Origin of the sequence: Acinetobacter sp. IK23 (assembly GCF_035615275.1) — a bacterium.
GTDB classification, from domain to species: domain Bacteria; phylum Pseudomonadota; class Gammaproteobacteria; order Pseudomonadales; family Moraxellaceae; genus Acinetobacter; species Acinetobacter seifertii.
Window position 1 is genome coordinate 1 of the sequence record NZ_JANBNX010000028.1, and the last position, 51,111, is coordinate 51,111.

A 51,111-nucleotide genomic window follows, 5' to 3' on the forward strand; every position below is an offset into this window, starting at 1 on the left:
TGAGATTTATTACAATCGGGTCAGAAGACATTCTGCAAATGGCTGGTTAAGCCCTGAAGCCTTTGAGAAGAAATATTTTAAGAATTTAGAGGGATTTGTTGTCCACGATACTGTCTAGGATCAAATTAAAACTATCCCTATGCCATTTCAAATATTTTTTTGATTCGATTGGTAATTTAATCTTTCTTGTCTGAACATTCATTTGTTTTAGTAGAGTGTCTACTTCATTATTTTTAGTCAAAAGATTTCCTTCATCATCAAATGAAATTAAGCCTTTATCAAATAAGATATCTACGTGAGCTGCTAATAGAATCCCATTAGCAGAATCTAACCTTTCTATATCATTAGAAATTCTCCAAGGCTTAATATGGCTCGCACGTAAAAGCTCAGTTAAGTGAATTCCTGTAAGCGGACAATGTTTAAATTGCGTGATTAGTTCTTTACGAAAAATGTTTTGCCCAATACGCTGCAAGATGTATACAGCTTTTGATGTTTGAGGAATATTTTCATCTTTATCTTCGTCCAATTGGGCAATTTCTAACTCACCATTAGGATCTATTTTCTCATATAAGTAACTAGCCAAATTGGCACTGATCTTTGCTAGATAACAACCTTGATTACCATTTCCAGTTTTTAAACTGATTGGAGAATACTTATCAGATAATAGGGGGCGAATTTCATCAATAAAGTCTTTAGGTTTAAACTTATTATCTACATAGAAAAAATCTACATCCACTTTCCACCCTAAATTTCCCCACTGTTCTATTTCTTGAAAGGGATTTTCTGTTTCATAAGCATAAGATCTAGCACAACCTAATGCTTGGATAACACCCATGGCATAAGAAAAAATAATATCGCCAGGTTTGACCAGCTTCATATTCTCGTATGATTGATTGAAGCTATTGTTAGCGTTTACTTTGGGCGACCAGAGATAACCATCTCCAATTTCTGTTTTGTATGTTTGTTTGTGATTAACCCAAAAGTAATTGGGAGGTTGTATATTCATATAAGCTCATTACTCAGTCTAATTAGAAAATGAGAGTAGAAGAAACACCACATTTACAATCCTTCTCTCAATAAAGGTATAAAATATGGGTGGCAAATTAATGTTATTATAGGACTTTATTTTTATTAATAAAATCTTTAATAATTGGGTTCACATTCGTTAATAAAAGAAAATTAACCCGCACAAAACCAACGCTCGAAGTTTCCATTTTTATCATAAATTTTGTGAGCTAATGCATAAGGGCAATGCGTTAAGAAGTACCATCCTACATAGTCATTTTCCTCATCCATTTTATTGATAGCATCACTGCCAATCCAAACTTGTTGTAATTGCTTAATTTGTTCCTCTGCGGTTCCAATTAGCAATTTTCCATCTTTAGATGAATCTTCATAGTTCATATTATAAAATAGAGAAATATTTCCACTATCTAACAAGCTTTTTAAAGCCATGAAGAATGCTATATCTTGTTCATATTCGAGCATAGTCGTTGGATAAATTTCTTTTAGAAACTCTCCAGATAAATAGAATAAATCATCTAAGCCTTCTTTAAACTCATACTCATTAAAGGTTTTTAGAATTAATTCTATTTGATTCATGAAAATTGAAGCTCCAAAATATTTAAGACTAAGAATCTCTAAAATCAACATATTATCTTATTAAGCTCCCCAAACAGCCTCCCAAGCCAATTATCTCCCCCTTTATAAACCCCCATTTAACAATAGTTATCTCATTATTTATCCTTACTTTTTAATGATCTAAATTAAAACAAATGTCATTTTGTGTGCTTGACTGCAAAAGGGTTGGGCACTATTCTTTGCCTGCTGGCCACATTGCCAGTCGGTTTTAGCAGACCGAATATTATCTCCCGCATCAGAGCCATTCCTTCTGAGGAATACTCATATGTGGTAGCCACTCGTTCCTTTCCCGTAGCGGTAGGACGGGAAAGGGACACCTACGGGTGTGCTAGTTTGAGATAATACTAGTCTGCTAACCCTTTCTCGTTCTGCCACCATAATTTTATAAATGTCTGGCAGAACTCCCAATAAAAAGGAGTTGGCTTTGTACATTCTTAATTTCTTGGCAGCCTTTGCCAAAAGCTATAACAACACAACTTAGTTATTTATGAGTCTGATCGCCATGCGGCAAATAAGGCTTTAAATCGTCACGACTAAAAACTTGCAGCAACAATAAAACTTGAGATGTGCCAAGCACAGTCTTTATGGCTTTGCTATGCCTTTTTTCAGCTTTTAAAAAGTAAAGGCTTTTATATCTCATTTATATACAACAACAATTTATTTTATAACGGTAAAATTATGCCAAATTTAATTCTCTCAACACGCGCTTTAAAAGCTGTAGAAAATGGAATTGATTTGTTTCATCACAATGGTTTTCACACCGTCGGTGTCGACAAAATTGTGAGTGAAACAGAAATAACAAAAATGACGTTCTATAGTTATTTTCACTCTAAACAACGCTTCGTTGATATCTGTCTCGTTGTGCAAAAAGAACGACTGCAAGATAAAGTGATGGCTATGATGGAATATGATTTGGAAACAACTGTATTGGATAAAATTAAGAAACTCTATTGGTTACATGCCGATATAGAAGGGCCGTATTACTTATTATTTAAGGCCATTTTCGAAACTAAAAATAGTTATCCAAATGCTTATCAAACTGCGGTGAGATACAGAAAATGGCTCATCAATGAACTTTATAGCCAGCTCAGATTACTAAAAATAGAGGCATCATTTAACGATGCCAAAATACTGCTATATATGATTGAAGGGACAATTATTCAGCTTTTAAGCGCACAGCAAACCGAGGAAAAGGAGAGCTTACTAAACTATTTTCTAAATAGTTTAACCAAGATGAAAATGTTGAGATGAGTGAATAGAAAACAATACAAACCTTCAAGGCGAGTGATTATTGTCACTGGCCTAGAAATTTATTTGGCAGTTTTAAAGCACTATCATTTTAATGAAAGAAGTTGAAACCAAACCTAATGACTTCAACTCTAAAATCATTAAAAATTAGTTTTTTAGAGCTTTTAAAGCTACTTCTACACTTTCGTATAGGTTTTGAACGGGCACGTTATCTTTTGCTTGAATCGTAATGCCAAACAGTATCATGCCAAAGTAATCTGCTAATACATCTAAGTTTAAGCTTTCAGCTACATCGCCATCTTTTTGACCTTGCTCAAGTCTCGCTTTGATGAGAGCAACAGTCTTTCTACGCTCATTACTTAAGATCTCTTGCACATTTTTACTTTCAGATGAACCTGATAATGCTGCAGATACGACTAAACAACCGGTTTTATCTGGCTTGCTATAAAATTGGTCAATCGTTCTGATTAACAAATTTTTAATGCCTTCTTGAGCTGTTAAAGACTCTTGAAGTGCTTCAATTCGATAATTACCAAAGCTTTTTACATAATAATCAACAGCTTCAATAAACAACTTTTCTTTATTTCCAAAAGAAGCATAGAGACTTGGCGGATTGATTTCCATCGCTTTTGTCAGGTCATTAATCGATGTCGCTTCATAACCATTTCGCCAAAATAGATTCATCGCTTTGTCTAATGCAGCATCTCGATCGAAATTACGCGGACGGCCACGACCTGCGGTTTTGTTCATTTTGTTCTCCATTTTGTATTGATCACTACAAAAAATCGTTGACTCTATTTTAGCATGATTATATAGTGATCACTACATAAATAATCTTATGCATATTTTAAGGGCTAAAAAATGAATCACAAATTATTTAATCCAGTGACTGTGGGCGATGTTGAACTCAATAATCGTATTGTTATGGCACCAATGACCAGATCAAGAGCAGCACAGCCTAACGATGTGCCGACCGAACTCAATGCACTTTATTATGGTCAACGTGCAAGTGCAGGTTTAATCATTACTGAAGGCACACAAGTTTCTGACGTAGGTAAAGGCTATTCTTTTACACCTGGTATTTATTCAGATGAACAAATCCAAGGTTGGGCTTTAGCGACTCAAGCTGTACATGAAAAAGGCGGAAAAATTGCTGCTCAGTTATGGCATGTTGGGCGTATGTCGCACTCTTCATTGCATATTAATCACGAGCAACCGATTGCGCCATCTGCAATTCAGGCCAAAGCATCTGTATTTATTGCCAATGAAAAAGGTGAAGGGGCAATGGTACCTGCCGAGATGCCAAGAGCAATGGATTTAGATGATATTCAAAACGTTAAACAAGAATTTATTCAAGCTGCTCAAAATGCTGTGAAAGCTGGCTTTGACCTAGTTGAAGTTCATGCTGCAAATGGTTATTTATTTGACCAGTTCTTATCTACAGATGCGAACCAGCGTACTGATAACTATGGTGGTTCTGTCGAAAATCGTGCACGTTTCTTATTAGAAACAGTCGATGCATTGATTGAGGCGATTGGTGCTGGTCGAGTAGGTGTACGTTTATCACCTTGGGGAACCATTAATGGTATGACAGACCAACAACCCGAAGAAATTACACTTTATTTAGCTGAACAATTACAAAAAAGAAATATCGCTTATATCCATTTGGCTGAGTGGGACATGCTTCCACATGGCGATACTTATCCAGTGGGTTTCAGAGAAAAACTCCGTTCACTGTTCACAAACACATTAATTGTTTGTGGAAATTATTCACTCGAAAGAGCCGAATCTATTCTTGATAAAGGATTAGTAGATGCAGTGGCATTTGGTCGTCCTTTCATTTCCAACCCAGATTTAGTAGAGCGTTTACAGTCAGGTCATTCTTTAGCACCAGCAAAATCTGAATATTTCTACGGCGGCGATGCAACTGGCTATACCGACTATCCAACTGCTCAATAATCTCACTCTATAAATTAAGGTTAAGAAAATGAATAAATTTTTTAAAGTAATGACTTTGTCCGCAGCAATTGGTGTATTGGGATTAAGTCAAGCAAATGCAGAATATGACCCAAACTTAAAGTCGATAGATACACCTCCAGCCGTTTCACAGCAAATGTTTAATAAAGTGAAATCTGAGGGGTTAGGCCAGTATGCTTATGCAAAAGGTTTATCTAGTAAGTTTATCGAGTCTGAAGGCGTAAAACTTCATTATGTTGAAGGCGGATCTAAAGGTACACCAATTGTATTTATTCATGGTTTTGGTTCGACATGGAAAATGTGGGAACCAGTCATGCTGTCTTATATGAAAGACCATAAAGTCATTGCAATTGATTTACCGGGTTTGGGGCAATCATCTCCAATACTTAACGATGATTATTCGGCAGAAAATACCTCAAAAATTTTGATTGGTGCGATTAAAAAAATTGCTGGTAAAGGGCCAATCTATTATGTCAGTCACGATTTAGGTAATTCGGCTTCTTATCCACTGGTTGCCAATAATCAGGGCTATATCAAAAAAGCTGTATTTATGGACTCGCCAATTCCTGACCGTGCTATGTTCGAATATCCGGGGTATACCCCAGATGGCCCAGGTTTAGGCTGGCACTTTGGTTATTTCAGCTTTGGTGATATTGCTGAAAAGCAAATTGCGAATGACCCAAATTTATTTTTCTCATACTTTATTAAAACCTATGCAGGGAAAAAAGAAATTTTTACACCTGAGCTACTTGCTGAGTTGATTGAACCGTATTCGACTCGAGATAAATTAAAAGCAGCTTTTGGTTATTACCGTTCGCATGCAGACTCAGTTCGTCAAAATGAAGCATTACTTGCTGGTGGCAAAAAGTTAACCATCCCTTCTATGGCGCTTACCGGCCAGAAAGGGGTAAATGATGTTTTGGTTAAAGAGATGCGAGCAAGATTTGTAGCTGATCCAGCCCAATACTCAGCCATTATTTTGCCAGATACAGGACACTGGATGGTGGAAGAAAACGCTGAAGGTGTCGAGAAAAGTTTATCGAACTTTTTATTTAAATAAATATGAAATTCATCGCACTCAGGCTTAAGGCTTGGGTGCAATGAATTATTTATTTTAAATGAGTCATTAATATGAATAGATATTTTAAAAATATTTCCATTTCTATAGCTTTTATTTTGGTTGGTTCTTCATATGCAAATGCAGAATATGATCCAAACTTAAAGTCGATAGATACACCCCCAGCCGTTTCACAGCAAATGTTTAATAAAGTGAAATCTGAAGGGTTTGGACAATATGCTTATGCAAAGGGTTTATCTAGTAAGTTTATCGAGTCTGAAGGCGTAAAACTTCATTACGTTGAAGGCGGATCTAAAGGCACACCAATTATATTTATTCATGGTTTTGGTTCGACATGGAAAATGTGGGAACCAGTCATGCTGTCTTATATGAAAGACCATAAAGTGATTGCAATAGATTTACCGGGTTTAGGTCAATCATCTCCCATACTTAACGATGATTACTCTGCAGAGAATGCATCGAAAATTCTATTAAGTGCCATAAAACAAATTACCAAGAATAAGCCTATTTATTATGTGAGTCATGACATTGGAAATACGGCCTCTTACCCTCTAGTTGCAAATAATCAAGATTACGTTAAAAAAGTTGTCTTTATGGATTCTCCAATTCCAGATATGGAGACATTCAATCACCCGGGTTATTCACCAAAAGGGCCGGGTTTAGGCTGGCATTTTGGTTATTTTAGTTTTGGTGATATTGCCGAAAAGCAAATTGCGAATGACCCAAATTTATTTCTCTCGTACTTTATTAAAACTTATGCAGGTAAAAAAGACATTTTTACGCCTGAACTCCTTGCTGAGTTGATTGAGCCGTATTCGACTCGAGATAAATTAAAAGCAGCCTTTGGTTATTACCGTTCAAAGAAAGACTCAGCCTTACAAAATGAAGCTCTTTTAGCAAATAACAAAAAGTTATTTATTCCTGCAATGGCACTTAGTGGTGAAAAGGGAGTGAATGACGTATTGATTAAAGAAATGAGAGCGAAGTTTGTGGAAGATCCAGCTAAGTTAGAAGCGGTAATTTTACCTAACACAGGTCATTGGCTAATTGAAGAAAACCCTGAAGGCGTCGAGAAAAGTTTATCCAATTTTCTATTTAAATAATCCGTAAAACTTTTACATTCGAATCGATCTTGAACTCGGATGTAACTCAGCTAAAACATCCTTATTCCTATTTGTTCGAGAGAAATGAAAGATGAAAAATAAACTGCCATTCTTGTCTTTAATTTTTGCTTGTCTTACTGCATCAACGGTCAGTTCTGCAAATAATGTGTATGGAGAGCATTTAGAAGGATTTAAATATCCTTATCCGCTCCAATATTTTAACTTCTCATCCCAACAGCAAAATTTAAAAATGGGATATATGGATGTTCAACCCAAAAACCCTAATGGACAAACAGTGGTGGTTTTGCATGGCAAAAACTTTTGTGGTGCAACTTGGGAAGAAACCATTAGTTTTTTAACACAAAATGGCTATCGGGTGATTGCTCCCGATCAAATCGGTTTCTGTACTTCTAGCAAACCAGATCATTATCAATATAGTTTCCAACAGCTTGCAGAGAACACACATGCTTTACTCAATAAATTAGGGGTTAAACAACCTATTTTATTGGCGCATTCAACAGGTGGTATGTTGGCAACCCGCTATGCTTTGATGTATCCGAAAGAAACAAAATTATTAGGAATGGTCAATCCAATTGGTTTAGAGGACTGGAAAGCAAAAGGGGTTCCATATCGCAGTATTGATCAATGGTATCAGCGTGAACTGAAAGTGAGTGCAGAGTCTATAAAAGCTTATGAATTAAAAACTTATTATCAAGGTCAATGGAAGCCTGAATATGATAAATGGGTAGATATGTTAGCTGGATTAAATGCAGGGAAGGGACATGAAAAAGTCGCTTGGAACTCAGCACTTATTTACGACATGATTTTTACTCAACCTGTCTATTATGAATTTTCTCATCTTAAAGTGCCTACAGTGCTGTATATCGGTACAGGTGACACAACTGCAATTGGTAGTGATATAGCTCCACCTGAAGTTAAACAAAAAATTGGTCAATACAGTGTTCTGGGTAAAGAAGCTGCAAAATTAATTCCAAACGCTGAATTAATTGAATTTGCAGGTATGGGACATTCACCACAAATGCAAAACCCGAAACTATTTCATGAAGCTTTGATCAAAACTTTAAAGAAATACGATTAATGATTTGAGGCAATAAAAGCCCCTCTAAACACGGAGCTTTTATTGTTTATACAATTATTCTTTATACTGCCATGCCTTTAAAAACATTGAACAAACTTCTTGATTGAGTTTTTTCAATTCTTGAGAAGTTGGTAGCGCACCACCTAATATTGTTGCAGGATAAGAATATCCCATTACAGGGGCAATGGTATGTTCGCGGTGCTACTGGTGAGATGACGCCATTTTCTAGTTTCTCTTCTGTGAAATGGCAGATGGGCCCTCAAATGCTGCAACGCTTTAACGGTCTTTCAGCCCTTCAAATACAAGGTTCTGCGGCAGCTGGTGAGAGTTCTGGTGGGGCTATGGATAAGATGCAGCAGTTAGTTGACCAGCAACAAGGTTTTAATCTTCAGTGGAGCGGATTGTCATATCAAGAGAAACTAGCAGGTGGCCAAACGATCTGGTTATATTTAGCCTCAATCATCTTTATCTTTTTATGTTTGGCAGCACTTTATGAAAGTTGGTCTATTCCTGTCTCTGTCATGCTAGTTATTCCTTTAGGTCTTATTGGCGCTGTAGTTGCTGCAAGTCTGGCAGGTTTTGTGAATGATATTTACTTTCAGGTCGCTATGCTCACCACCATTGGGCTTTCTGCCAAAAATGCTATTTTGATTGTTGAGTTTGCGGCAGCCAAGTTAGAGGCTGGTCAGGCATTAATGGATGCCATTATTGAAGGCGCGGGTCAGCGATTACGGCCAATTATTATGACATCTCTGGCTTTTGTTGCAGGTGTTCTTCCATTGGCTGTATCTACAGGAGCAGGGGCTGTTAGCCGAAAAGAAATTGGTATCGCCGTAACTGGTGGGATGATTTCGGGAACTCTACTTTCTATTTTCTTTGTGCCTTTATTTTTTCTTTTAGTTCGTCGTTTAACTAATAAGTTAAATACAAAAAAAGCCAAATGATTTTACAAAACAGAATGTCATTAATAATTAGGCCCTCATGCTATACATGAGGGCCTAAAATCTGTCTAAAACTTAGAATGTATTTTGAATAATGACATCGTCGTAAGGAAGTTTGCCCACACGTGGATAAGGCTGAGATGCTGACTTACCAACTGCAATCATTAAACACACCACGTGATCTTCAGGTAAGTTAATCAGCTTTGCCATTGCATCAAAGTCAAAACCATCCATAGGGCAACTGTCTAAATCATGCTCTTGAGCAAGCAGCATTAAGGTTTGAGCAAAAATACCAGCACTACGCATAACTTCGTCACGTTGGGTTTGTGGACGGTCACGGTAATATTGGTCAATTGCGCCAGTCATAATATTTTGAACTTCCGGAGAAGCTCCATCCCATACACGCTTAGCATCAACTTCCCATGTATTTACTTTTGCACACAACACAATCAGTAATGATGATTCTGTAACTTGTGGTTGATCCCAAGCAATGGTGCGAATTTTTTGTCTTAACTCAGTATCTTTAATGATGACTGGACGCCAATGTTGTAAGTTAAAAGCGCTTGGCGCATTTGCTAAAACTTCTTGTAATAACTGCTTTTTGTTATCTTCAGAAAGTTGAAAAGCAGGGTCGAAGCGTTTAACTGCGCGGCGGTTACGGATGGCATCAATAACATTCATAAGATTTTCCTACTTAAGAGTTGGGTAGCGGTACTCGTTAGTTTTTATAACGTTGGGCTACATCAGCCGAAGAAAAGTTTGGTAGTAAAGTGATACGTGATTTTTCAAAATTATTCCATTGATTTTCGTCTTTCAGCACAGGAATTGTGATTGTTTCTTTACGGTCAAAGCCAATCAGAGCGGCATCGACCAAATCATTGACATCCATTAATGGTGGAACTTGGCTTAAGTCGATGCCTGAACGTTCCCAAATTTCGGTTTTAGTAGCAGAAGGCAATACGGCTTGAACATGCACGCCATGATCTTTTAATTCTAAATATAAGCCTTGGCTAAAAAATTGGATGAAGGATTTACTTGCACCATAAATGGTAGAACCAAATTCAGGCGCTAAGCCAAGCACAGAGCCTAAATTAATAATGGCACCTTTACCTTTATTTACGAGTTTTTGAGAAATTGCACGAGACAACCGCACCACCGCAGTCATATTTAAAGTCAGAAGTTTTTCAATCTCATTACGATCTTGAGTTAAAAAGTTTCCGTTTAGTGCAATCCCAGCGTTATTTACCAAAATTTCAATATCAGCATCGTTTTTGAGTACATCTTCAATTTTACTAATGTCCTGATCTTTTGATAGATCGGCTTGAATGAACTCGACCTGTACACCGTATTTTTCTTGAAGGTCCTTCGAGATTTTATCTAAGCGGTTGGTGTCTCGTGCCACCAGAATTAAGTTATGGCCACGTTGAGCAAATCGGTCTGCATAGACAGAACCAATCCCTGACGAAGCTCCTGTAATAAGTACTTTTGATTGAGCTGACATGTGATGTCTCCACGCTTTAATTTTTAGATGATGATCATAATCTAAAATAACTAATTTTTGATGTCAATCATAATCAATGTATAATTATGACCAGTAGGGTGAATAAAAGTGGGTGCGCCAGCATGAAAGTCAGTAAAACTCAGGTAAAAGAAAACCGAGATAAAATTGTTGAAAAGGCGACTCAACTATTTCGTATCAAAGGCTACGATGGGGTCGGCATTGCCGAGTTAATGTCTAGCGCAGGTTTTACCCACGGCGGTTTTTATAAACATTTCAGTTCGAAAACAGACCTTGTCTCAATTACTGTTAAACATGGACTTGAGCAGGTTTTGAAAAGAATAGAAGGTTTAAACTTAACTCAATTTATTCAGCTTTATGTGTCTCGTACTCATCGAGATAATCGAGATTTGGGCTGCACGCTAACGGCGCTATCTTGTGATGCTGCACGACAGCCAGACGAGGTAAAAGTAGAATTTGAAGAGGGCATTGAGCAACTTATTCGGTTCATAATGAATGAACGAGCCAAACAAGTTTCTTTGGAAACGCCAGAGTTGAGAAAGCAAGCTATTAATATTCTTGCTCAGTCTGTAGGGGCAATTGCGTTGTCTCGCGCATGCCCAGACCAATCAAACCTTAGCGATGAAATCTTAGAAAGCTGTAAAGAGAGCCTTTTAAAGTTAGCCGATTAAACTTTTTTATCTTTGAAACTGGTTTGGCTAAACTGGATTAATTTTGCAATATCGACGGTTCTTTCATAAATGAGTTCTGCTGCATGTTCACAGGCTTGTTCTAATGTAATGGGACCATTGGCGACTGAAAAAGCAGCCGTAACGCCATGTTTATAAAGCGCTTGGTAGCCTTCGCCTAATGTCCCAGCAATCACAATCACAGGTACATTGTGCGCCTTTGCTATTTGGCTCACCCCAAAAACTGTTTTACCACTTAAAGTTTGCTGGTCAAATTTACCTTCACCCGTAATCACCCAATCTGCATCAGCAATTTTATGCTCAAGTTCATTCAGTTCAGCCACGACTTTAACACCAGCTTTAAACGACGCATTTAAATAACTTTTGGCAGCAAAGCCCAAACCACCTGCAGCACCTGAGCCTGCTTCATCTCGTTTGTCAAAACCTAAAAGCTCCGCTGACACATCGGCAAAATGCGCAAGCGCTGCATCGAGTAACGTTACTTGAGTCGGAGAAGCACCTTTTTGTGGACCAAAAATATGAGATGCGCCATTTGGACCGCAAAGCGGATTGGTTACATCGGCAGCCAGTAAAAAACGTGTATGTTCAATGCGTGAGTCGAAATGTGTTAAATCAATGTGTGATAGGTTGCTTAGAGCGAGGCCACCTGCGGGTAAAACCTTTTGATTGGTATCGAGCAAAACAGCGCCCAAGGCACTGAGTAAGCCTGAGCCACCATCATTAGTTGCACTACCGCCTACGGTTAGAATAATGTCTTTTGCACCTGCGTCTAAAGCATCCAAAATGAGCTGGCCTGTTCCAAACGTCGTGCTGTGGCAAGCGTCTCGCTCAGACGGTGGGACTAATTGTATGCCGCTTGCTTGAGCCATTTCAATGATGGCGATTTTTTGTTTTTCTAACCATCCCCATTTGGCTTGAACAGGCTGACCTAAGGGGCCAACCACAGTTTTTTCACGCCATTCACCTTTGCAGACTTCTAAAACAGCTTCAATGGTTCCTTCACCGCCATCTGCCATTGGGCATAAAACAGTTTCCGTATGAGGAAAAACTGCTTGCCATCCTTTGGCAATGGCCTGAGCTACCTTTAAAGCAGATAAGCTGTCTTTAAATGAGTCAGGGGCAATCACAACCTTCATAAATACTCTAATACGAATAGATTTCTCATTGTTTTATACTGCTTAATGCCAAAAAACCATAGATAAACACATGTAAGTGTCAATTTAAAAACACTTTCACTCTGTTAAGGGTAAAGGCTAATAATGTTTTGATCTGTAAAAACCACAGTTATTATTTTTTAAACATTTGTTTTAATTAGTATTATTTAAATGGTGTACTTGGGGTGAATGATTGTAATTGTAAACAATATGGCACATATTATAAGAAGCCTTGAGCCAGTTTTTAAAATTTGAGCAATAACATCAAAAGCAGACTCTACTCATCGGTAAACAGCGGGTAGCTTTGATCAAACCATAATTAAATTGTGATTTCATTGAGCCTGTTGAGTGTAAAAGAAATAAGAGGATGAAAAAGTGGATAATTCAGAAGAACAAAAGCACATACAGGAAAATAATAGTTTTGCGCGAATTGAGCCATATACTCATCCTGCTGGCGGGTGGGGCGCACTGCTCAGTGTTGCTCGAAACCTAAAGCGACAAGATATTTTAGGCAAAGGCTCAATTACCTTACTCAACATTAACCAGCCGACAGGTTTTGACTGTCCTGGCTGTGCATGGCCAGAAAAGAAAGACGCTCACGCATTTAACTTCTGTGAAAATGGTGCCAAAGCGGTTGCCTTTGAAGCAACCAGTAAAACCGTTACTCCTGAATATTTTGCAGGTCATACCGTCAGTTGGCTGTCAGAGCAAAGTGACTTTTTCCTAGAAGACCTAGGTCGCTTAACCGACCCAGTTCGTTATGATGCTGCAACCGATAAATATGTGCCTATTTCTTGGGACGATGCATTTAAGCTCATCGCTCAACATTTACATGCACTAGACAACCCTGACCAAGCGGCGTTTTACACATCGGGCCGTGCCAGTAACGAAGCCGCATTTTTATATCAATTGTTTGTGCGAAGCTTCGGTACAAATAACTTTCCAGACTGTTCGAACATGTGTCATGAAACCACAAGTGTCGGTTTGCTCGACTCGATTGGTTTAGGAAAGGGCACGGTCACCTTAGACGACTTTGACCTAGCCGATGCTATTTTTAGTTTTGGTCATAACCCCGGAACCAACCATCCGCGTATGTTAGGTACTTTACGTGAAGTGTCTAAACGGGGTGGCAATATTATTGCGATTAACCCAATTAAAGAACGAGGCCTAGAGCGTTTCCAAGACCCTCAAGCACCGCTTGAAATGATGACTAACGGCAGTACACCAATTAGTCGTTATTATTTCCAGCCAAAAATTGGGGGTGACTATGCTCTCATGTTAGGGATGTTAAAGCACTTAAATGAGTGGGATAAAAAGGCAATTGCCTCAGGTAAACCAAGCGTTTTTGACCGAAACTTTATTGCAGTCAATACCGTTGGTTTCGATGAAATGATTGCCGAGGTGGAAAGAACTGAGTGGGCAGATATTTATAAGCACTCAGGTTTATCGCCTGAACATTTAGAAAAACTCGCTAAACTCTTTTTAGACTCTGAGCGTTCAATTTTCTGTTGGGGTATGGGCATTACCCAGCACCGTCACGGAACCGCTAACGTACATATGCTGGCAAATTTACTGTTGGCGCGTGGTCAAATTGGCAGACCGGGTGCAGGACTTTGTCCGGTTCGTGGACACAGTAACGTGCAAGGTGACCGCACGATGGGTATTAATGAGTTGCCTAGCCCTAAACTGCTTGATAGCATTGACCGTGTATTCGGTATTAAATCACCAAGAAAAAATGGGCATGGTGTAGTCGAAACCATTAAAGCTATGGCTGAAGGCGAGGTTAAAGTCTTTATTGGTTTAGGTGGAAACTTTGCAGTTGCAACCCCCGATACCCCATATACCCAAGAATCACTTAGAAAATGTGATTTAACTGTTCATGTCGCAACGAAATTAAATCGTAGTCATTTGGTGTGTGGTAAAGATGCACTCATTTTGCCGTGTTTAGGCCGTACCGAAATTGATGAACAGCTTCACGGCCCACAAGCCATTTCAGTTGAAGACTCAATGAGTAATGTTCACTTGTCGGCAGGGCGCAACACGCCAATTTCTAAAAATATTTTGTCTGAACCGGATATTGTGGCAAGAATGGCTGAAGCGGTACTTCCAGACAGTCAGATTAAATGGAAATGGTATATCGAGAGCTATGACCGCATTCGTGACTCAATTGCCGATGTATTCGATGAGTTCCATGACTTTAATTTACGTGTTTATAAACCGGGCGGCTTTCACTTAGAGCATCCTGCTAATCAACACATCTGGAATACAAAAAGTGGGAAAGCGCAGTTTATGATTACACCTTTGAGTGAGGTTTATGCCGATAAGGAAAATCAGTACGCTGCGGCATATACCGAAAGTAAAGTATATACCTTAATGACCACTCGTTCTCATGATCAATACAACACGACACTATATGGTCTAGATGACCGTTACCGCGGAGTGTTTGGTCAGCGCCGCGTATTGTTTATGAACCAAGCCGATATTGATGAAGCAGGCTTTGAAGCAAATCAGTGGGTCGATATTGAAAGTGTTTTCTCGGATGGTGTGAAGCGTATTGTGCATAGTTTCCGTATTGTGCCGTATAACATTCCGCGTGGCAGCTTGGCCGCTTACTATCCGGAAACCAATCCTTTAGTGGCATTAAGCAGTCATGACAAATATGCCAAGATTCCAGCATCAAAAAGTGTTCCTGTGATTTTGCATCCCGGAAATGCACCTGAGCACTTTAACTTGGCAACAGCCGTTGACCCTGAAGATGCAGATAAAAAAGTCAGTAGTCTTTAAATCAAACACGACATTTAAAATGTAACTCAAACAAATGGCGCTCTAAACAAGCGCCATTTTGAAATAAGGGAAATAACTTTGACACCACATGCTTATGGGGTTGAAACATTACAAGTACAGCGGTTTAACAAAACCGAATCTGAAAATGTTTTAGATCATATTGTGCAAGAGTACCCAATCGCCTTGGTGTATAACGGTATTTCACATGCGGTGATGATGGCAACACCAACCGATGTCGAATTATTTGCCAAAGGTTTTAGTCTCTCTGAAGGTATTTTGCCCAGTTTAAAAGAGCTATATGCGCTTGATGTACATCAAAGTGAATTGGGCATTACGGTGGAAATGACCATTTCATCGAGAGCATTTGCTGCTTTAAAACAACACCGCCGTATGATGGTAGGTCGTACAGGTTGTGGTTTATGTGGCATTGAAAGTTTGGAGCAGTTTCATTTAGATGTTCCCAAAATTACAACGCATGCATCAAAAATATGGCTTGAGCAAATTCCGAGTGCTATTTCCCATTTAAAAGCCCAGCAAGAAATTACCGCTTTAACAGGTGGAGCACATGCCGCAGCTTGGGTGGTTGATGGTCAAATCGTGGCTTTATTTGAAGATGTTGGCCGTCATAATGCCTTGGACAAATTAATTGGTTATTTAGCGCAAGAAAACTACGACACCAGTTTAGGTTTTGTGGTCATGACCAGTCGAGCAAGTTATGAACTAATACGAAAATGTGCCCAGTTGAATATAAGTTTACTGGCTTCAATTTCAGCACCGACCAGTATGGCTATTCAATTAGCTAAACAATCTGGTCTGACATTGGCAAGTTTCTGTAGGGGAGACAGGTTTGTTTTATATACTGACATTTAAAATATATTTGTCTTAAAACAAAGCTCATCTGACATTTCTGTTGCTTTTAAGCTATGGGTAGACTTTATAGATTATGATAAAACTCTACAGGTTCAGAGACAGTCCAAATGTCTTGGGTACAATCACTAAAAGAATGGGCAAAACGTCTAAGAAAACAGATTGTTATGCTTTGGTTTGCATCAAGACATCCTCAAATGCCTTGGTTGCCAAAAGTTATTGCTGTAGTGGCTGTAGCTTATGCTTTTAGTCCTATCGACTTAATTCCAGATTTTATTCCTATTTTGGGTTTTGTAGATGATGCGATTATTTTGCCCATACTCATTTGGTTAGCACTTCGGTTTACACCAGAACAAGTCATTTTTGATGCAGAACAGCAAGCGAATGAATGGCTAGAGGAACATGAAAAAGCGCCACGAAATTATTTAGTTGCTGTACTCATTATTCTAATTTGGATAACACTTGCACTCATGGCTTATTTTTATTTAGGCGGTGGTTTGTAGATAAGCCAAACTTAGAAACCCTGCGTGAATTTAGCGCCCTGAACATTGTGCTTTACTGCAACTCAAAGGATAATAACGTTTTTATAAGCTATGAGTTGCAGACAATGAAAATCGTCGCAGATGAAAACTTGGCATTTACCGATTACTTTTTTTCAGAATTTGGCGATATTCAACACCATGCAGGACGCACCTTAACGCACGCAGATGTAAAAGATGTTGAAGCTTTATTGGTTCGCTCAGTCACCGCAGTGAACGAAAGTTTAATTCAAAACACAGCTTTAAAATATGTGGGTAGTGCCACAATCGGAACCGATCATTTAGATATTCAAGCCCTTGAAAAGCATGATATTACATGGGCCAATGCAGCAGGTTGTAATGCACAAGCGGTTGCTGAATATGTGATTACTGCTTTACTGCATTTAGATGTGAACTTTTTAGAACAACAAGAAAAATTTACGCTAGGCATCGTTGGTCTTGGAAACGTGGGGAAACGTTTGGCCTATATGGCTCGGTTGCTTGGCTGGAACGTCATTGGTTTTGACCCCTATGTGCAGTTAGATTCAATTGAAAATGTAAGCTTTAAAACCCTATTGCAACAAGCCAATGCTATTTCAATTCATGTACCGCTCACCAAACACGGTGAGCATGCGACGTATCATTTGTTTGACGAAAATGCTTTTGCAGCGCTTCAACCTAACACAATTTTAATTAATAGCGCTCGTGGTCCAGTCGTGAAAGAAGCCGCTTTAATGCAAGACATTCAACGTACCCAGCGTAAAGTCGTGCTCGATGTATTTGAACATGAGCCAGTGATATCAGATGAGCTTTTAAATATGTTAGCGTTGGCAACACCGCATATTGCAGGTTATAGCCTCGAAGGTAAGGCTCGCGGTACACAAATGATTTATGAAGCGTTTTGCCAAAAATTTGGATATGACATCAATAAGCGTTTCGAGACTCAGTTGCCTGCATGTGAAGACTATTTTTCAGGACAAGATTTAAAAGCAGTACTCAAGCAAAAACTATCTCAGATTTATGATATTGCTCAAGATGATGCCAACATCCGTGCCTGTGTTAAAGACGGTAAAGTAGAGCAAAAAGCATTTGATTTATTACGTAAGAATTATCCGCTGCGCCGTGAATGGGCAGCACACGGGGAACCACAGGCATGAGTTTAAGTTATCAACCTACTTGTTCAATTGATGCTTTAAAGGCTCGTGCTAAGCTTTATACCCAAATTCGTCAGTTCTTTGCAGAACGTGATGTCATGGAAGTTGAAACACCAATCGTTTCACAAGCAGGCGTTACCGATGTGCATTTAGCTTCGGTTCAGACTTTGCGTCATATTCATGGCAAATTGCAGACTCAGTATTTACAAACCTCGCCAGAGTTTGCCATGAAACGTTTGCTAGCAAGTGGTAGTGGGCCGATTTATCAAATCTGTAAGGTTTTCCGAGATGATGAACACGGGCGTAAACACAATAGTGAATTTACCATGCTTGAATGGTACCGTCCGGGTTTAGACTTAAAAGCATTAATGCATGAAACAGCCGATTTATTACAAACTTGTTTGCAGCATCGTTTTGGTGAAGTTCGTCCATTTATTTTAAGTTATAAGCATGCTTTTCAGGACCGTTTAGACATTAACCCTTTGCAGGCCACTTTGAAACAACTCAAAGATACAGCAAATCGTGTGGGGTTAAATCTCGATTTAGGTGACGACCGCTTAGCTTATATGGATTTGTTGTTTTCTCATTTTGTTGAGCCAAGTTTAGGTTTTGATGCACCTGTCTTTTTAACTGACTTTCCACCAGAAATGGCGTCTTTGGCGAAAGTGAAAGTAGATGAAGATGGGGAAGAGGTCGCAGCGCGTTTTGAGGTCTATATCGAAGGTCTGGAACTTGCCAATGCCTACGATGAATTGCTCGATGCAGACGTGTTACGTTCACGCTTTGAAGCAGATAATGCAGAACGGGCTAAGCAAGGGCTTCATGTCATGCCCTTAGATGAGCACTTATTGGCTGCGTTACCTCACATGCCTGAATGTTCAGGAATTGCTTTAGGCATAGACCGTTTACTCATGGTTGCAACCGATCAACTTAAAATTGAAAAAGTCATCGCATTTCCAGCCGAAATTGCCTGAGGGCGAGCAAATAAAAAAGCCACATATTGTGGCTTTTTTATTTAGAGCTTAGTTAAATTAAGCTTGTTGAATACCTGCAACAACCCAGTCTTGCTGAGAGCCAACAGGTTTTACAAAGTGCCAGATTTCAGTAAATGGCTGTGGCAAGCTATTTAAATCTTCACTTACTGTACCTGTGAAGCGTACGCTCACAATGTATTGACCATTTTCAGTCGCACTGTCTACAACCATTGCATTTAAGTTACTAAATTCAGCAACGTCCTGATCTTGATTCTCCATGATGTCGTTATACATAGAGTTATAAAGCTCAGGTGTTAAGTAGCGACGAATTTCTTCAACGTTACTTGCACTGTTAATTGACTGAATGTGGTTAAAACGCTGACGAGCAACACGTAAGAAAGAAGCAGGCTCGCTACCATCTGGTAACTGGTTGCCGTTACTTGTTGTTGCACCACCAAACGGAGCCTGAGTTGCAGCTGTACCGCCAGCAACCGACTGACCAAAAATATTGGTGTTGTCGTTTGAGTTAGTTGGCGTAGCCGAACGTCCAAAAGTGTTTTGACCGTTGCTGTTTGGAGCATAAGGATTATTCGCTGCTAATTTTTTTTTCCCGCCAAATTTGCGAAATACAAAAAAGGCAACAGCAGCAGCAAGTAATACCCATAACCAACCTGGGATACCACCTTTCTTCTCTTGTTGTTGAGCAGCTTGTTGCTGATTGTCTGGCTGGGTTACACGTTGTTCAGTTGATGTTGGTTTATCATCAGCTAAAGCATTTGCTGCAACAGCACCTACGGCAGCACCAGCTACACCAGCCGCAACCATTGAACCCACACCCGGACCAGATCTTTGAGGTGCTGTAGCAGGTTGTTGAACTGGAGCCACTTGACGAGGTTGTTGATATGACTGGCTTGAAGTGGTAGAGCGTGCCATGCCGTGGCTTTTACCACCACCTGCACGTTTTGCTTCAGCAAGCGGAGAAATTGCCAAAGCAGCCATTAAAATACCCGTTATCAAGCCGCGCTGGTGTACTTCCATAGGAAATTCCTGTTTAAAATTAATTTGTAATTGTATTTATGCAGCCATTTACACTAAATTTCAACTATAAAAATATGTTTTTTTATGTCAATTCATCACTGAGTTGCATTGCTTCAGTGAGGGCTTCATGTAAGCGTGCCACAGCAATCACTTGAACGCCCGGAATCTCTTTTTGTGGTGCGTTGCCTCTAGGTAAAATGACATATTTAAAGCCATGTTTTGCTGCTTCTTTCAAGCGCTCTTGTCCATTTGGTACTGGGCGAATTTCACCTGAAAGTCCAACTTCACCAAAAACTGCAAGTTGCTGTGGTAATGCTTTGGTACGTAAACTCGAAGCACAGGCAAGTAAAACAGCTAAGTCAGAACCTGTTTCAGTAATTTTTAAACCACCGACAATATTGACATAGACATCTTGTCCTGTGGTTTGCACACCACCATGACGGTGCATGACAGCAAGTAACATGTTTAAGCGGTTTTGTTCAAGACCAAGAGCGACACGTCGTGGTTGTCCTTGCGCATCATCGACTAAAGCTTGAACTTCAACCAAAAGGGGGCGAGTACCTTCACGGCTAATCATAACAATTGAACCGGGAATGGCTTCATCATAACGACTTAAGAAAATAGCAGAAGGGTTGGCTACTTCGCGTAAGCCTTTATCGGTCATGCCAAATACGCCAAGCTCATTCACTGCACCAAAACGGTTTTTAACAGCACGAATCATACGATAACGTGAGTCTGACTGACCTTCAAAATAAAGTACGCAGTCCACCATATGTTCTAAAACACGTGGACCTGCGAGCGCACCTTCTTTGGTCACGTGACCAACAATAAAGAGTGCCGTGCCACTATTTTTTGCATAACGGGTCAATAAAGCAGCAGATTCACGAATTTGTGAGACACCCCCTGGTGCAGATTGGAGCGTTTCTGTGTAAAGCGTTTGAATTGAATCTAAAATTGCAACAACAGGTTTTTCTTGCTCTAAAACTTCACAAATGCGTTCAACACAGGTTTCAGCCATGACTTTTAATTGGTCAGTAGGCAAGTCAAGACGCTGAGCACGTAAGGCCACCTGAGACAATGACTCTTCACCCGTAATATAAAGTGCAGAGCTTTTTGCACTTGCCATATGGGTTGCGGTTTGCAAAAGAATAGTCGATTTACCAATACCAGGGTCACCACCAATCAGTACCACTGAGCCTGTGACCAAACCACCACCAAGTACACGGTCAAACTCGCTAATACCTGTAGGTAAGCGGGTTTCATGAGAAACCGAAACTTTATTTAGTGTTGTGATATTGGCAACTTGGCCTGCATAACCCCCAATTTTAGGACGCGCGCGATGGGCTGTAGTTGGCTCGAGTTTGACTTCAGTCAGAGAATTCCATTCACCACATTCTGAGCACTGACCAGCCCATTTAAGATGATCGGCACCACATTGCTCGCAACGGTAAACAGTTTTGGCTTTACTCATAAAAAATTGAAATTTTGCTCGATATTATATAAATATAGTTCTTAGGAGGTTTTTCATTCTTTTTCCAAAAATTTTCATAAAAGATAATATGGAATTTGAAGAGATCTTCTAAGGAACTAATAAGGGAAAGACACCAAAAATAACACGATATAAGATTTTTACAAGTCAGATAGAGTTTGTTTTCAGTGGATATAAAAAATCTAAGCTATCCCCAAGGAAGGTGTTTTTACTGAGGTATATATCTCACTGTTTATTATAAGTATGGCATGGATATTGCTGAAGTGAAAATGAACAAAATAATATGAGTATTGTATTTTAAAAATACAAAGGTTGATATCTATGAGTGCAGCAGAAATTGTTGATTGGATTAATGGCATTATTTGGAGTAAGGCACTTATTTACCTGTGCTTAGGCGCGGGTTTATTTTTTTCTATTTTGACAAGATTTGTTCAAGTGCGTCAAATGAAGGAAATGGCTAGACTATTAATAAAAGGGACTTCTTCTGAACAAGGGATTTCATCTTTTCAGGCTTTAGCCGTTTCATTATCTGGTCGCGTGGGTGTGGGTAATATTGCAGGTGTTGCGGCAGCAATTGGCTTTGGTGGGCCTGGTGCTGTCTTTTGGATGTGGTTAGTTGCATTTTTAGGAGCAAGTACGGCATACGTAGAATCGACTTTAGGTCAAATCTATAAAGTTGAGTATCAGGGACAATATCGTGGTGGCCCAGCATTTTATTTTGATAGAGGTTTAGGTCAGCGTTGGTTAGGAATTGTATTTGCTATTGCAGCTATTGTTTCTTGTGGTTTGTTCTTACCGGGTATTCAGGCAAATGCTGTAGGTAAGGCGTTTACTCAGATTACTGGTGAAGGAACAATTATATTTGGTGATATTGGTTTATTTAAACTTGTTGCACTTGTCGTAATTGTTGGTTTACTTGCCATCATTATTTTTGGTGGTATTAAACGAATTGCGCGGTTTGCTGAATTTGTTGTTCCATTTATGGCAGCTGGTTATATTTTAATGGCTGTTGTAATTGTTATTGCAAATATTCACGAACTACCAGCAGTAATCAAATTAATTTTTAATGATGCTTTTTCTCCTATGGCAGGTCTTGGTGCTGCGATCGGCTGGGGAGTAAAACGTGGTGTTTATTCAAATGAAGCTGGGCAAGGAACTGGTCCACACGCCGCCGCTGCTGCCGAAGTTCAGCACCCGGCTCAACAAGGTTTTGTTCAGGCATTTTCTATTTACGTCGATACTTTATTTGTATGCTCAGCTACTGCCTTTATGATTTTAATTACTGGCAAATATAATGTGCAAGGAACATTAGAGGCGGGTCAGTTCATTTTGCAAAATGTTGAAGCTACTGTGGAATTAGGTTCTCCTGCATTTACACAGATGGCAGTAAGCACAATGTTTGGTAATTTTGGTCAGATTTTTGTGGCTTTAGCTGTCTTCTTCTTTGCATTCACTACTATAGTTGCTTACTACTACATTGCTGAGACTAATATTACTTATCTAAGTTATATTACAAAATCTCCATCTTTATTATTTGTGACGAAGTGCTTCATTATTCTATCTGTATCTTATGGAGTTTTAAGCGCGACAGGCTATATATGGGGAATAGGTGATATTGGTGTAGGCTTAATGGCATGGATTAATATTGTCGGGATTATTGTGACTTATTTTGTATGGAAGCCAACAATTAAAGCACTAAAAGATTATGAAACGCAGCAAAAAGCTGGAGTAAAAGAATACACTTTTGATCCTATTAAATTAGGAATTAAAAATGCAACATTCTGGGAGGAACGCTTGAAGAAAAAACAAGAAACAGATACACAGTTGAAAAAAACAGGTAGTTAAATTTTAGAGATAACATAACTCACAAAAGGTGGTCATATTGACCACCTTTTTTTATATGAGATTGATCATTAAATGAGAAACTGCATGTTCCAAAGATGTGCGTTGTATTGCTTGATTCTTGTGCGTATTATCAGATTTAATGGTATGTATCTTTAAATTATCAGCCATACAGACAAAATTGGTTAGCTGAAAAGTTGTCAAAAAATATACATTTAAAAGATACCTGCAAATGGTGCGATATCGTCTTTTTGATTTGGATTTAGCTAACGGACTAAAAAAATTACTGGAGTGTATTCATAAAATGTCGAATCAAAATCTGAGTGAGCCTCATGAACAAGGTGAACTCCATCGAAGCCTCTCTAATCGGCATTTACAGCTGATCGCGATTGGCGGTGCAATTGGTACTGGATTATTTATGGGATCAGGCAAAACAATTAGTCTTGCTGGTCCATCGATCTTATTCATTTATTTGATTATTGGCGTGATGGTGTTTTTTGTCATGCGCGCGCTTGGTGAATTACTTCTTTCAAATCTTGCCTATAAATCATTTATTGACTTCACCACTGATTTAATCGGTCCATGGGCGGGTTACTTTGTGGGATGGACATACTGGTTATGTTGGATCACGATTGGTATCGCTGACCTTTCTGCAATTATCTACTACTTACAATTCTTCAATAATGGTCTACCTTTCTCGCCTGTCGAAGGGGCAATGATTAGTGTTGCCGCTATTGTATTTATTATGGGTTTAAACCTACTGACAGTACGTTTATTTGGTGAGTTAGAGTTCTGGTTTGCACTCATTAAGATTTTAGCAATTATCATTTTAATTGCTGTAGGTCTATGGATGATCTTTACTGGCTTTACGTCTAGTACGGGTGAGGTTGCTTCATTTACTCATTTGTGGGCGAATGGTGGTTTCTTCCCAACAGGTGTACATGGCTTCTTGGCTGGTTTCCAGATTGCAATCTTTGCTTTCGTTGGTGTCGAACTTGTGGGAACAACGGCTGCGGAAACAAAAGATCCAGCACGTAACTTGCCAAAAGCAATTAACTCCATTCCAATTCGTATCATTATTTTCTATGTGTTGGCATTGCTTATTGTGATGTCTGTAACGCCGTGGAATAGAATTGATCCAGCGATTAGCCCGTTTGTAAACTTGTTTAGCCAAGCAGGTGTTGCAGCAGCAGCAATCTTGATGAACTTGGTGGTACTGTCATCAGTGATGTCATCAATGAACAGTGGCGTGTTTTCAACAAGTCGTATGTTATTTGGTCTATCGCGTGAAGATCAGGGACCAAAAGCTTTTGGTAAACTTAACAAACGTGCAGTACCTGCAAATGCATTGTATTTCTCTGCTGCGTGTTTATTGTTAGGTGCAGCATTACAGTATTTTGTACCTAATACAGTAGAAGCATTTACGCTAGCAACGACGCTTTCAACCATTCTGTTCATTTGCGTGTGGTTACTTATTATCTGGAGTTATATCCGTTACTACACGACGCGTCCTGAACTGCATGCCAAATCAACATTTAAATTGCCGGGTGGTTTATTTACCTGTTGGATCACGATTATTTTCTTTGTGGGCATGATTTACGTGTTGTCTTTAGAGCCAGACACGTTTAAAGCGCTTAAAGTCAGCCCAATTTGGTTTGTTATCTTGATCATTGGTTATTTCTTCTTTTATAAACCACGTCATAAAAAGTAATGAAATTGATTTGCTTATGACTAAACGCTGGCTGAAAAGCTGGCGTTTTTTATGCATATTGTTTTTCTCTTTAAGTTTACTCTTTAGCCGCTTGCATGATCACGGTATACTGCATCGAATTGTTTAAATCAGGTGCTCAGATGCTTCGTGTCATTTGCCTCATCAGTTTATTGAGCAGCAGTATTTTGCTTACAGCTTGCGGTCAGTCAGGAGCATTGCAGCTACCTTCTGATCCAAATTATGACAACCGTGCAAAATACTTGCTTTATCGTAATAAAGAATCAAAACCAGCTGTGCAAAAGGATGAAAAGTCTGAACAGCCAGTCGAGTCATCATCAGCCCAAAACCAAACTACATCACCTTAAGCTTTGAAATAAGGACACATTCATGAGTTTCACTCGCATTAATGGAGTATTGCATGCAGAGCAATGTTCTATGGAGCAGCTTGCGCAGCAATTTGGCACCCCTTTGTATGTTTATTCAAAAGCGGCTTTTGAAAAACATTACTTGGATATGGACCGTGCTTTTGACTTTATTGATCATCAAATCTGTTTCGCGGTGAAATCTAACTCAAATTTAGCGGTTCTTAGTGTCTTGGCAAAACTTGGTGCGGGTTTTGATATTGTATCTGGTGGTGAGCTGGCACGCGTTTTAAAAGCGGGTGGGGATGCATCTAAAGTTGTTTTTTCAGGTTTAGGTAAAACCGAAGCAGATATTGAAACATCACTCAATGTAGGTATTGCTTGCTTTAACGTAGAGTCTTATGCCGAATTAGACCGCCTTCAAAAAGTGGCAGCTCGTTTAGGCAAGAAAGCGCCGATTTCTTTACGTGTAAATCCAGACGTTGATGCAAAAACGCATCCTTATATTTCAACTGGTTTAAAAGAAAATAAATTTGGTATTCCAAGTGATACCGTTTATGAAACTTATCAATATGCAGCTTCTTTACCTAATCTTGAAATTGTAGGTATTGATTGTCACATTGGTTCACAGCTCACTGAAACTAAACCGTTTGTTGATGCTTTAGACCGTGTCATGCTAATGATTGATGAGTTGAAAAAACTTGGTATCAATCTTAAACATATCGATATCGGTGGTGGTTTAGGGGTTTGTTATAAAGATGAAACACCGCCAAGTGTTGAAGAATATGCAAACTCTATGAAACCAGCTTTAGAAAAGTTAGGTCTTAAGGTTTATATGGAGCCGGGCCGTAGCATTAGTGCAAATGCGGGTGTACTTTTAACTAAAGTTGATTTGCTTAAACCAACTACACATCGCAACTTTGCCATTATTGATGCAGCAATGAATGATTTGATTCGTCCTGCTTTATATGAAGCTTGGATGGATATTCAGCCTGTTGTACCACGTACCGATACTGAAGAAAAAGTATGGGATCTCGTTGGTGCGATTTGTGAGACAGGTGACTTTATTGGTAAAGACCGCTCACTCGCATTACAAGAAAATGACTTGTTGGCTGTACTCGGTGCAGGGGCTTATGGCTTTGTCATGAGTTCAAATTACAACACGCGTGGCCGTGCTGCAGAAGTCATGGTATCAGGTGAAAAGAGCTATTTAATTCGTGAACGTGAAACGGTTGAGTCGCTTTGGGAAAAAGAACGTTTATTGCCTGAGGAGTAAATGAGATGTTATTAGAATTTACCAAAATGCATGGCCTAGGCAATGACTTTATGGTGGTTGACCTGATTAGCCAAAGAGCTTACTTAGATACGGCAACCATTCAACGTTTGGCAGATCGACACTTTGGTGTTGGCTTTGACCAGCTTTTAATTGTTGAGCCACCAGATTTACCAGAAGCTGACTTTAAATATCGCATTTTCAATGCAGATGGTTCTGAGGTTGAACAGTGTGGTAATGGCGTACGTTGTTTCGCTCGTTTTGTACATGAACGTCATTTAACCAATAAAACCAACATCACCGTACAAACCAAAGCAGGTATTGTAAAGCCAGAGCTTGGGCAAAATGGTTGGGTGCGCGTAAATATGGGCTACCCAAAGTTTCTACCAAATGAAATTCCATTTATTGCTGAGCAACCAGAAGCTTTATATACACTTGAGTTAGCAAATGACCAAAACATTAGTATTGATGTGGTCAACATGGGTAACCCACACGCGGTCACTATTGTTCCAGACGTACTCACTGCTGATGTAGCAGGTATTGGCCCACAAGTTGAATCACATCAACGATTCCCTGAACGTGTGAATGCTGGTTTTATGCAAGTAATTGATGAAAAGCATGTGCGTTTACGTGTATTTGAACGTGGTGTAGGTGAAACACTCGCTTGTGGTACAGGAGCATGTGCTGCTGCGGTCAGTGGCATGCGCCGTGGTTTGCTTGCTAACTCAGTTGAAGTTGAACTTGCCGGCGGTAAGCTACAAATTGAATGGCAAGAAGGTGATGTTGTTTGGATGACTGGTCCAACAACCCATGTATATGATGGGCGTTTGGATTTACGTTATTTCCAAGGTTAATCGCTTAGCCTAAATAGAAGCCTCTTTTCATCAGTTAAAGTGATAAAAGAGGCTTTTTTTATATGTACAATAATTTTTTAATTTCATTACTTTATAAAAAATATGAATAATTTAATTTTCTTACCCGGTGCGTCAGGCAGTACTGCATTTTGGCATCCTTTAATTGAAAAATTACCTCAGCAATACCGTACAAAAATTATTGGTTACCCTGGTTTTGGAGATACACCAGAATCCCTTGAAGTGAAGAGTTTTGAAGACCTAACAAATTATGTGGTCGATCAAATTAATGAAGAATCTATCATTGTTGCCCAATCTATGGGTGGGATTTTTGCCGTTGCCGCAGCGCTACAAAAACCTCATTTGGTGAAAGGGCTGGTCTTAATTGCTACTTCTGGTGGAATCAACCTTAAAAGATTTAATGTTCAAGACTGGCGTGAAGCATATCGCCAAACATTTTTAAAATATCCAGATTGGTTTGTTACCACTCATGCTAACTATGAAGAGTTTTTGCCAGATATAAATGTTGAAACTTTATTAATCTGGGGCGATAACAATCCAGTGAGCCCAGTTCAGGTAGGTCAATATTTAAATCAAAAGTTTGAAAAGTCGACGTTATATGTTGTGAAAGGTGGGGACCATCAATTAGCAGAAAAAAAAGCCGATGAAGTTGCAGTCCAAATAGAAAACTACTTAAAAGGCCTAATGTAATTTTTTAACTCTTATTTAGCGTGCTATGCCTTAGCACGCTTTTTAAAATTTATCTCTTACTCAAAGCTAATTTCAATGCGAACAACACAAAAATACTGCCTGTAATTCGGTCCATATATTTCACAAACTTAGGTTGCTTTAAATAACGTGAAAGTGATTGCATGGCTAGAATTAATAAAGTTAACCATAACATTCCAATGATGACATGAATCATCACCAGCCCCATTACCCAAATGAAAGCTGATGCTTGTGGTGGAATAAACTGTGGAAGAAATGAAATATAAAAAATTCCGACTTTTGGATTAAGTAAGTTACCCAAAAAACCTTTAACAAACCAATTCTGTGAAGAAGAGGCATTTGAGTTGCTTTCTTGCATATCTGTGAGTTGGCTACGTGGTTTTAAGATCATATTTAAACCCAACCACGCTAAATAAGTGGCTCCCATCCATTTCAGAATATTAAAAGCTAAATCAGAAGCCATGAGTAAAGCACCCAGACCACAAGCAACTACAATTCCCCAAGCAATACAACCAAGACAAATGCCTACAGCTGCTTGAAATGCTTTTGATTTACCTTCAAGTGTAGCGGTACGAATAATTAAAGTCGTATCTAAGCCAGGAGTAAGCGTAAGTAAAGTAATGGCAATTAAGTAGGGAATGAGTATGGTAGTCATGACAGCAAGGTTCCGACGAATACTTAAAGTGAAGTGTAATATATAAGTTAGATTCATTATGCTGTGCGATATGAAATTTTCATGATCAATTAGTTTTTGGTACACTCAAAAAAATGGGTAAATAAATGGAGAGCAATTTGGATTTTGCATTACAACTGCTCTCGATGTGGTTAAAAGAAAGAAAAATTCAAAATCAGTCTGAGCATACAATCACGGCTTATGAGCGAGATGTGAAAAGCTTTCTTGAGTTCTGTGACTCAAAAAAAATTGATTTAAAAAATGTTGAAGCTTCAGATTTACGTGAATATCTAGCTCAACGTGTTGAGCAAGACCAGTTAAGCGCAAGTAGTATGCAGCGTCATCTTACTTCTATTCGTCAGTTTATGAAATGGGCTGAACAGGGCAAATATCTAGAAATTAATCCCACTGACGATTTTAAGTTAAAACGCCAGCCTAGACTCTTGCCGGGCATGATCGACATAGAAACGGTTAATCAAATTTTAGATCAACCCATGCCGGAAAAACCAATTGATCAGCAGCTTTGGTTAAGAGACAAAGCCATGTTGGAACTACTGTACTCAAGTGGTTTACGACTCGCTGAACTACAGGGCCTAACCATTAAAGATATCGATTTTAATCGTCATCTTGTTCGTATTACGGGTAAAGGAAATAAAACCCGTATTGTCCCGTTTGGGAAAAAGGCAAAAGAAAGTCTATTGAACTGGCTCAAAATTTATAAAATCTGGAAAGGGCATTTTGATCAAAATGCTTTTGTATTTATTTCACAGCGTGGTGGTGTACTCACTCCACGGCAAATCGAGAAACGTGTAAAACTTCAGGCGCAAAGAGCCGGTGTAAATGTCGATTTACATCCGCATTTACTTCGACATTGTTTCGCTAGCCATATGTTATCGAGTAGCGGTGATTTGCGTTCAGTCCAAGAAATGTTAGGCCATAGCAACTTATCGACTACGCAAATTTATACGCATATCGATTTTGATCATTTGGCTCAAGTGTATGATCAAGCTCATCCGCGAGCGACCAAGCATTAAGTCATTTAAGTTAAATTATTTATCAATACGCGACTTTGATTGCACTAAATAAGGTGAATGTAGAGATCATTTGTATTTATTTACAAATTTGTATAAAGAAAAAGGGTGAAATTACCCAATTGACCATTTTGATCTTTGCACAATTTGTCAGCATATATAGCCTGAAAACGACAAATTTTGAGTCTTTTACACCGTGCTTATGCTTCTTACTAATAAGGTAAATAAAATAAAAAGATAATAAAAATCAATGTATAAAATAGACTTTAAAAAGAATAAAATAGAGGGTAATCATGTATAAAATTTTTTTTATGAACTGATGATTTCATTTTTTTTGTACTGTTCCAGAAAATTGTGACTTGACCGAAATGCCAAACACATTGCAAGATAGGGTACCTAAAAAATTTTAATCGAAGAGTTAATATACTTTTCTCAACATTTACTTTTGCTAGAACAGCCGAGGATTACATGAAGGCTCTTGTTGCTGTAAAACGCGTGGTTGATGCCAACGTTAAAGTTCGTGTTAAGCCGGACAATAGTGGGGTTGACCTTACCAACGTTAAAATGTCAATCAACCCATTTTGTGAAATCGCAGTGGAAGAAGCGGTTCGCTTAAAAGAAAAAGGAACAGTATCAGAAATCGTTGTTGTTTCTGTTGGCCCTAAAGAAGCTCAAGAACAAATCCGTTCTGCAATGGCTTTGGGTGCAGACCGCGGTATTTTAGTTGAAACCACTGACGAAATTGGCGCTTTAGAAGTTGCTAAAATCTTAAAAGGTGTTGTTGATGCTGAAAAACCAGAACTTATCCTTCTTGGTAAACAAGCAATTGATGATGACTCTAACCAAGTAGGTCAAATGCTTGGCGCATTATTAGGTGCTGGTCAAGGTACGTTCGCTTCTGAAGTGAAAGTAGATGGCGGTAAAGTACAAGTGACTCGTGAAATCGACGGTGGTTTACAAACTGTTGAGCTTGCACTTCCTGCAATCATTACAACTGACTTGCGTTTAAACGAGCCACGTTATGCAGCATTGCCTAACATTATGAAAGCTCGTAAAAAACCGCTTGATACTAAATCTCCTGCTGATTACGGTGTTACAGCTGGTACTAAGCTTAAAACTGTTAAAGTTGAAGCTCCAGCAGAACGTAAAGCTGGCGTACAAGTGAAATCTGTAGATGAGCTTGTAGAAAAATTGAAAAATGAAGCGAAAGTGATCTAATACGGAAGGATAAAATCATGAGTATTTTAGTTATCGCTGATCACAACAACCAAACACTTAACGGTGCTACTTTAAACGTTGTTGCTGCAGCACAAAAAATCGGTGGTGATATTACTGTATTAGTTGCTGGTTCAGGCGCTCAAGCAGTTGCTGACGCTGCTGCTAAAGTTGCTGGCGTAAGCAAAGTATTGCTTGCTGACAACGCGGCTTATGCAAATCAATTAGCTGAAAACGTAGCTGGCTTAGTTGCTGATTTAGCTAAAGGTTACAAATACGTTTTAGCTGCTTCTACCACTACTGGTAAGAACATTCTTCCACGTGTTGCTGCACTTCTTGATGTAAGTATGATCACAGACATTATTTCTGTTGAATCTGCTAACACATTCAAGCGTCCAATCTATGCTGGTAACGCAATTGCAACTGTTCAATCTGACGAAGCAATCATTGTTGGTACTGTTCGTGGTACAGCATTTGATCCAGTTGCTGCGGAAGGTGGTTCTGCTGCGATTGAAACAGTTGGCGAAGTAAAAGATGCAGGCATTTCTAAGTTTGTATCTGAAGAAATCGTTAAACTTGATCGTCCAGAATTAACAGCTGCTCGTATTGTTGTATCTGGTGGTCGTGGTGTGGGTTCTGGTGAGAACTACCACAAAGTACTTGATCCATTAGCTGACAAGCTTGGTGCAGCACAAGGTGCTTCACGCGCAGCAGTTGATGCAGGCTTCGTACCTAACGATTTTCAAGTTGGTCAAACTGGTAAAATCGTTGCACCTGAGCTTTACATTGCTGTAGGTATTTCTGGTGCGATCCAGCATTTGGCTGGTATGAAAGATTCTAAAGTTATTGTTGCAATCAACAAAGACGAAGAAGCACCAATCAACAGCGTTGCTGACTACTGGTTAGTTGGTGATTTGAACGCTGTAGTACCTGAATTGGTATCTAAGCTTTAATCTATATTGATTAAAGTTAAAAACCCTTAGTTTTACTAAGGGTTTTTTTATTGGAAATAGTAATATGAAATGCATAATTGAGACTTGTATCTCATTTGAGGTTTGATTTTTATAGAATAAAAATCACATAGTTTTATGAAGGTAAGACGATGTAGGTTATGGCGATATGATAAGAATAATATGCAATTAAATTATACAAATATCACTAGATTGGCAGTGTAGATTCCGCACATTACAAAGTGCTTTTATGCTATAGTATACAGCTATATTTTTTTCGATTTTAGTTCACTTTCCGGAACTAAATTTTTTGCAAGATCAAGACATATAAACGGATAGAAATATCTATCTGTAAGAAGGAGTATGCATGAGCGTATCGGAAATCCGACCGATTGCCATTGAGGACGAACTCAAGCATTCATATTTAGATTACGCAATGAGTGTAATCGTATCTCGTGCATTGCCGGATGTGAGAGACGGTCTTAAACCTGTTCACCGTCGTGTGCTTTATGCCATGCACGAATTGGGCAATGACTATAACAAAGCCTACAAGAAATCTGCTCGTGTCGTTGGGGACGTAATCGGTAAATATCACCCGCATGGTGACTCAGCTGTTTATGAAACCATTGTTCGTATGGCTCAAGACTTTAGCTTACGTTATTTATTGGTTGATGGTCAGGGTAACTTCGGTTCGATCGATGGTGATAGTGCCGCGGCAATGCGTTATACCGAAGTCCGTATGACTAAGCTGGCACATGAGCTTCTTGCAGATTTAGAAAAAGACACAGTTGACTGGGAAGATAACTACGACGGTTCAGAACGTATTCCTCAGGTACTTCCGACACGCGTTCCAAACTTGTTAATTAACGGTGCTGCTGGTATTGCTGTAGGTATGGCAACCAACATGGCACCACACAACATGACAGAAGTTGTGAATGCATGTTTGGCTTATGCCGATAATCCGAATATCTCGATTGAAGGATTGATGGAATACATTACTGGTCCTGACTTCCCTACAGGCGGTATTATTTACGGTAAATCAGGTATTGTTGATGCCTACCGTACCGGTAAAGGTCGTTTACACATTCGTGGTAAATACCATTTCGAAGAAGATGAAAAGACAGGTCGTACAACCATCGTCTTTACTGAAATTCCATATCAAGTCAACAAAGCAAGAGTAATTGAACGTATTGCTGAGTTGGTAAAAGAGAAAAAACTTGAAGGTATTTCAGAGCTTCGTGATGAGTCTGACAAAGACGGTATGCGTATTGCAATTGACTTAAAACGCGGTGAAAACGCAGAAGTCGTTGTAAATAACTTATTCTTAAATACCCAGCTTGAAAACTCATTCAGCATCAACATGGTTTGTCTAGACAATGGACAGCCAAAATTGATGAATCTGAAAGATATTATTGCGGCATTTATTCGTCACCGCCAAGAAGTTGTGACACGCCGTACCATGTTCGAATTACGTAAAGCACGTGAACGTGGTCATATCTTGGAAGGTTTGACAGTTGCTTTAGCAAATATTGATGAAATTATTGAAACCATCAAAACTTCTGCTAACCCTGCTGAAGCGCGTGAGCGTTTACTTGCTGGTGAGTGGGCAGGTGGTGGTGTTATTTCATTACTTGAAAAAGCAGGGGCTATTTCGGTTCGTCCAGATGAAATTGAAGGTGAAGATCCAAATCGTCCATTTGGTTTAAGCGATTCAATTTACCGTTTATCTCCGACGCAAGTAGGCGCAATTTTAGAATTACGTTTACACCGTTTAACAGGTCTAGAACAAGACAAGTTACACGCTGAATATACCGAGATTTTAGGTCAAATTGCTGAACTGACGGCAATTCTAAACGACTTCAACTTGTTGATGGCTGTTATTCGTGAAGAGCTAGCTCAAGTATTACAACAATATGGTGATGCACGTCGTACCGAAATTGTTGAATCTCGTGTTGATTTCTGTCGTGAAGATTTAATTCCAGAAGAACAAGTGGTATTAACTGTTTCTCAAACGGGCTATGCAAAAACTCAACCACTTTCAGACTATCAGGCACAGCGCCGCGGTGGACGTGGTAAGTCTGCAACCTCTATGAAAGATGATGACTTTATTCAACATCTGATTGTGGCATCGAACCATGCGACGGTACTTTGCTTTACCAACGTAGGTAAAGTGTATCGCCTGAAAGTATTTGAAGTTCCTCAAGCATCACGTGGGGCAAAAGGCCGTCCAATCGTGAACTTGTTACCTTTAGATGCAACAGAAACAGTTACTGCTATTTTGCCGTTAACAGAGTTCCCAGAAAACCACTATGTGTTTATGGCGACTGCTTCTGGTACGGTTAAGCGTGTTGAGTTAGAACAGTTTGCAAACATTCGTTCAAATGGTTTACGTGCTATTGAACTGAATGAAGAAGATACCTTAATTGGTGTTGCGATTACTGATGGTAATCAGCAAATCATGTTGTTCTCTAACGAAGGTAAAGCAATTCGTTTTGCTGAAACTGACGTACGTGCAATGGGTCGTACAGCGAAAGGTGTACGTGGTATGCGCGTGAGCTTCGCAAGCAGTACCTTAAGTGAAGAAGATGCAGACGTTGAAAACGATGAATCAGATGATAACGATGATTCAGCAGATTCAAATCTAGTAAGTCGTATTGTATCGCTTGTAGTTGTGCCAGAGACTGGTGAAGTACTATGTGCGAGTGCCAACGGTTATGGTAAACGTACCCCTGTAAATGACTTCCCAACCAAGAAACGTGGTGGTAAGGGTGTTATTGCAATTAAAACAACTGAACGTAACGGTGAGCTAGTTGGTGCAGTTTCTATTGATGAAACTAAAGAGTTATTGTTGATTTCTGATGGTGGTACGCTTGTTCGTACACGTGCCGCAGAGGTTGCAATGACAGGCCGTAATGCTCAAGGTGTTCGTCTCATTCGTTTAAGCGAAGAAGAAACTTTGGTTGGTGTGGTTTCAATTGAAGCTGTAGAAGACGAAGAAGAACTTCTTGAAGGCGAAGTAGATACGACTGAAACCGATAGTGAAGAAGTAGTATCTAATAATGAAGATACTTCTGAAGAGTAAAAAGTTTTAAAATAAAAAAGGAAGCTGAGGCTTCCTTTTTTATGTGTAATCTATTTATTTTGTTGGATGGAAAATAAATACATCATAGTTTCGGTAGTGTAGAGTTTTCACAGAAGGATCTTTAGTTGCAAAATTATTTGGCTGACTGACCACAATCAAATCTTGCTTTTGGGCTAAGGCATCTTTAAGTTGCTGCTCGCTCCATAAATACTTCTTACGTTCAGGCTCAAATAACAAACCATCCTTAATTTCTAAAGAGGCGCTATCAGAATGAACACTATCCCATTCATTTACAATGTAGACAGGCTGTTTAAGCTGTAAAAGGAAAGGCACATCATAGAAATAGTAATTATAGAAAACTATTTTTGTAGATGGGGTGATGTACTCAGCAAAATCTGTTTGGCCCACATTATTTTTAGTATCTAAAATACGAACAGCAAAAGGAACCGCACTACATAGAACAATTAAACTTATAAAAATATAGTTTAAATAGCTCACTTTTTGCTTTTTATATAACCATACTAAAACTAATGGAAGCACAATTAACAGTGTGCCAATCGTGTAAATGAATACCGCTTCATGTTGGAAAAAAGGCTGATTCGCACGCAGAAAATGTGGGGTAGCCACAATGCCTATTCCAAGAATCATAATAAATACAGGAGTACCCCATACCTGTAATTTGGTTTTATAACTGCTTTCAAGAACCTTATTCATCACAAGTGCCAAGAAAATAGTAAGGGGCGGGACAGCAGGTAAAATATAGCCCGCTAGTTTAGAAGGTGGAATGGAGAAGAAAACCGTGACAGAAATAAACCACCATACAAGCAAAGCAAATACACCAGATTGCTTATGATCTTTAAAGACGGTCTTAATAGAGTCAAATCTACTCGCAAAAAACCAAGGTAAAGAACCAACAAATAAAATAAGCAGATAGAAACACCATGGTTGCTTATTATTAAATTCTTTTGAACTAAATCGACTAAATTGTTGATCAATAAAGAAATAATGTAAAAAATGAGGATATTTACTTTGTACCGCGTATAACCATGGACTAACGATAAGTAAGAATAGCAATATCCCTAATGGATTAAGAAGCGAAGGTATTTTCTTCCACTGTTTGGTGTAGAGTAACCAAGGTAATAAAATCATGCCTGGAATGAGAACACCAATAAGTCCTTTACTGAGAAAGGCTGCTGCGCCTGCAACATAACCTAAAAATAAGATAGATTTACGTGCAGAAATAGTGAAATCAGCAAAGCATAAAACGCTTAATGTAATCCCAGATGCTACTAATAAGTCATGGTTAATGTATTGACTACTACCAAAAAAAAGTAGGTTAGTCGCTAAAATAATAACCGTGAGTTGCGCTACACGCTCTGAAATATGTTTTTTTACAAACCAGAATAGACCAACTAAGGTGAGTGTAGCGGCCAAAACAGGTACTAAGCGTAATACCCATACATGCACCCCAAAAATTTCCATAAAAATAGAACTTAACCAATGGAGCAATGGAGGTTTATGCATAAATGGTAAACTATCGATTCTTGGAGTTAACCAATCTCCAGTTTCGACCATTGCTCGGCTAATATCTCCGTAGCGGCCTTCATCGGGTACTGACAAAGGTCTTATCCAAGAAAGAACAAGTAACCAGCATGGTAAAAAAAATAATAAAAATTTCGAATTACGAAGCCATTGCTGCATACACAATCCTTAATGTTGAAATGCAAAAAAACGGTTAAGCAAAAAAGTCACGACAGAAGTCAGAACAATTGCAATACACACTAAGGTTGAAACAGGAATGTCAAAATAAAGATTTGAAATTAAAAGAAAACTTTCATTAAATAAAAAACCTAAGCCTGCAACTAATGTGAATTTTGGTAAAGTCTGACGATGAGCAAGATGCTGTGCTTTAAAAGTAAAAATGCGATGCCCGAAATAGCTCACCCAATAGGCAACTAAAAATGCAAGTAAATTGGCATATTGCAGCTCGACATGCTGCTTAAACAGAAGCATGGCTACACTATAGTGAGTGAGCGCTGCTGCGGCACCAGTAGTGGCAAACCGCGTGAGCTGAAAAATATGAGCAAACATGTTAGAAACTTGAGAATGTATTTTTAGGCTTTGTGATGGATTTTTCTTTTTTAATATGAGAATGTTCAGATGCAACAATATACTTTGGTCTATTTTTTACTTCCGCATAAATTCGACCTACATATTCACCGACAATGCCCAAGAATAGCAATTGTATACCACCCAGTAATGTCATGCCTGCTACAAGTGTTGCCCAACCTGGAACAGAAACACCCTCAATCAAGGTTTTAAGGATAATCCATGTTCCGTAACCCATAGCACCTAAAGCTAAGATTGCACCTAAATAAATACAAATGCGTAAAGGTAAATCTGAAAAACCAGTTAGACCTGACATGGCTAAATTAAAGAGAGCTTTTACATTAAAACTGGAACGACCATGCTGACGTTCTTGCTCAGAAAAATTAACGCCTATACTTTTGAATCCAACCCAAGCATAGAGACCCTTCATATAGCGGTTTTTTTCTGGCAATTGTTTAATTGCTTCAACAACTTTTGCATCTAATAGACGAAAGTCGCCAGCACTTTCTGGAATATCGATCGGTGAGCTTAAGTTTAATATACGATAGTAACCTTGGGTTAAAACACGTTTGAGCGAAGACTCAGTAGTACGATTGCGAATGCCATATACCATGTCATAACCATTTTTCCAAAGGTTAATCATGGTTGGAATTGCTTCAAATGGATGTTGAAAATCAGCATCAATGAGTAGCGTCACTTCACCTGTTACGTGATCTAAGCCAGCACTTAAAGCTGCCTCTTTACCAAAGTTGCGTGAAAGTTCAAGCACAACCAATGGGTAATCATCAATCATTGTTTGTAGAATAGGAATGGTGTCGTCTTTACTCCCATCATCTACAACAATAATTTCAAAGCTAAGATTTTGCTGTTTTAGACTATTTGCTAAAGCAGGAATAAAAGTTTTTAAATTTTCTGCTTCGTTATAGGCTGGAACAACGCAGGATAAAAATGGTTTTGTGTTCATTGCATTGCCCCTAGTCTAGTGAGCTGGATACCATATTGCTGACAATCAAGTTGAAATTGATCCGAACTGAAATATTCATATTCTTGTATTCGGGCATGTTGAATCGGATCTTGATCATTTGATTCTGCAAGCGCTGGATGGCACATAATCAGTAAGTGGTCTTTTGCATGCGCAAGCCAATACTGGTTCAGTTCGCCATAGTCAGTTTGCTTAAAATCATAGATGCCAGCAAATTGGTCATTTTGATTAAAATGATATGTTTGACATGCTTTTGCTAAAGAATTAGAGCCGAGTGCAGAGAGCACGCGAGTTTTAAAACGATAGTGAGGTAAATCTATCGGGTGCTGTAAATTTCGAATCCAACCCGTAAATTTTTTCTCTTTTAACAATTGCAGCAAAATATCGCGTATGAATGGAAATTGATGAATATGCTGATGTCCATCAATAAAATCTGGGTGCTTTCCCATGGCTGAAACAAATAAGTCCCATTGTTCTTCAATACATTGGGTAATTAATTCACGATTCAGACTTGAAGACCATGCACGTAAAATAAGCATGGGTAAGGAAAAAACAGTATTACCTGAAGCGAAAGCATGGGTAAGATTTAAATGTAAACCGATATCAACTTGGTCACTAAAAGGTTTTAATTTGGCAGCAGCAGTTTCCCATAGTTCAGATTGGGTCATACATGAGGTTGCTTGAAGTGTACCTTGTTCAATTAATTGAATAATTGCGTCAGATATTTCCGCATTCATTGCAAAGTCATCTGCGCAATAACACACCTTTGCCATATTCAAGTTCCATAATGGGTCAGAGTAGCAGAGATACCCTGAAAAGCTGCTGAAAAACTAAACAGCTTTACTATGAACAAATATCCTTAATTTCAACTTAAAGTTTTCTTAAGGTTTTATGACAATTGATACAAACTAATGCTTTGAATTTATTTATTTTTTTTATAAATTTTTGGTCAATTATTTAAGAAATAAGATTTAACTATAAGATTTTATAGTAAATAAAAATATAATTTATATACATTCATGAACCTTTAAATTTACTTAGAATTTTTTAAACGTGAATGGGCAATAATTAAAAAAATGATTCCAATTGTTGCAAGAAAAATTAATTTAGGTATCACAACATTTAAAGGAACACCCATTTGATTAAGCTGTACAAACATTTGTACACCGTGTGTAGAAGGTAAGCACCAAGCAAACCATTGTAACCATTCAGGCATGGCATGGTGGGGCCATGCGGTACCAGTTAATAAGAAAAGCGGAACTGAACTAAATACAATAATATGTCCAGCACGTTCAGGCATGTCTAAAAGTGAGCCAATCAACATGCCTAATCCAATCACACAACTAATAAAAATCGGAACCGCGACGAGTAAACCAATAAAATTTCCACCGTGTGGATAGTCGTTGAACCACAAGGTAAAACCAAAAAGATAAAAACTACCTAAGCAACCAATAGTAAATAGGCTGGCAAAAATTCCAGCAAACCGAATAGCTGTAATTTTTTTATGCTGTTCGCGGTAGCTTGCAATCAGCATGGCTAAGCCTAATACAATCGTTTGATGAATAATGAGTGTGGCAACTGCTGGAAAAATATAGCTTCCATAACCTGAAAGGGGATTAAATAAAGGAACCTGATGAATAGAAAGGGCTGGTTGGAAATGAGTACGCTCTCCAAATTTTTCAACATATTCTTTTAATGTGGCCTCAATAGAAGTAGCAAGACCTAACCCAATTTCTTTAGTTTTTAAAAAGTTGGTTGTACTTAAGTATAAGCCAATTCCACCAGTTTCTCCGCGGCGTAGGCTCTGTGTTAAGTTGTTGGGTAAAAGCAAAATACCATCTGCTTTTTGTTCACGTACCATTTGTTCGGCTTCGAGAAAATTAGCAGTGACTTCAACAATTTTTACGTTCGGGCTATTGCTTGTTTGTCCAATAATTTGAGAGCTTAAAAGACTTTGTTCTTCGTCAACAATGACGATTGGAATTGATTCAGCACGTTCAGCTTTATAGGCAGTTGGATAAAAAAAGCTATAAAGAATGACTGATAAAATCAGTGTCGTGAAAACCGAACTGTTACTAACAATATCTTTAAATGTTTGGGCATAAGCTTTTAAGAATTCTTTCATTGCGCAGCTCCCCGAACTAGTTTTTTAAGTAGCAAGGAACTCAAAATGAAATAAATAAGACAGTAGCCAATCAGTATTAAAAAGGACGTCATTGAATTAAAAAGTGGACTTCCAATGACCCACTGTTCGGTCTGGAGCTTTGCATAAGGTGTATAAGGAATAATTAAAGACCAAAATTTAGTGAAAATTGGTGCATTATTTAAAGGCAGGGTCACACCAGCAAAACTTAAAGAAGAACCACCGTATACCGCAATAAAACCAAAAGTTTTACTTAAATTTTTGGTGGCAAGAATGACAGTACTACTAATGAGTGCATAAGAAAAATAAAGCAAAAACTGAGCAACTAATAAAAAGCTGAGAGAGCCAGCGACAAACCAACCGCGAATCTCAACCAACCAAAACATCCATAACCAAGTCCAGAGACAAAAAATAAAGCTATAAAGTAAATTTTTAGCCAGTAAGCCGCGGATAAAATTTTCACGGTTAACCCACTGGGTTAAGGTGCCGCGTTTAAGTTCTTGTCCAATAGCAAAAGCCACGCAACAACAGAGTAATAGGTGCAAAACAGCAGGAACCATGAAAGGTTCTAAATAAAATTCATAGCTCATATTTGGGTTATAGAGTGTTGAAATTTTGACGTGCGCTGTAGGAACATCTAAATAGGGGATATTATTTGCTAGATAACTCTGGCCTGCGTAGTCTGCTAAAGCATTGAGTGTACTGACTAACATGGCAGAGGAAATCGTATTTCCTACGCTAAAAAAAGATTGGTTAAATGCAATGCTAATTTGAGCGTCTTGAGCTTTTACAAAACGTTTTTCAGCGCCGTCAGGAATAAAAATATAGCCCCAAATTTTGGTTTCATTGAGTAGTTTTTCAGCTTCGGTCGAGCTTGCCATAATTGTTTTAACATCTACCGTATGGTTTAACGAAAGATACTTTTCAATATTGCGACTCAGCTCACTTTGATCCTGATCAATAATTGCGATAGGTAAATGTTCAGCCTTACCTGCATAAAACATGCTGCTAAACAGAAAAATGATAAAAGCAGGGATGAGTGTCACCATACACAAATCCCATTTATTGCTTCTTAGATATTTTAGTTCACGTAATATACTGGCAAACATGTTTTATTTTTCTTCTTTAATTTTAAATAGAACACTCATGCCAACCTTTAAGTCTTTGACAGGACGCTCAGGCACTAGATGCAATTTAAAGCTACGAATATCATAACCACCAGTCTGACGTGTGGTTTTAATCGTGGCAAATTCACCTTCAGCATCAATATTTTTTACTTTAAACATTACGGTTTGATTTAGCGCAGGAATGAATCCTTCTAGCGTTTTGTTTTTATAAACAGAAGCGTACTGATTTTCACCGACATTTAAACTCACCCACAAATCATCATCTTCTAAAATGCTGACAACCGGTACACCTATTGCAACCAGTTCAGAAGGTTTGCCATAAGTTTTTGAAACTGTACCTGAAATAGGAGCGAGTAAGCGGGTTTCTGCTTCAAGTGCTTGGGCTTCACTGACAGCTGCTTTGGCAATATCCACTTGAGCATCTGCTGTAGATTTCTGTTGACTGGTGCTTCCGCGCTTTGCTCGCGCATATTGTTGATAAGCTGCCTCACTTAACTCTTGAGCAGAGGTTTGGGCTGCAAACATCTCATCTCGTCTTTGACGGGAAATGACACCTTGTCTATATAAATTTTCTCCACGCTGATAAGTGGTTTTTGCAAGATTTGCTTGAGCTTTCATACTCTGCCAGTTGGCATACAGAGTATCAATATTTTCTTGTTGCGAACCTCGATCCACAGTCGACTGAAGTGCTAAAGCTGATTGTAAGGTTGCTAGGGCTTGTTGCTTTTTGGCTTCTATTTCTGGACTCACTAAACGAACTAGAGGTTGTCCTTTAGAAACTTTTTGGCCTTCTTGTACATAAATTTCTTCAATACGACTTGGAACTTTAGTGCTCACGTGAATCGTTTCAGCCTCAACTCTGCCTTGTAATTCAATAGGCTTTGGTTGATAACTTTTCCACAAACCGAAAATGATCAAACCTAACAAAGCAATAATGACCACACCAATTATTAGTTTAATTTTTGAATTTTTAGGTGGTTGAGGATTACTTTTATTCGATTTTACTTCTTGAGTATTGTCAGTTTGAATATTTTGTTGATCTTGACCTGTATGCTCTGTATCCGTAACAGGTGAATCTTGCTGAGAAGAAGATGATTCTTGATTCATGTTATGCCCCTATTAGCGGATATAGTCAGTATGTGGTTGAGTCACATAAGCTTTAAACTGGTCCATAGAACCATGGCTTTGCAATAAGGTTGCAAGTGACATGACATATTTATATGCATTTAAAGCCATTTCTGTTTTTAAAGCACTTAACGCATTTTGCGCGTCAATGACTTGTGTGGCTGTTCCCATACCTTCACGGAAAGAAAGCTCCTGAATACGTAAGTTTTCTTGAGCTGCACTAATATTTCTTTGCAATAACGTGTGACTTTGCTGTGCTGAATTGAGCTCGTTATATGATTTATTCAACAATCCTTCAATTTCTTGTTTAGTTCGCTCAGTTAATAGTTCTGAGGCATAACGTTTTAACTCGGCCGCATGAATATTCTTATTTTTATCTACACCTGAAAACAAGTTGTACTTTGCCATCACACCTACAATCCAGTTTTCCTTTTCATCTAGTGCATATTCGCCAAAAGCAAATAGACTTGGTTTCTTTGCTGCTTGTTGAGCTTGAATATTTGCATTAGCCAATTGAGTATCTAACTGCATTTTTTGCACAAGACTCGATTTTTGAGCGTAACTACTTAGCAGTGCTTCTAAAGATTGGCTACTAACTGTATTTACAAAAAGAGGAGTACTTAAATCAGCATTACTTTGCTGATGAAGAAGATTGTTTAAACTGAATTGACTGGCATTTAGGTTTGCTTGTGCGTTTTGTAAAGCTCGCTCTGCATTGTTACGAGCAACTTCAAATTGCATGCGTTGACCTTTACTAATAAAACCTTGCTGTTCGAGCTTTAACGCATTGCTATAATGTTTCTGCATTGCATTAAAGTTAAATAAGCTACTCGCGACCAGTTGCTGTTGTAATTGCACATTGAAATAACTTTGTACGACTTCAAACCGCTGGATATCTTGTTGTTGCTGGCTTGAAAGCTCTGAGCGCTGAGCCTGAATGTTGGCTATCTTTTTTGCACTGCTGGTTAAGCCCCCTGTATAAAGTGGCATCACAACTGAAATAGACGGGCGTACGACCTGATCTTCTAAAGTCAAATTAGCGTAGTTAGGAAAGCGATTTATGCCATCATGGATGATTTGGTTTGAACCTTCCTGAATTTGTCCCAAAACATCGGATGGAATGACATTGTTCCACTGGGACAACTTGTCATTTAGCCCTTGGCTTAAATCATTCTCAAGCTTTTGTTTGAAACTACCAAGTGGTACGTCTGTTTCACTGTGAAATGCGTATGCTCTTACGTTTAAATCAACTCTAGGTAACCCTAGGCCTTTGACTGCTTCAGCTTCTAATTGAGAAGCTTGTTGCAATGCTTGGTTGGCTTGGGTGCTATATGAGCTTTTTAAAGCTTGTTGTTCAGCTTCGGCATAACTTAAGCTTTGTGCATAAATAGGCGTTGCAATAAATATTCCCAATACCAAAGCAAGATAATTGGGTTTAAAGAGAAAAGGGCGTATTGACTGTCGATACTGATGTGTTGGCATTTTATATAACAATTTTTGATCATCCCTTATAGTTTAAATTTCTTGTTATTAAATTCAATTATCATATTGTTTATTATACAATTGTATAAAAGCACAAAATGATTTTGAGTTTATTTTACTTGATGCAAAATCATACAGCATACTTTATATATTCATCACAGTATGGGAAACTCCATTCACAAGTCAAGTTGAACTTTATTTAATAAAACTTATAAAAAAATAAGTGAAAGCAAAGAAATAAATAAAATAGTTATTGAAAAAATAAACCTAAATACGCCCTAGCATTGAAATATTTACTAGAGAAGCTGCTGCAACCTTAAGCAATCTGTGGTTAAATGCCTTTTTTTATTGTGTTTCACTTTACAAGGGAAAAATCATGCGCGCGTACAATTTCTGTGCTGGTCCTGCTGCATTACCTACTGCCGTTTTAGAAAAAGCTCAACAAGAATTGTTGGATTGGCAAGGTAAAGGTCTATCCATCATGGAAATGAGTCACCGTAGTGCTGACTATGTTGCTGTGGCTGAAAAAGCTGAAGCTGACTTGCGTAAGCTTATGAATATTCCTGAAAACTATAAAGTGCTATTTTTACAAGGCGGTGCGTCATTACAATTTTCAGCAATTCCTTTAAATCTGCTTGGTAAAAATAACAAAGCAGATTATATCCATACAGGAATTTGGTCTGAAAAAGCGTTAAAAGAAGCAAAACGCTATGGCGATATTAATGCTGTCGAAGCAGGCATTAAAGTAGATGGTAAGTTCGCAATTTCTGATCAAAGCGAATGGAACTTATCTGATAATGCTGCTTATGTTCACTATGCAGATAATGAAACAATTGGTGGTTTACAGTTTGCAGGTATTCCTGATGTTAAAGCACCACTTGTTTGTGACTATTCATCAAGTATTTTATCTGCTCCATTAGATGTGACCAAGTTCGGTTTAATCTATGCTGGTGCACAAAAAAATATTGGTCCTGCTGGTTTAACAATCGTTATTGTTCGTGATGATTTACTTGACCAAGCTAAACCAGAAATTCCAAGCATTTTAAAATATGGTGATCAAGCGAAAAATGGTTCTATGGTAAATACACCATCGACTTATGCTTGGTACTTGTCTGGTTTAGTATTCGAATGGTTGCTAGAGCAGGGTGGGGTAGATGCTATTCATAAAGTTAACCTTGAAAAAGCTCAGTTACTTTATGGTTATATCGATTCAAGTGATTTTTATAATAACCCGATTGCTATTCCAAACCGTTCAATTATGAATGTACCATTCACTTTGGCAGATGAGGCTTTAGAAAAGCAATTCTTGAAAGAAGCTGAAGAAAATCATTTGTTGAACTTGGCAGGTCATCGCTCAGTAGGCGGTATGCGTGCAAGTATTTATAACGCAGTTCCATTAGAAGGCGTTCAAGCACTTATTCGCTTTATGGATGATTTTGCTAAACGTAATGGTTAAGTAAATCAAATAAATAAAGCCCTCGAAAGAGGGCTTTATTTATTGTGCAATTTATTCATTAAAAAGGGGCGAAACCAAATTGATGAATCATCATCGCGGCTAAGAACATACCTAAAACAAAAAAGCAAAACGCACCAGTATCGACCCTTATACGTGGGTTACTAGTTTGAATGAGGCTGGTGGTTTGTTCAGGTATAATCTTCATTCAATAGCCTAATTTTTAAAATATTAGTGAAATTCAATTAGTTTCACTATTTTTAGCATAAATATTCGCCTGAATCCAGATATTACCGCGAATATATTCACCAATATTAAAGTTTTTGTACAAATCATTTTGGGTCGCAATGCGCACTAATATGGCAGGAAGATCATCTTCTAAAACTAAAGTGACATCATAAAGAGTATATTCTGCTCCCATAAATGACATTGAAGTTTTACCTACAATATTACCTTGAAACCAAGCTTCATCTTCCTGACCAAGATTTTCTCCATATAAATATGCAACCATTTTAGAAAAATCGACCGTTACAGGCTCATGATCTTCCTCAGTTTTTGGTTGCCATTCATTAATGAGCTCTTGTAGGTTTTCAGGTGCAATTCCATTATGTTCAGTCAAAATTGCATTTAACGCACGGTGGTGTTTAATAGATGCTGGGTCATCTACAACAATGGTTTCACCAGCAGGGACTGGTTCTAACTCATAAGCCCATGCATTAAATTGAACTTGATAAGTTTGGGTTTTGTCATATTGACAACGATTAACACTAAATAAATTATCAAATGCATAAACAGTCGTATTTTTATTTAATCTTAAACTTAATACTGCCTGAGTTGCTGAGTCACAAGTAATGATGCGCTCAATTTGCGCATTATATTGATAAGGACTTTCAAAACTAGGAAATGCTGTTTTTAGTGCGCGCGGTTTTTGATTTTCAACCGCAATAATTTGGTTAATGGTGACATTCTGTCCTTGAGGACCTTGAATCAGCCAGAAAGATTGATCCATCTCATCTTCATGCTGACATAAGCCCATTGGCATTACAGGTGCATCAAGCGCCAGTCCAAGCCATTTTGGTACATCTGTCTCTGGATGGGAGGTTAATAGATTCCAATGCTCGCCATGACTACCAAAATTTTGGTCGTTTACCGTAATAACTTCTGGACTGTTTTGATTTTTCATAAGTACGATTGATGTTGGGTTTATCTCACTTGTTATATTAAATCGAGGGTAATTGCTATTTTTCAAGTCAACATGTGTAAATTCTCTTGTAAAAGCACATATTTAGTTATCAAAAATCCTTCCAATCGATAAATCACTCGCTTTTAAGAGTGAATATGCTCGATTGTTAAGGTATTGTTAAAATTAAATTTAGAAAATAAGTTTTATATTTAGCGCTATTCTCGAGTCAAATGCATCTGTTAGACTTATATTTTTAGTGGAAATAGAGAATAACGTGCTGCCATTCAAGCTGTGGGTAGACGCAGATGCATTACCTAAAATTTTGCGTGAAGTCATTTTACGAGCTTCAGATCGTTATCAGTTAGAAGTGATTTTTGTAGCCAATCAAAATGTCGGAATTACCCCATCGGTACGTATTAAATCAATACAGGTTTTAAGTGGAGCCGATCAGGCCGATCAGGAAATTGTAGACCGCATGTCTGAAAATGACATTGTCATTACACAGGATATTCCGCTTGCTGCTCAAGTTATTGAAAAGGGTGGTATTGCGATTCATCCACGGGGTGAGATTTATACCACTGCAAATGTTAAGGCTCGTTTGCACTTACGTGATTTTATGGACACGCTGCGCGGCGCTGGTGTACAAACAGGAGGCCCACCTCCAATTTCAGAACGTGATAAGCGTGAGTTCTCGAGTTCACTCGACCAAACGATTTTAAAGCAAAAACGTAAAACTGCTTAGTGAGCCTCTTATGCCATCCCAAACCAACTTGGCTTCAACGTATGTGTTGCTTGTATTTATTTGGGCAACGACGCCTTTAGCCATTGTATGGAGCGTGTCTGACTTACATGTTATGTGGGCTCTGCTGTTACGTTTTTATATAGCATTACCTCTTTCGGTTATCGTGTTATTAGTCTTAAAAACAGCTTTTCCGATTCATAAACAAGCTCTCCATAGTTATTTTGCAGGTTCTTTTAGTTTAATTGGCTCTCAAATTTTTACTTATGCTGCAACTCAGTATTTAAGTTCAGGCATGATTGCCCTCATGTTCGGTCTGGCACCTATTATGGCTGGTTTAATTGGTCGTTTCGGGTTTGGTCAGCATCTTTATAAACTACAGTGGCTTGGTATGGCGATTGCTGTTTGTGGCCTAGCAATCATTTGCTTAAATGGATCTGGTCAGCACGTGCATCCATTTGGCATTGTTTTAATGTTGATTAGTGTTTTCGTTTATTCATTTTCTATTTTTTGGGTAAAAAAAGTGAATGCCAAAATTCAACCTATGGCTCAGGCAACAGGCTCAATTTTGGTATCTTCACTTTTGGCGAGCTGCCTAATTCCATTTATTTGGCAATATGCACCGACCCATTTACCGCAAGCTAAATCTCTATTTGCTTTAATTTATACAGTGCTTATGGCCTCACTTTTGGCTATGTTCTGTTATTTCAAACTTGTACAAAATATAAAGGCAACCACTTTATCGCTTACCACCGTTATTACACCTATGTTAGCTATGGTGATTGGTGCTGTTTTAAATCATGAACATCTTTCGATGATGGTTTTTGTGGGGGCATTTATTATCTTGTTTGGTCTATTCCTTTATTTCTATAAAGACATTCAGGCAAACCGTAATTTTGCTCAACATATTAAATCTAAATAGCAGAAGATGAGGGTAATTTGTTGAGCTTATTCATTAAATTGTTCTAATTCGTAGCTAAATGCATGATCAAATTGATCTCATATCTTAAGTAGTAGAAAATAGCGCAGCAATATAATATTAGGATTGTTAAGGATAGGTCAGAACTTACTGATTTTTAAACCTTAATACTGCATCTAACGATATGGCCAAATAGGAAGTGTAACTTGCATTTCTCTATTTTCCATCAATGACCTTGGATTTAGAAGGTATGTTTAAACCAATCTCACTGTATATAGGGTTGAGATATACTCGCGCACGACGCAGTAATCATTTTATTTCTTTTATTGCATTAGTTTCCATGATCGGTTTGACACTTGGTGTTGCTGTACTGATCACGGTACTTTCTGTAATGAACGGTTTCGACCGCGAATTGAAAAATCGTGTTTTGGGAATGGTTCCGCAAGCGACAGTTTCATCGACGCAAATTCTTGCGGATTGGCCTGAACTGGTTAAACGAGTTGAAAAACATCCCCATGTCACTGGAGTTGCACCTTTTACCCAATTGCAAGGTATGTTAACTGCTCAAGGGCAAGTGGCTGGTATTATGGTGACGGGTATTGACCCAAAATATGAGAAGAATGTATCTATTATTCAAGATCATATTGTTGCTGGTAGCCTAGACTCACTGAAAAAAGGTGAGTTCGGTATTGTGCTTGGTAAAGACATGGCCGATTCACTTGGTTTACGTCTAAATGACAGCGTGACACTGGTTTTACCTGAAGCAACGCCATCTCCAGCAGGTGTAGTGCCTCGTTTTAAGCGCTTTAAAGTGGTTGGTATTTTCAGCGTAGGTGCTGAAGTGGACTCAATGGTCGGGTACATTGCTTTATACGATGCATCGACTTTATTGCGTTTACCTGATGGTGCCCAAGGCGTTCGTTTAAAAATGGATGATATCTTTGCTGCTCCTCAAGTTGCCGACGATATTGTGAAAAACTTGCCAAGCAATTTCTATGCAACGAACTGGACCTATACACACGGTAATTTGTTTAACGCCATTCAAATGGAAAAAACATTAGTTGGTTTATTACTTGTACTGATTATTGTAGTTGCGGCATTTAATATTGTCTCTTCTTTGGTTATGGTGGTTACCGACAAAAAATCGGACATTGCAATTTTACGTACTTTAGGTGCGTCACCATCTATGATTACTAAAATCTTTATGGTGCAAGGTACAGTGATTGGGGTAATTGGTACAGTTGCTGGCACGGTTTTAGGTGTAATTTTGGCACTTACAATTAGCGATATTATTTCTTGGTTTAATAATGTGCTTGGACTTAATTTGTTCGATGCCTATTTTGTACATTACTTACCTTCTTACTTAAGATGGCAAGATGTGACGATTATCGTAATTGTTTCTTTACTCTTAAGTTTCTTGGCAACTATTTATCCAGCACTTCGTGCAGCCAAAGTTCAACCTGCCGAGGCATTGCGTTATGAGTAAAATCGTTTTAGAAGCAAAAGAGATTTATAAGCATTTTGATGACGGTAAATCTAAGGTTGAAGTCATTAAAGGTCTTTCTTTACAGGTTGAAGCAGGGCAGTTTGTATCTATTGTCGGTGCAAGTGGTTCGGGTAAAAGTACTTTGTTGCATGCACTTGGTGGCTTAGAGCAACCAACTCAAGGGCAAGTATTTCTAAATGGACAGCGCTTTGATAACTTGGGTGAAGCAGAGCGTGGTTTCCAACGCAATAAATACCTTGGTTTTGTGTATCAATTTCACCACTTATTACCTGAGTTTTCTGCACTTGAAAATGTAGCAATGCCTTTAATGCTTCGAGCAGACAGTCAATTTAAGTCTGTAAAGGCACAAGCTGAGTATTTGCTAGATCGAGTTGGGCTATCTCATCGTATGGACCATAAACCAGGTGAACTTTCTGGTGGTGAGCGTCAACGTGTGGCTCTTGCTCGAGCATTGGTGACTAAGCCTGCGGTCGTTCTAGCTGATGAACCAACGGGTAATTTGGACCGTAAAACAGCTGTTGGTATTTTTGAGTTACTTACTGATCTTAAGAAAGAACTAAACATGGCAATGCTCATTGTGACCCATGATGAGCAATTGGCTCAGGCGGCAGATTCTATCTTACATATGGAAGATGGTTTGTGGGTAAGCGGTTCTTAAAAAATTGTCATTAAATCACATTGTTAAAGCCCACTCAGTTGGGCTTTAATTTTGCCCCTAAAATGATAATCACAAGATTTTGAATGTTTAAAATTATTCTATTGGGGTGGATTTGCGGTATTGCATTAATGGGTATTCATTTACCTTTAATCATGCAATATGGAGAAGTAGCTAAGGTTTTACTTTTACTTGCCTTTATTTTTTATCTTTTTAGACGCTCAGTATTCGTTGGCCGACCACTTCTAAAGGCTATTTATTGCCTGTTATGTACAACAAGTCTGTTTATTGTCGGGTATCAATATGCCGAGAATGCACTGATCGAACGCTTACAACAAAGAGAAACGGATTCAAAGAATCTCGATATTATTGTTTATATAAAGCAACTCAGTGAAGAAAAAGACAATAAAGTTCAACAAACTGGACAAGTATTAAACTTATCTAAAGAATCAGTAAATTGGCTGTTGTATTTAAAAAATGATAATCAGGATGTGTTGAAGGGCAGTCAAGAACTTGAATTAGGCCATTACTATCAACTATCTGGAAAAATAAAACCTGCTCATAGTTAGGGACTGTTCTAAATTTTGTGTAAGTACTTAATTTTCATTTATCCTTCAGAGGATAATTACAAAAGGTACTTCACATGGATGAAGCAACAATCAAAAGTATGGCTGCCGAATTGGCTAAAGGTCTAA

45 protein-coding genes and 4 pseudogenes are annotated in these 51,111 nt (G+C 38.5%); 28 read left to right on the top strand and 21 right to left on the bottom strand.

Going from position 1 to position 51,111, the window contains the following annotated elements; genetic code table 11:
- Positions 1-85: 85 nt before the first annotated feature.
- Entirely contained in the window at positions 86-1,006 is a 921-nt protein-coding gene (locus MSG95_RS15575) for an HNH endonuclease (protein WP_324624879.1), read from the bottom strand.
- A gap of 173 nt (positions 1,007-1,179) precedes the next feature.
- The gene (locus tag MSG95_RS15580; RefSeq protein WP_324624878.1) at positions 1,180-1,602 is read right to left on the bottom strand and encodes a hypothetical protein; all 423 of its coding nucleotides are present in this window, start codon (positions 1,600-1,602) and stop codon (positions 1,180-1,182) included.
- A gap of 717 nt (positions 1,603-2,319) precedes the next feature.
- Between MSG95_RS15580 and MSG95_RS15585 the strand changes: the two genes are divergently transcribed.
- Positions 2,320-2,892 (top strand): TetR/AcrR family transcriptional regulator, encoded by a 573-nt coding sequence (locus MSG95_RS15585; protein WP_324624877.1) that lies wholly within the window; start codon positions 2,320-2,322, stop codon positions 2,890-2,892.
- Between the two features lie 144 nt (positions 2,893-3,036).
- On the opposite strand, the gene MSG95_RS15590 is transcribed toward MSG95_RS15585, so the two are convergent.
- Positions 3,037-3,639, bottom strand: a complete 603-nt coding sequence (locus MSG95_RS15590) for a TetR/AcrR family transcriptional regulator (protein WP_019457334.1) — start codon at positions 3,637-3,639, stop codon at positions 3,037-3,039.
- Between the two features lie 111 nt (positions 3,640-3,750).
- Between MSG95_RS15590 and MSG95_RS15595 the strand changes: the two genes are divergently transcribed.
- The 4 genes from MSG95_RS15595 to MSG95_RS15610 all read left to right on the top strand — a co-directional run bounded on the left by MSG95_RS15595 (position 3,751) and on the right by MSG95_RS15610 (position 8,146).
- Complete coding sequence (locus tag MSG95_RS15595; RefSeq protein WP_216134919.1) at positions 3,751-4,848, top strand: alkene reductase; 1,098 nt, start codon at positions 3,751-3,753, stop codon at positions 4,846-4,848.
- Between the two features lie 28 nt (positions 4,849-4,876).
- Entirely contained in the window at positions 4,877-5,926 is a 1,050-nt protein-coding gene (locus tag MSG95_RS15600; protein WP_191010340.1) for an alpha/beta fold hydrolase, read from the top strand.
- Between the two features lie 71 nt (positions 5,927-5,997).
- Positions 5,998-7,047, top strand: a complete 1,050-nt coding sequence (locus MSG95_RS15605; RefSeq protein ID WP_324624876.1) for an alpha/beta hydrolase — start codon at positions 5,998-6,000, stop codon at positions 7,045-7,047.
- Positions 7,048-7,138: 91 nt separating this feature from the next.
- On the top strand, positions 7,139-8,146 hold the full coding sequence (locus tag MSG95_RS15610) for an alpha/beta hydrolase (RefSeq protein WP_324624875.1): 1,008 nt from the start codon (positions 7,139-7,141) through the stop codon (positions 8,144-8,146).
- A 54-nt stretch (positions 8,147-8,200) separates the two neighbouring features.
- Here the strand turns inward: MSG95_RS15610 and MSG95_RS15615 are convergent.
- Positions 8,201-8,332 (bottom strand): annotated as a pseudogene (locus MSG95_RS15615) (TetR family transcriptional regulator); the annotation flags it as partial.
- Between MSG95_RS15615 and MSG95_RS15620 the strand changes: the two are divergent.
- Positions 8,326-9,090: pseudogene (locus tag MSG95_RS15620) on the top strand (efflux RND transporter permease subunit); the annotation flags it as partial. The pseudogenes MSG95_RS15615 and MSG95_RS15620 sit on opposite strands and share 7 nt — an antisense overlap.
- 72 nt (positions 9,091-9,162) lie before the next feature.
- On the opposite strand, the gene MSG95_RS15625 reads toward MSG95_RS15620, so the two are convergent.
- Positions 9,163-9,768 (bottom strand): nitroreductase family protein, encoded by a 606-nt coding sequence (locus tag MSG95_RS15625; protein WP_004699772.1) that lies wholly within the window; start codon positions 9,766-9,768, stop codon positions 9,163-9,165.
- Between the two features lie 37 nt (positions 9,769-9,805).
- On the bottom strand, positions 9,806-10,588 hold the full coding sequence (locus MSG95_RS15630) for an SDR family NAD(P)-dependent oxidoreductase (protein ID WP_004699773.1): 783 nt from the start codon (positions 10,586-10,588) through the stop codon (positions 9,806-9,808).
- A 122-nt stretch (positions 10,589-10,710) separates the two neighbouring features.
- Here MSG95_RS15630 and MSG95_RS15635 point away from each other — a divergent pair, with 122 nt between their 5' ends.
- Positions 10,711-11,277, top strand: a complete 567-nt coding sequence (locus MSG95_RS15635) for a TetR/AcrR family transcriptional regulator (RefSeq protein ID WP_004699775.1) — start codon at positions 10,711-10,713, stop codon at positions 11,275-11,277.
- Here MSG95_RS15635 and MSG95_RS15640 read toward each other — a convergent pair.
- Complete coding sequence (locus MSG95_RS15640; protein WP_004699777.1) at positions 11,274-12,431, bottom strand: glycerate kinase; 1,158 nt, start codon at positions 12,429-12,431, stop codon at positions 11,274-11,276. The two genes, MSG95_RS15635 and MSG95_RS15640, sit on opposite strands and share 4 nt — an antisense overlap.
- A gap of 393 nt (positions 12,432-12,824) precedes the next feature.
- Between MSG95_RS15640 and MSG95_RS15645 the strand changes: the two genes are divergently transcribed.
- The 5 genes from MSG95_RS15645 (at position 12,825) to epmA (ending at position 18,746) form a co-directional block, all read left to right on the top strand.
- Positions 12,825-15,233 (top strand): FdhF/YdeP family oxidoreductase, encoded by a 2,409-nt coding sequence (locus MSG95_RS15645; RefSeq protein ID WP_324624874.1) that lies wholly within the window; start codon positions 12,825-12,827, stop codon positions 15,231-15,233.
- Positions 15,234-15,311: 78 nt separating this feature from the next.
- Positions 15,312-16,103, top strand: a complete 792-nt coding sequence (gene fdhD / locus MSG95_RS15650) for a formate dehydrogenase accessory sulfurtransferase FdhD (protein WP_004699781.1) — start codon at positions 15,312-15,314, stop codon at positions 16,101-16,103.
- Positions 16,104-16,210: 107 nt separating this feature from the next.
- Positions 16,211-16,603 (top strand): YkvA family protein, encoded by a 393-nt coding sequence (locus MSG95_RS15655; protein ID WP_004699783.1) that lies wholly within the window; start codon positions 16,211-16,213, stop codon positions 16,601-16,603.
- Positions 16,604-16,707: 104 nt separating this feature from the next.
- Positions 16,708-17,775, top strand: coding sequence for a 4-phosphoerythronate dehydrogenase (locus tag MSG95_RS15660; RefSeq protein WP_004699786.1), 1,068 nt, complete (start codon positions 16,708-16,710; stop codon positions 17,773-17,775).
- Entirely contained in the window at positions 17,772-18,746 is a 975-nt protein-coding gene (gene epmA, locus MSG95_RS15665) for an EF-P lysine aminoacylase EpmA (protein ID WP_004699788.1), read from the top strand. The genes MSG95_RS15660 and epmA overlap by 4 nt, the downstream gene beginning before the upstream one ends.
- Positions 18,747-18,803: 57 nt before the next feature.
- On the opposite strand, the gene MSG95_RS15670 is transcribed toward epmA, so the two are convergent.
- Together MSG95_RS15670 and radA are read right to left on the bottom strand one after the other, a co-directional pair.
- Entirely contained in the window at positions 18,804-19,784 is a 981-nt protein-coding gene (locus MSG95_RS15670; RefSeq protein ID WP_004699790.1) for a Tim44 domain-containing protein, read from the bottom strand.
- Positions 19,785-19,866: 82 nt separating this feature from the next.
- On the bottom strand, positions 19,867-21,255 hold the full coding sequence (gene radA, locus MSG95_RS15675) for a DNA repair protein RadA (RefSeq protein ID WP_004699791.1): 1,389 nt from the start codon (positions 21,253-21,255) through the stop codon (positions 19,867-19,869).
- Between the two features lie 339 nt (positions 21,256-21,594).
- On the opposite strand from radA, the gene MSG95_RS15680 reads away from it, so the two are divergent.
- The 6 genes from MSG95_RS15680 to MSG95_RS15705 all read left to right on the top strand — a co-directional run bounded on the left by MSG95_RS15680 (position 21,595) and on the right by MSG95_RS15705 (position 28,023).
- On the top strand, positions 21,595-23,118 hold the full coding sequence (locus MSG95_RS15680; RefSeq protein ID WP_004699794.1) for an alanine/glycine:cation symporter family protein: 1,524 nt from the start codon (positions 21,595-21,597) through the stop codon (positions 23,116-23,118).
- Between the two features lie 301 nt (positions 23,119-23,419).
- Positions 23,420-24,826, top strand: coding sequence for an amino acid permease (locus MSG95_RS15685; protein ID WP_031944427.1), 1,407 nt, complete (start codon positions 23,420-23,422; stop codon positions 24,824-24,826).
- Between the two features lie 140 nt (positions 24,827-24,966).
- Positions 24,967-25,191, top strand: coding sequence for an LPS translocon maturation chaperone LptM (gene lptM, locus MSG95_RS15690; RefSeq protein ID WP_004699798.1), 225 nt, complete (start codon positions 24,967-24,969; stop codon positions 25,189-25,191).
- A 22-nt stretch (positions 25,192-25,213) separates the two neighbouring features.
- On the top strand, positions 25,214-26,464 hold the full coding sequence (lysA, locus tag MSG95_RS15695) for a diaminopimelate decarboxylase (protein WP_004699801.1): 1,251 nt from the start codon (positions 25,214-25,216) through the stop codon (positions 26,462-26,464).
- A 5-nt stretch (positions 26,465-26,469) separates the two neighbouring features.
- On the top strand, positions 26,470-27,315 hold the full coding sequence (gene dapF / locus MSG95_RS15700) for a diaminopimelate epimerase (RefSeq protein ID WP_019457312.1): 846 nt from the start codon (positions 26,470-26,472) through the stop codon (positions 27,313-27,315).
- A gap of 102 nt (positions 27,316-27,417) precedes the next feature.
- A complete protein-coding gene (locus tag MSG95_RS15705) occupies positions 27,418-28,023 on the top strand; it encodes an alpha/beta fold hydrolase (RefSeq protein ID WP_004699806.1) in 606 nt (201 codons plus the stop codon).
- A 49-nt stretch (positions 28,024-28,072) separates the two neighbouring features.
- On the opposite strand, the gene MSG95_RS15710 is transcribed toward MSG95_RS15705, so the two are convergent.
- Positions 28,073-28,696: a LysE family translocator gene (locus MSG95_RS15710; RefSeq protein ID WP_025469078.1), complete on the bottom strand. Its 624-nt coding sequence runs from the start codon at positions 28,694-28,696 to the stop codon at positions 28,073-28,075.
- 164 nt (positions 28,697-28,860) lie between these two features.
- On the opposite strand from MSG95_RS15710, the gene xerA reads away from it, so the two are divergent.
- The 4 genes from xerA to gyrA all read left to right on the top strand — a co-directional run bounded on the left by xerA (position 28,861) and on the right by gyrA (position 34,992).
- On the top strand, positions 28,861-29,748 hold the full coding sequence (gene xerA / locus MSG95_RS15715) for a site-specific tyrosine recombinase/integron integrase (protein ID WP_077165743.1): 888 nt from the start codon (positions 28,861-28,863) through the stop codon (positions 29,746-29,748).
- Between the two features lie 465 nt (positions 29,749-30,213).
- Positions 30,214-30,963, top strand: coding sequence for an electron transfer flavoprotein subunit beta/FixA family protein (locus MSG95_RS15720; RefSeq protein ID WP_004699812.1), 750 nt, complete (start codon positions 30,214-30,216; stop codon positions 30,961-30,963).
- A 17-nt stretch (positions 30,964-30,980) separates the two neighbouring features.
- The gene (locus tag MSG95_RS15725) at positions 30,981-31,913 is read left to right on the top strand and encodes an electron transfer flavoprotein subunit alpha/FixB family protein (RefSeq protein ID WP_004699815.1); all 933 of its coding nucleotides are present in this window, start codon (positions 30,981-30,983) and stop codon (positions 31,911-31,913) included.
- A gap of 364 nt (positions 31,914-32,277) precedes the next feature.
- The gene (gene gyrA, locus MSG95_RS15730; protein ID WP_077165741.1) at positions 32,278-34,992 is read left to right on the top strand and encodes a DNA gyrase subunit A; all 2,715 of its coding nucleotides are present in this window, start codon (positions 32,278-32,280) and stop codon (positions 34,990-34,992) included.
- A gap of 54 nt (positions 34,993-35,046) precedes the next feature.
- Here gyrA and MSG95_RS15735 read toward each other — a convergent pair whose 3' ends face one another.
- From MSG95_RS15735 to MSG95_RS15770, 8 genes are all read right to left on the bottom strand, one after another.
- On the bottom strand, positions 35,047-36,693 hold the full coding sequence (locus MSG95_RS15735) for an ArnT family glycosyltransferase (protein WP_077165742.1): 1,647 nt from the start codon (positions 36,691-36,693) through the stop codon (positions 35,047-35,049).
- Between the two features lie 9 nt (positions 36,694-36,702).
- Entirely contained in the window at positions 36,703-37,083 is a 381-nt protein-coding gene (locus MSG95_RS15740; protein WP_004699823.1) for a GtrA family protein, read from the bottom strand.
- 1 nt (position 37,084) lies between these two features.
- Positions 37,085-38,065, bottom strand: coding sequence for a glycosyltransferase family 2 protein (locus tag MSG95_RS15745; protein WP_004699825.1), 981 nt, complete (start codon positions 38,063-38,065; stop codon positions 37,085-37,087).
- Positions 38,062-38,856 carry a ChbG/HpnK family deacetylase gene (locus MSG95_RS15750; protein WP_077163174.1) on the bottom strand — a complete coding sequence of 265 codons (795 nt, stop codon included), beginning with the start codon at positions 38,854-38,856 and terminating at the stop codon, positions 38,062-38,064. Before MSG95_RS15750 ends, MSG95_RS15745 begins: the two co-directional genes overlap by 4 nt.
- Before the next feature lie 260 nt (positions 38,857-39,116).
- Positions 39,117-40,208: an A1S_2622 family ABC transporter permease subunit gene (locus MSG95_RS15755; RefSeq protein ID WP_004699829.1), complete on the bottom strand. Its 1,092-nt coding sequence runs from the start codon at positions 40,206-40,208 to the stop codon at positions 39,117-39,119.
- A complete protein-coding gene (locus MSG95_RS15760; protein ID WP_139344791.1) occupies positions 40,205-41,335 on the bottom strand; it encodes an ABC transporter permease in 1,131 nt (376 codons plus the stop codon). Before MSG95_RS15760 ends, MSG95_RS15755 begins: the two co-directional genes overlap by 4 nt.
- Before the next feature lie 3 nt (positions 41,336-41,338).
- Positions 41,339-42,460, bottom strand: coding sequence for an HlyD family secretion protein (locus MSG95_RS15765; protein ID WP_004699833.1), 1,122 nt, complete (start codon positions 42,458-42,460; stop codon positions 41,339-41,341).
- A 12-nt stretch (positions 42,461-42,472) separates the two neighbouring features.
- Entirely contained in the window at positions 42,473-43,960 is a 1,488-nt protein-coding gene (locus tag MSG95_RS15770) for a TolC family protein (RefSeq protein ID WP_004699836.1), read from the bottom strand.
- Positions 43,961-44,336: 376 nt separating this feature from the next.
- On the opposite strand from MSG95_RS15770, the gene serC reads away from it, so the two are divergent.
- The gene (gene serC / locus MSG95_RS15775) at positions 44,337-45,416 is read left to right on the top strand and encodes a 3-phosphoserine/phosphohydroxythreonine transaminase (RefSeq protein ID WP_004699837.1); all 1,080 of its coding nucleotides are present in this window, start codon (positions 44,337-44,339) and stop codon (positions 45,414-45,416) included.
- Positions 45,417-45,474: 58 nt separating this feature from the next.
- Here serC and MSG95_RS15780 read toward each other — a convergent pair whose 3' ends face one another.
- Positions 45,475-45,621: a hypothetical protein gene (locus MSG95_RS15780; protein WP_004699840.1), complete on the bottom strand. Its 147-nt coding sequence runs from the start codon at positions 45,619-45,621 to the stop codon at positions 45,475-45,477.
- A 33-nt stretch (positions 45,622-45,654) separates the two neighbouring features.
- On the bottom strand, positions 45,655-46,596 hold the full coding sequence (locus MSG95_RS15785; protein ID WP_004699843.1) for a hypothetical protein: 942 nt from the start codon (positions 46,594-46,596) through the stop codon (positions 45,655-45,657).
- Positions 46,597-46,852: 256 nt separating this feature from the next.
- Between MSG95_RS15785 and MSG95_RS15790 the strand changes: the two genes are divergently transcribed.
- A complete protein-coding gene (locus tag MSG95_RS15790) occupies positions 46,853-47,338 on the top strand; it encodes a YaiI/YqxD family protein (protein WP_077163168.1) in 486 nt (161 codons plus the stop codon).
- A gap of 10 nt (positions 47,339-47,348) precedes the next feature.
- On the top strand, positions 47,349-48,257 hold the full coding sequence (locus MSG95_RS15795) for a DMT family transporter (protein WP_004699846.1): 909 nt from the start codon (positions 47,349-47,351) through the stop codon (positions 48,255-48,257).
- Positions 48,258-48,286: 29 nt separating this feature from the next.
- On the opposite strand, the pseudogene MSG95_RS15800 reads toward MSG95_RS15795, so the two are convergent.
- Positions 48,287-48,367: pseudogene (locus MSG95_RS15800) on the bottom strand (PilZ domain-containing protein); the annotation flags it as partial.
- Positions 48,368-48,504: 137 nt separating this feature from the next.
- On the opposite strand from MSG95_RS15800, the gene MSG95_RS15805 reads away from it, so the two are divergent.
- The 3 genes and pseudogenes from MSG95_RS15805 to MSG95_RS15815 form a co-directional block, all read left to right on the top strand.
- Positions 48,505-49,740, top strand: a complete 1,236-nt coding sequence (locus tag MSG95_RS15805; RefSeq protein ID WP_004699848.1) for a lipoprotein-releasing ABC transporter permease subunit — start codon at positions 48,505-48,507, stop codon at positions 49,738-49,740.
- Positions 49,733-50,419 carry a lipoprotein-releasing ABC transporter ATP-binding protein LolD gene (gene lolD / locus MSG95_RS15810; protein WP_004699850.1) on the top strand — a complete coding sequence of 229 codons (687 nt, stop codon included), beginning with the start codon at positions 49,733-49,735 and terminating at the stop codon, positions 50,417-50,419. The genes MSG95_RS15805 and lolD overlap by 8 nt, the downstream gene beginning before the upstream one ends.
- Before the next feature lie 83 nt (positions 50,420-50,502).
- A pseudogene (locus MSG95_RS15815) lies at positions 50,503-50,982 on the top strand (DNA internalization-related competence protein ComEC/Rec2); the annotation flags it as partial.
- Positions 50,983-51,111 lie beyond the last annotated feature (129 nt).

Bases quoted from the DNA above. Each gene is read 5' to 3' on its own strand.
- MSG95_RS15575 (WP_324624879.1), bottom strand. From the start codon at position 1,006: ATGAATATACAACCTCCCAATTACTTTTGGGTTAATCACAAACAAACA.
- MSG95_RS15580 (WP_324624878.1), bottom strand. From the start codon at position 1,602: ATGAATCAAATAGAATTAATTCTAAAAACCTTTAATGAGTATGAGTTT.
- MSG95_RS15585 (WP_324624877.1), top strand. From the start codon at position 2,320: ATGCCAAATTTAATTCTCTCAACACGCGCTTTAAAAGCTGTAGAAAAT.
- MSG95_RS15590 (WP_019457334.1), bottom strand. From the start codon at position 3,639: ATGAACAAAACCGCAGGTCGTGGCCGTCCGCGTAATTTCGATCGAGAT.
- MSG95_RS15595 (WP_216134919.1), top strand. From the start codon at position 3,751: ATGAATCACAAATTATTTAATCCAGTGACTGTGGGCGATGTTGAACTC.
- MSG95_RS15600 (WP_191010340.1), top strand. From the start codon at position 4,877: ATGAATAAATTTTTTAAAGTAATGACTTTGTCCGCAGCAATTGGTGTA.
- MSG95_RS15605 (WP_324624876.1), top strand. From the start codon at position 5,998: ATGAATAGATATTTTAAAAATATTTCCATTTCTATAGCTTTTATTTTG.
- MSG95_RS15610 (WP_324624875.1), top strand. From the start codon at position 7,139: ATGAAAAATAAACTGCCATTCTTGTCTTTAATTTTTGCTTGTCTTACT.
- MSG95_RS15625 (WP_004699772.1), bottom strand. From the start codon at position 9,768: ATGAATGTTATTGATGCCATCCGTAACCGCCGCGCAGTTAAACGCTTC.
- MSG95_RS15630 (WP_004699773.1), bottom strand. From the start codon at position 10,588: ATGTCAGCTCAATCAAAAGTACTTATTACAGGAGCTTCGTCAGGGATT.
- MSG95_RS15635 (WP_004699775.1), top strand. From the start codon at position 10,711: ATGAAAGTCAGTAAAACTCAGGTAAAAGAAAACCGAGATAAAATTGTT.
- MSG95_RS15640 (WP_004699777.1), bottom strand. From the start codon at position 12,431: ATGAAGGTTGTGATTGCCCCTGACTCATTTAAAGACAGCTTATCTGCT.
- MSG95_RS15655 (WP_004699783.1), top strand. From the start codon at position 16,211: ATGTCTTGGGTACAATCACTAAAAGAATGGGCAAAACGTCTAAGAAAA.
- MSG95_RS15660 (WP_004699786.1), top strand. From the start codon at position 16,708: ATGAAAATCGTCGCAGATGAAAACTTGGCATTTACCGATTACTTTTTT.
- epmA (WP_004699788.1), top strand. From the start codon at position 17,772: ATGAGTTTAAGTTATCAACCTACTTGTTCAATTGATGCTTTAAAGGCT.
- MSG95_RS15670 (WP_004699790.1), bottom strand. From the start codon at position 19,784: ATGGAAGTACACCAGCGCGGCTTGATAACGGGTATTTTAATGGCTGCT.
- radA (WP_004699791.1), bottom strand. From the start codon at position 21,255: ATGAGTAAAGCCAAAACTGTTTACCGTTGCGAGCAATGTGGTGCCGAT.
- MSG95_RS15680 (WP_004699794.1), top strand. From the start codon at position 21,595: ATGAGTGCAGCAGAAATTGTTGATTGGATTAATGGCATTATTTGGAGT.
- MSG95_RS15685 (WP_031944427.1), top strand. From the start codon at position 23,420: ATGTCGAATCAAAATCTGAGTGAGCCTCATGAACAAGGTGAACTCCAT.
- lptM (WP_004699798.1), top strand. From the start codon at position 24,967: ATGCTTCGTGTCATTTGCCTCATCAGTTTATTGAGCAGCAGTATTTTG.
- lysA (WP_004699801.1), top strand. From the start codon at position 25,214: ATGAGTTTCACTCGCATTAATGGAGTATTGCATGCAGAGCAATGTTCT.
- dapF (WP_019457312.1), top strand. From the start codon at position 26,470: ATGTTATTAGAATTTACCAAAATGCATGGCCTAGGCAATGACTTTATG.
- MSG95_RS15705 (WP_004699806.1), top strand. From the start codon at position 27,418: ATGAATAATTTAATTTTCTTACCCGGTGCGTCAGGCAGTACTGCATTT.
- MSG95_RS15710 (WP_025469078.1), bottom strand. From the start codon at position 28,696: ATGACTACCATACTCATTCCCTACTTAATTGCCATTACTTTACTTACG.
- xerA (WP_077165743.1), top strand. From the start codon at position 28,861: ATGTGGTTAAAAGAAAGAAAAATTCAAAATCAGTCTGAGCATACAATC.
- MSG95_RS15720 (WP_004699812.1), top strand. From the start codon at position 30,214: ATGAAGGCTCTTGTTGCTGTAAAACGCGTGGTTGATGCCAACGTTAAA.
- MSG95_RS15725 (WP_004699815.1), top strand. From the start codon at position 30,981: ATGAGTATTTTAGTTATCGCTGATCACAACAACCAAACACTTAACGGT.
- gyrA (WP_077165741.1), top strand. From the start codon at position 32,278: ATGAGCGTATCGGAAATCCGACCGATTGCCATTGAGGACGAACTCAAG.
- MSG95_RS15735 (WP_077165742.1), bottom strand. From the start codon at position 36,693: ATGCAGCAATGGCTTCGTAATTCGAAATTTTTATTATTTTTTTTACCA.
- MSG95_RS15740 (WP_004699823.1), bottom strand. From the start codon at position 37,083: ATGTTTGCTCATATTTTTCAGCTCACGCGGTTTGCCACTACTGGTGCC.
- MSG95_RS15745 (WP_004699825.1), bottom strand. From the start codon at position 38,065: ATGAACACAAAACCATTTTTATCCTGCGTTGTTCCAGCCTATAACGAA.
- MSG95_RS15750 (WP_077163174.1), bottom strand. From the start codon at position 38,856: ATGGCAAAGGTGTGTTATTGCGCAGATGACTTTGCAATGAATGCGGAA.
- MSG95_RS15755 (WP_004699829.1), bottom strand. From the start codon at position 40,208: ATGAAAGAATTCTTAAAAGCTTATGCCCAAACATTTAAAGATATTGTT.
- MSG95_RS15760 (WP_139344791.1), bottom strand. From the start codon at position 41,335: ATGTTTGCCAGTATATTACGTGAACTAAAATATCTAAGAAGCAATAAA.
- MSG95_RS15765 (WP_004699833.1), bottom strand. From the start codon at position 42,460: ATGAATCAAGAATCATCTTCTTCTCAGCAAGATTCACCTGTTACGGAT.
- MSG95_RS15770 (WP_004699836.1), bottom strand. From the start codon at position 43,960: ATGCCAACACATCAGTATCGACAGTCAATACGCCCTTTTCTCTTTAAA.
- serC (WP_004699837.1), top strand. From the start codon at position 44,337: ATGCGCGCGTACAATTTCTGTGCTGGTCCTGCTGCATTACCTACTGCC.
- MSG95_RS15780 (WP_004699840.1), bottom strand. From the start codon at position 45,621: ATGAAGATTATACCTGAACAAACCACCAGCCTCATTCAAACTAGTAAC.
- MSG95_RS15785 (WP_004699843.1), bottom strand. From the start codon at position 46,596: ATGAAAAATCAAAACAGTCCAGAAGTTATTACGGTAAACGACCAAAAT.
- MSG95_RS15795 (WP_004699846.1), top strand. From the start codon at position 47,349: ATGCCATCCCAAACCAACTTGGCTTCAACGTATGTGTTGCTTGTATTT.
- MSG95_RS15805 (WP_004699848.1), top strand. From the start codon at position 48,505: ATGTTTAAACCAATCTCACTGTATATAGGGTTGAGATATACTCGCGCA.
- lolD (WP_004699850.1), top strand. From the start codon at position 49,733: ATGAGTAAAATCGTTTTAGAAGCAAAAGAGATTTATAAGCATTTTGAT.